The 57144-nt window shown below is 58.9% G+C and carries 52 protein-coding genes and 4 pseudogenes (2 of these 56 only partly in view); 27 read left to right on the top strand and 29 right to left on the bottom strand.

What is annotated here, in order from left to right; genetic code table 11:
* The 3 genes from ACFQEY_RS03825 to ACFQEY_RS03815 form a co-directional block, all read left to right on the top strand.
* Window positions 1-892 carry the 3' portion of a S8 family serine peptidase gene (locus ACFQEY_RS03825; RefSeq protein WP_379764940.1) on the top strand. It extends 83 nt beyond the left edge of the window, so the window shows 892 of its 975 coding nt (coding positions 84-975); the start codon falls outside the window, past its left edge; its stop codon occupies window positions 890-892.
* Between the two features lie 798 nt (window positions 893-1690).
* Window positions 1691-2590, top strand: coding sequence for an SOSS complex subunit B family protein (locus tag ACFQEY_RS03820; protein ID WP_379764938.1), 900 nt, complete (start codon window positions 1691-1693; stop codon window positions 2588-2590).
* A gap of 221 nt (window positions 2591-2811) precedes the next feature.
* Window positions 2812-3735 (top strand): transcription initiation factor IIB, encoded by a 924-nt coding sequence (locus tag ACFQEY_RS03815; protein ID WP_379764936.1) that lies wholly within the window; start codon window positions 2812-2814, stop codon window positions 3733-3735.
* 79 nt (window positions 3736-3814) lie between these two features.
* On the opposite strand, the pseudogene ACFQEY_RS03810 reads toward ACFQEY_RS03815, so the two are convergent.
* Window positions 3815-4414 (bottom strand): annotated as a pseudogene (locus ACFQEY_RS03810) (IS6 family transposase).
* A 136-nt stretch (window positions 4415-4550) separates the two neighbouring features.
* On the opposite strand from ACFQEY_RS03810, the pseudogene ACFQEY_RS03805 reads away from it, so the two are divergent.
* Together ACFQEY_RS03805 and ACFQEY_RS03800 are read left to right on the top strand one after the other, a co-directional pair.
* A pseudogene (locus tag ACFQEY_RS03805) lies at window positions 4551-5185 on the top strand (IS6 family transposase).
* 65 nt (window positions 5186-5250) lie between these two features.
* Window positions 5251-5733, top strand: coding sequence for a DUF7529 family protein (locus ACFQEY_RS03800; protein ID WP_379764934.1), 483 nt, complete (start codon window positions 5251-5253; stop codon window positions 5731-5733).
* 71 nt (window positions 5734-5804) lie between these two features.
* On the opposite strand, the gene ACFQEY_RS03795 is transcribed toward ACFQEY_RS03800, so the two are convergent.
* The 7 genes from ACFQEY_RS03795 to ACFQEY_RS03765 form a co-directional block, all read right to left on the bottom strand.
* Window positions 5805-7052, bottom strand: a complete 1248-nt coding sequence (locus ACFQEY_RS03795) for an ABC transporter ATP-binding protein (RefSeq protein WP_379764932.1) — start codon at window positions 7050-7052, stop codon at window positions 5805-5807.
* Window positions 7045-8214, bottom strand: coding sequence for an ABC transporter ATP-binding protein (locus tag ACFQEY_RS03790; RefSeq protein ID WP_379764930.1), 1170 nt, complete (start codon window positions 8212-8214; stop codon window positions 7045-7047). Before ACFQEY_RS03790 ends, ACFQEY_RS03795 begins: the two co-directional genes overlap by 8 nt.
* Complete coding sequence (locus tag ACFQEY_RS03785) at window positions 8214-9233, bottom strand: ABC transporter permease (protein ID WP_379764928.1); 1020 nt, start codon at window positions 9231-9233, stop codon at window positions 8214-8216. Before ACFQEY_RS03785 ends, ACFQEY_RS03790 begins: the two co-directional genes overlap by 1 nt.
* 30 nt (window positions 9234-9263) lie before the next feature.
* Complete coding sequence (locus ACFQEY_RS03780) at window positions 9264-10253, bottom strand: ABC transporter permease (RefSeq protein WP_379764926.1); 990 nt, start codon at window positions 10251-10253, stop codon at window positions 9264-9266.
* A gap of 197 nt (window positions 10254-10450) precedes the next feature.
* Complete coding sequence (locus ACFQEY_RS03775; RefSeq protein ID WP_379764924.1) at window positions 10451-12031, bottom strand: ABC transporter substrate-binding protein; 1581 nt, start codon at window positions 12029-12031, stop codon at window positions 10451-10453.
* A gap of 602 nt (window positions 12032-12633) precedes the next feature.
* On the bottom strand, window positions 12634-14115 hold the full coding sequence (locus ACFQEY_RS03770) for an amidohydrolase family protein (RefSeq protein WP_379764922.1): 1482 nt from the start codon (window positions 14113-14115) through the stop codon (window positions 12634-12636).
* Window positions 14116-14255: 140 nt separating this feature from the next.
* Window positions 14256-15095, bottom strand: a complete 840-nt coding sequence (locus tag ACFQEY_RS03765) for an IclR family transcriptional regulator (RefSeq protein WP_379764920.1) — start codon at window positions 15093-15095, stop codon at window positions 14256-14258.
* Window positions 15096-15211: 116 nt separating this feature from the next.
* Between ACFQEY_RS03765 and ACFQEY_RS03760 the strand changes: the two genes are divergently transcribed.
* The 4 genes and pseudogenes from ACFQEY_RS03760 to ACFQEY_RS03745 all read left to right on the top strand — a co-directional run bounded on the left by ACFQEY_RS03760 (window position 15212) and on the right by ACFQEY_RS03745 (window position 20371).
* Window positions 15212-16588 carry a dihydroorotase gene (locus tag ACFQEY_RS03760; protein ID WP_379764918.1) on the top strand — a complete coding sequence of 459 codons (1377 nt, stop codon included), beginning with the start codon at window positions 15212-15214 and terminating at the stop codon, window positions 16586-16588.
* A 2350-nt stretch (window positions 16589-18938) separates the two neighbouring features.
* Window positions 18939-19459: pseudogene (locus tag ACFQEY_RS03755) on the top strand (IS6 family transposase); the annotation flags it as partial.
* 294 nt (window positions 19460-19753) lie between these two features.
* A pseudogene (locus ACFQEY_RS03750) lies at window positions 19754-20050 on the top strand (toxin-antitoxin system TumE family protein); the annotation flags it as partial.
* An 81-nt stretch (window positions 20051-20131) separates the two neighbouring features.
* Window positions 20132-20371 (top strand): DUF7568 family protein, encoded by a 240-nt coding sequence (locus ACFQEY_RS03745; RefSeq protein ID WP_379764916.1) that lies wholly within the window; start codon window positions 20132-20134, stop codon window positions 20369-20371.
* Window positions 20372-20631: 260 nt separating this feature from the next.
* Here ACFQEY_RS03745 and ACFQEY_RS03740 read toward each other — a convergent pair whose 3' ends face one another.
* From ACFQEY_RS03740 to ACFQEY_RS03730, 3 genes are all read right to left on the bottom strand, one after another.
* Entirely contained in the window at window positions 20632-21330 is a 699-nt protein-coding gene (locus ACFQEY_RS03740) for a class I SAM-dependent methyltransferase (RefSeq protein WP_379764915.1), read from the bottom strand.
* A 64-nt stretch (window positions 21331-21394) separates the two neighbouring features.
* A complete protein-coding gene (glmS, locus tag ACFQEY_RS03735) occupies window positions 21395-23320 on the bottom strand; it encodes a glutamine--fructose-6-phosphate transaminase (isomerizing) (RefSeq protein ID WP_379764913.1) in 1926 nt (641 codons plus the stop codon).
* Window positions 23321-23322: 2 nt separating this feature from the next.
* Window positions 23323-24498 carry a sugar phosphate nucleotidyltransferase gene (locus ACFQEY_RS03730; protein WP_379764911.1) on the bottom strand — a complete coding sequence of 392 codons (1176 nt, stop codon included), beginning with the start codon at window positions 24496-24498 and terminating at the stop codon, window positions 23323-23325.
* A 130-nt stretch (window positions 24499-24628) separates the two neighbouring features.
* Between ACFQEY_RS03730 and ACFQEY_RS03725 the strand changes: the two genes are divergently transcribed.
* Window positions 24629-24901 carry a hypothetical protein gene (locus tag ACFQEY_RS03725; RefSeq protein ID WP_379764909.1) on the top strand — a complete coding sequence of 91 codons (273 nt, stop codon included), beginning with the start codon at window positions 24629-24631 and terminating at the stop codon, window positions 24899-24901.
* Window positions 24902-25007: 106 nt separating this feature from the next.
* On the opposite strand, the gene ACFQEY_RS03720 is transcribed toward ACFQEY_RS03725, so the two are convergent.
* From ACFQEY_RS03720 to ACFQEY_RS03690, 7 genes are all read right to left on the bottom strand, one after another.
* Complete coding sequence (locus ACFQEY_RS03720) at window positions 25008-26246, bottom strand: M20/M25/M40 family metallo-hydrolase (RefSeq protein ID WP_379764907.1); 1239 nt, start codon at window positions 26244-26246, stop codon at window positions 25008-25010.
* A gap of 94 nt (window positions 26247-26340) precedes the next feature.
* A complete protein-coding gene (locus tag ACFQEY_RS03715; protein WP_379764905.1) occupies window positions 26341-27099 on the bottom strand; it encodes a creatininase family protein in 759 nt (252 codons plus the stop codon).
* On the bottom strand, window positions 27099-28154 hold the full coding sequence (locus tag ACFQEY_RS03710; protein WP_379764903.1) for an ABC transporter ATP-binding protein: 1056 nt from the start codon (window positions 28152-28154) through the stop codon (window positions 27099-27101). The genes ACFQEY_RS03715 and ACFQEY_RS03710 overlap by 1 nt, the downstream gene beginning before the upstream one ends.
* Entirely contained in the window at window positions 28147-29205 is a 1059-nt protein-coding gene (locus ACFQEY_RS03705; protein WP_379764901.1) for an ABC transporter ATP-binding protein, read from the bottom strand. The genes ACFQEY_RS03710 and ACFQEY_RS03705 overlap by 8 nt, the downstream gene beginning before the upstream one ends.
* Before the next feature lie 119 nt (window positions 29206-29324).
* Window positions 29325-30257 (bottom strand): ABC transporter permease, encoded by a 933-nt coding sequence (locus tag ACFQEY_RS03700; protein ID WP_379764899.1) that lies wholly within the window; start codon window positions 30255-30257, stop codon window positions 29325-29327.
* 23 nt (window positions 30258-30280) lie between these two features.
* Window positions 30281-31258, bottom strand: a complete 978-nt coding sequence (locus ACFQEY_RS03695) for an ABC transporter permease (RefSeq protein WP_379764897.1) — start codon at window positions 31256-31258, stop codon at window positions 30281-30283.
* Window positions 31259-31354: 96 nt separating this feature from the next.
* Window positions 31355-33040, bottom strand: a complete 1686-nt coding sequence (locus tag ACFQEY_RS03690) for an ABC transporter substrate-binding protein (RefSeq protein ID WP_379764895.1) — start codon at window positions 33038-33040, stop codon at window positions 31355-31357.
* A 268-nt stretch (window positions 33041-33308) separates the two neighbouring features.
* Between ACFQEY_RS03690 and ACFQEY_RS03685 the strand changes: the two genes are divergently transcribed.
* The 3 genes from ACFQEY_RS03685 (at window position 33309) to ACFQEY_RS03675 (ending at window position 35532) form a co-directional block, all read left to right on the top strand.
* A complete protein-coding gene (locus tag ACFQEY_RS03685; protein ID WP_379764893.1) occupies window positions 33309-33797 on the top strand; it encodes an Lrp/AsnC family transcriptional regulator in 489 nt (162 codons plus the stop codon).
* Window positions 33798-33968: 171 nt separating this feature from the next.
* Window positions 33969-34775 carry an oxygen-binding di-iron domain-containing protein gene (locus ACFQEY_RS03680; RefSeq protein ID WP_379764891.1) on the top strand — a complete coding sequence of 269 codons (807 nt, stop codon included), beginning with the start codon at window positions 33969-33971 and terminating at the stop codon, window positions 34773-34775.
* A 4-nt stretch (window positions 34776-34779) separates the two neighbouring features.
* Window positions 34780-35532: an MBL fold metallo-hydrolase gene (locus tag ACFQEY_RS03675; RefSeq protein WP_379764889.1), complete on the top strand. Its 753-nt coding sequence runs from the start codon at window positions 34780-34782 to the stop codon at window positions 35530-35532.
* A 71-nt stretch (window positions 35533-35603) separates the two neighbouring features.
* Here the strand turns inward: ACFQEY_RS03675 and glmU are convergent, their stop codons facing one another.
* The gene (gene glmU, locus ACFQEY_RS03670; RefSeq protein WP_379765115.1) at window positions 35604-36812 is read right to left on the bottom strand and encodes a bifunctional sugar-1-phosphate nucleotidylyltransferase/acetyltransferase; all 1209 of its coding nucleotides are present in this window, start codon (window positions 36810-36812) and stop codon (window positions 35604-35606) included.
* A 214-nt stretch (window positions 36813-37026) separates the two neighbouring features.
* On the opposite strand from glmU, the gene ACFQEY_RS03665 reads away from it, so the two are divergent.
* Together ACFQEY_RS03665 and ACFQEY_RS03660 are read left to right on the top strand one after the other, a co-directional pair.
* Complete coding sequence (locus ACFQEY_RS03665) at window positions 37027-37614, top strand: DUF4013 domain-containing protein (RefSeq protein WP_379764887.1); 588 nt, start codon at window positions 37027-37029, stop codon at window positions 37612-37614.
* A 72-nt stretch (window positions 37615-37686) separates the two neighbouring features.
* Window positions 37687-38238 (top strand): hypothetical protein, encoded by a 552-nt coding sequence (locus ACFQEY_RS03660; RefSeq protein ID WP_379764885.1) that lies wholly within the window; start codon window positions 37687-37689, stop codon window positions 38236-38238.
* Here the strand turns inward: ACFQEY_RS03660 and ACFQEY_RS03655 are convergent, their stop codons facing one another.
* A complete protein-coding gene (locus ACFQEY_RS03655; RefSeq protein WP_379764884.1) occupies window positions 38239-38745 on the bottom strand; it encodes a GbsR/MarR family transcriptional regulator in 507 nt (168 codons plus the stop codon).
* A 234-nt stretch (window positions 38746-38979) separates the two neighbouring features.
* Between ACFQEY_RS03655 and ACFQEY_RS03650 the strand changes: the two genes are divergently transcribed.
* The 3 genes from ACFQEY_RS03650 to ACFQEY_RS03640 all read left to right on the top strand — a co-directional run bounded on the left by ACFQEY_RS03650 (window position 38980) and on the right by ACFQEY_RS03640 (window position 40301).
* Window positions 38980-39234 (top strand): ArsR/SmtB family transcription factor, encoded by a 255-nt coding sequence (locus tag ACFQEY_RS03650; protein WP_379765113.1) that lies wholly within the window; start codon window positions 38980-38982, stop codon window positions 39232-39234.
* A 142-nt stretch (window positions 39235-39376) separates the two neighbouring features.
* Window positions 39377-39583, top strand: coding sequence for a hypothetical protein (locus tag ACFQEY_RS03645; RefSeq protein WP_379764882.1), 207 nt, complete (start codon window positions 39377-39379; stop codon window positions 39581-39583).
* Window positions 39584-40163: 580 nt separating this feature from the next.
* A complete protein-coding gene (locus ACFQEY_RS03640) occupies window positions 40164-40301 on the top strand; it encodes a hypothetical protein (protein WP_379764880.1) in 138 nt (45 codons plus the stop codon).
* 89 nt (window positions 40302-40390) lie between these two features.
* Here the strand turns inward: ACFQEY_RS03640 and ACFQEY_RS03635 are convergent, their stop codons facing one another.
* On the bottom strand, window positions 40391-41305 hold the full coding sequence (locus tag ACFQEY_RS03635; RefSeq protein WP_379764878.1) for a hypothetical protein: 915 nt from the start codon (window positions 41303-41305) through the stop codon (window positions 40391-40393).
* A 360-nt stretch (window positions 41306-41665) separates the two neighbouring features.
* Here ACFQEY_RS03635 and ACFQEY_RS03630 point away from each other — a divergent pair, with 360 nt between their 5' ends.
* From ACFQEY_RS03630 to ACFQEY_RS03620, 3 genes are all read left to right on the top strand, one after another.
* Window positions 41666-42469 (top strand): DUF7847 domain-containing protein, encoded by an 804-nt coding sequence (locus tag ACFQEY_RS03630; RefSeq protein WP_379764876.1) that lies wholly within the window; start codon window positions 41666-41668, stop codon window positions 42467-42469.
* A 96-nt stretch (window positions 42470-42565) separates the two neighbouring features.
* Entirely contained in the window at window positions 42566-43018 is a 453-nt protein-coding gene (locus tag ACFQEY_RS03625) for an ArsR/SmtB family transcription factor (RefSeq protein WP_379764874.1), read from the top strand.
* Entirely contained in the window at window positions 43015-43920 is a 906-nt protein-coding gene (locus tag ACFQEY_RS03620) for a DUF7847 domain-containing protein (RefSeq protein ID WP_465261626.1), read from the top strand. Before ACFQEY_RS03625 ends, ACFQEY_RS03620 begins: the two co-directional genes overlap by 4 nt.
* Window positions 43921-43978: 58 nt before the next feature.
* Here ACFQEY_RS03620 and ACFQEY_RS03615 read toward each other — a convergent pair whose 3' ends face one another.
* The 4 genes from ACFQEY_RS03615 to ACFQEY_RS03600 form a co-directional block, all read right to left on the bottom strand.
* Window positions 43979-44428: an LURP-one-related/scramblase family protein gene (locus tag ACFQEY_RS03615; protein ID WP_379764870.1), complete on the bottom strand. Its 450-nt coding sequence runs from the start codon at window positions 44426-44428 to the stop codon at window positions 43979-43981.
* A 698-nt stretch (window positions 44429-45126) separates the two neighbouring features.
* The gene (gene glmM / locus ACFQEY_RS03610; protein WP_379764868.1) at window positions 45127-46449 is read right to left on the bottom strand and encodes a phosphoglucosamine mutase; all 1323 of its coding nucleotides are present in this window, start codon (window positions 46447-46449) and stop codon (window positions 45127-45129) included.
* A gap of 304 nt (window positions 46450-46753) precedes the next feature.
* Complete coding sequence (locus ACFQEY_RS03605) at window positions 46754-47476, bottom strand: nucleotidyltransferase family protein (RefSeq protein ID WP_379764866.1); 723 nt, start codon at window positions 47474-47476, stop codon at window positions 46754-46756.
* Window positions 47476-48669 (bottom strand): molybdopterin molybdotransferase MoeA, encoded by a 1194-nt coding sequence (locus ACFQEY_RS03600; RefSeq protein WP_379765111.1) that lies wholly within the window; start codon window positions 48667-48669, stop codon window positions 47476-47478. The genes ACFQEY_RS03605 and ACFQEY_RS03600 overlap by 1 nt, the downstream gene beginning before the upstream one ends.
* Window positions 48670-48982: 313 nt before the next feature.
* On the opposite strand from ACFQEY_RS03600, the gene ACFQEY_RS03595 reads away from it, so the two are divergent.
* The 4 genes from ACFQEY_RS03595 (at window position 48983) to ACFQEY_RS03580 (ending at window position 51625) form a co-directional block, all read left to right on the top strand.
* The gene (locus ACFQEY_RS03595) at window positions 48983-49114 is read left to right on the top strand and encodes a hypothetical protein (RefSeq protein WP_379764864.1); all 132 of its coding nucleotides are present in this window, start codon (window positions 48983-48985) and stop codon (window positions 49112-49114) included.
* Window positions 49092-49448 carry a hypothetical protein gene (locus tag ACFQEY_RS03590; protein WP_379764862.1) on the top strand — a complete coding sequence of 119 codons (357 nt, stop codon included), beginning with the start codon at window positions 49092-49094 and terminating at the stop codon, window positions 49446-49448. Before ACFQEY_RS03595 ends, ACFQEY_RS03590 begins: the two co-directional genes overlap by 23 nt.
* A 1-nt stretch (window position 49449) precedes the next feature.
* Entirely contained in the window at window positions 49450-50625 is a 1176-nt protein-coding gene (locus ACFQEY_RS03585) for an XdhC family protein (RefSeq protein ID WP_379764860.1), read from the top strand.
* 88 nt (window positions 50626-50713) lie between these two features.
* Window positions 50714-51625 carry an NAD-dependent epimerase/dehydratase family protein gene (locus ACFQEY_RS03580; RefSeq protein WP_379764858.1) on the top strand — a complete coding sequence of 304 codons (912 nt, stop codon included), beginning with the start codon at window positions 50714-50716 and terminating at the stop codon, window positions 51623-51625.
* On the opposite strand, the gene ACFQEY_RS03575 is transcribed toward ACFQEY_RS03580, so the two are convergent.
* From ACFQEY_RS03575 to ACFQEY_RS03560, 4 genes are all read right to left on the bottom strand, one after another.
* On the bottom strand, window positions 51626-52039 hold the full coding sequence (locus tag ACFQEY_RS03575) for a type II toxin-antitoxin system VapC family toxin (RefSeq protein WP_379764856.1): 414 nt from the start codon (window positions 52037-52039) through the stop codon (window positions 51626-51628).
* Window positions 52036-52269, bottom strand: coding sequence for an antitoxin VapB family protein (locus ACFQEY_RS03570; RefSeq protein WP_379764854.1), 234 nt, complete (start codon window positions 52267-52269; stop codon window positions 52036-52038). Before ACFQEY_RS03570 ends, ACFQEY_RS03575 begins: the two co-directional genes overlap by 4 nt.
* 165 nt (window positions 52270-52434) lie before the next feature.
* A complete protein-coding gene (locus ACFQEY_RS03565) occupies window positions 52435-53640 on the bottom strand; it encodes an RNA-guided endonuclease InsQ/TnpB family protein (protein WP_379765109.1) in 1206 nt (401 codons plus the stop codon).
* Between the two features lie 123 nt (window positions 53641-53763).
* A complete protein-coding gene (locus tag ACFQEY_RS03560; RefSeq protein WP_379764852.1) occupies window positions 53764-54735 on the bottom strand; it encodes a phosphoadenosine phosphosulfate reductase family protein in 972 nt (323 codons plus the stop codon).
* A gap of 155 nt (window positions 54736-54890) precedes the next feature.
* On the opposite strand from ACFQEY_RS03560, the gene ACFQEY_RS03555 reads away from it, so the two are divergent.
* Both ACFQEY_RS03555 and ACFQEY_RS03550 read left to right on the top strand, forming a co-directional pair.
* Window positions 54891-56237, top strand: coding sequence for an alkaline phosphatase family protein (locus tag ACFQEY_RS03555; RefSeq protein ID WP_379764850.1), 1347 nt, complete (start codon window positions 54891-54893; stop codon window positions 56235-56237).
* A gap of 276 nt (window positions 56238-56513) precedes the next feature.
* Window positions 56514-57144, top strand: partial view of an RNA-guided endonuclease InsQ/TnpB family protein gene (locus ACFQEY_RS03550; RefSeq protein ID WP_379764848.1) — the beginning only. Its footprint extends 650 nt past the window's final position; 631 of the gene's 1281 nt are visible here — the first part of the coding sequence; it begins with the start codon at window positions 56514-56516; its stop codon lies beyond the right edge, outside the window.

Raw genomic sequence — 57144 nt, 5'->3', positions numbered from 1 at the left:
GGAGTCAGTAGCAGAATATAGTCGCGACTGGTACTCTGGCGCATCTCGTGATCCGCTGGGCCACGGAACAGAGGTATACGAGCTACTAGAACACTACGTTCCTGGAGCTGATTTTCATTTCTATCGAATTATTGGCGGATACAGCCGTGAAAAGCGGTTGCTCAGTAATCTTGTTGAGGCTATCGATACCGCTGCAAGCCATGGCGTCGATGTATTAACAATCTCAAGTGGTGCTGTGCTATCGTCTCGCCCACATTCTGTTAGTGCCATGGAGACCCGAGATGCGATTGATCGAGGGCTGACGATCGTATCTTCGATTGGAAATTACCTTTCAAATCGGGTTGATTCGATCACATTCCCAGCACAGGTATCACGTGTCATCGGCGTTGGCGGGTACGAACCACTGTGTACAGGAACGCTGACGGAACTCGAAGAACCGTGTGACGGATCGCGGTACGCACCGAGTCCCGTGGCGCTTGCGCCAGGACAAGCGGACAGAAAAGTATACTGTGGATATACGGAGCATACCGAAGGTGACTGCCGCACTTGTATGGCATGTACGCTCTCCGAGCAACACTGGGACGGGAACGTGTCGACAGAGGGAATGCCAAATAAACCGAATGTATACGCCCCAGTAGTGTATCCAGCTGTTGATGATGGACAATTGCGGCGTCGAATCGGTACGAGCTACGCGGCACCGATTGTAACGGCAGTCATTGTCCGGGTCTTGTCAGCCCTTCAGGACATCCGTGATCCACCAGCAAAGGAACTCGTGGAGAAGATCTCAGGAACAGGAAATTCACTCTCTGGTAGGTCGGGTGTCAAGCCCGCAGCAACGGCGTTGTTAACTGCCTTAGACCCGCGTGGGATCGATCCATTTGCCACCCATTGACATCACTCGCTATGAACGGCAAGGGTTCCAATGGTACCGCGCCGTTGCGTTGGGATGTCAAGCTGACTTCTCCGAAACCATCGAGAAAGGAGATACTTCTGGAGGAAACATCAGCCGAACAATCGCACCTTGTGGCTCATCTTCCCTGCATCCGATCCTTCCACCAGCCATACTCGCTGTCCAGTAACGGCCCGCCCCGCTCGCCGCTGCCGTCCTCCGCTTGCTCACGGCTCCCTGCGGTCGTGCGGCTCACTGCGTTCGCCGCGCGACCACTCGGTGGTCTCACGCTGTTCGACCACCCGGTCGCCGTTCGCATCGCGGCGCTTCCTGCTCGCGGGTCGCTGCTCGCGGGTCACTCCGTTCCCCGCTCGCTATCGTGGTCTCCCGTTGGTCGACCACGCAGCGGTCGCGCCGCGCTTCGCTCGCGACCGACCATTCCGGGCTGGCGCAGTCTCGTTCCGTCGTCACTCGACTGCGTTCCGGGCTAAAGTGCATGTGCCCTCGACGCCAGCGCTTCACCCGTTCGGGTCAGCGGACCGCGGCTGCGCCGCCCGCGACGGACGTGGTTGCGTCGCGGCGAACGGGGAATGCGCTGGCCGCTCGCTCCGGGCGGTCTCGCCGCGCGGGGCTGGGTGAGGTCACCGCATGCAGGCGCGCTCTCGCTCGCGCCCGGGAGGGCGCTCGCGAAGGCGCGAGCGAGAGCGCGCAGCTGGGTTTGTCGGTCGTTGTCGTCGGAAAACGGCGATGTAACAGCATCGCGGTGGCGGCGCATGAGCGCCTTCGGATCAGTGGGATCCAATGTCAAGTAACAACGCAAGCGGAACGGTCGTTACGGTCGATGAACAGGCATTCGAGCACGCGGACGAGCAGGCGGTCGATGCAGACGGCTTCGAGGTCGTCGACGAGACGCCCGAATTCGAGGCGACGGTCGAGCAGGAGACGCAGGCGAAGGTGGATGCGAACCACCCGGACGGGATCGCGGACACGAGCGACGACCGGATTCACGGTGTCACCCTCGAACAGGAAGAGCGCATTCGGGCGCGGGAATCCGAACTTGAGCGCATCAGTGCCCAGGCCGAGCTGGGAACGCAGGCGGGTCGCGAGCAGCGGACGCGGGCGACCGTAGCCAAACGGAGCCAGCAGCGGCGCGCCGAGTTTCAGAAGCGGGTGGCCAGCGTGAACCCGTGGGCGGACCCGGAGCGAGACGATCCCCGTGCCGACCTCACTCAAGCGCAGTTGGCGGCGGTGAACAAGCAGTCGAAGCGACTGACCGAGCAGCTGACTGGCTGGTCGCAGGCGGCTATCGGCCGGAAGTTGGGTGAAGCGGTGGCCGGTGGAAAAGATGTGACAAGCGCAGTCGTCGGAGTGTTCGAGGAGCTCGAGACGGCGTCTGGACAGGTGGTTCCCATCGGGAAACTCGAAGACGTCGATCGCAAAGAGGTGAGCATCGAAGGTGAGGTCGAGGTGCTCTGGGATCCTTCCCATCCAAGCATCGCGCAAGTCGGACTCATCGCCGACGACAGTGGCCAAACTCGGGTGACCATCTGGAAGGCCTCAGAGGCACCGTGGATCGCGGAAGGTGACCGCGTTCGTATTCACGGAGCAGCCCGGAACTGGTACGAGGGCCGCGTCTCCCTGGCCGTCACCGGCTGGAGCACCATTCACTTCCCCGAGCGCAACCGGTGGTGGGAGGTATAGCGAGCTAACACAGGCTTCTTTTTTTGCTGGGTGCCGGACCGACCCAAGCCCCACCACCCCACCCTCCGCTCCGTGCTCGCTCCCTGCGGTCGCTGCGCGCGCAGCCACAACCTCGGTACTTTCTCCCCCTGACTCAGTCGGACCGTCACAGCTGGCCGCCGTCGTATTGTTATCCCCCTGAAAGGGTGCGGGGTACAGAAACGTGGCCTCGCGAACGACCAATGGCAATCAGACACAACTCCGAACAGCGCTCGGGTGACGACGTATCGACCGACACCACCTGTCCTGAATGCGGTGGCGCAGTACGAACCAACGCGATCGAAACGGTCTGTGAGGACTGTGGCCTCCTCGTCGACGACCAACAGATCGATCACGGCCCAGAGTGGCGATCCTTCGACGATGACGAGACGACCCCCACTCGAACGGGAAGCCCCCTCACCGTCGCACGCCACGATCGCGGGCTCTCCACCGAGATTGGCCACAAAAAAGATGCACACGGCACTGAGCTCTCTGGCCAAAAGCGGACGCAACTTGCGCGTCTCCGTCGAGAGCAGGCGCGTGGGCGATTCCAATCGAAGGCCGAGCGGAATCTCGCGCATGGACTTACCGAAGTCCGCCGGATCGCGAGCGGACTCGGTGTCGCGGAATCGATCCGGAACCAAGCGTGTCAGCTCTTTCGAAGCGCGCAAAACGACGATCTGCTCCGTGGCAGATCACTCGAATCGATGGCAGCCGCTAGCGTCTTCGGGGCCTGTCGCTGTGCCGGTGCCTCGCGACTTCTCACCGAGGTCGTCGATCTCGCTCGTGTTGACGCCTCTCGGGTCGAAAACGCTTACGGGATACTCAACACCGAACTCAGCCTTCCAGCACCGCCAACAACACCCACGCAGTTCGTTCCCCGGATCGCCGCGGAGCTTGACTGTCCAGACCGTGTTCAACGGTGCGCTCAGACGCTCGCGAAGCAGGCCATGGAGGCCACCGTGACGGTTGGGGTCCATCCCGCGGCGTTCGCGGCCGCTTGCGTGTACCGAGCAGCGCACGAGCACGGCCACTCGATCACACAAGCGACTGTCGCAACGGCGGCGAACGTGACGCCAGCGACGATCAGAGCCCATCGGGAGACACTCAGAGAGCAGGTGGTGTAGAGACACGCCCCGCTATCGATGTGAACAATCGACCTGAGAAGCAGAGAGTAGATATGTAGGCGCTGTTGGTCGTGTTATGTTAAGTATGATTCCACCGGACGGTGTGGGCTTGTAACCTCGTTTCCACGGTTGGTAGGTCGACGTGGCTAAAACAGTTTGAGAACGAAGGTGTTCTTCGTTATACCGCTCAACGGATACGTTCAACACTGTTGTGAAAGCCATGGATCTCAAGGCGGTAGCTGAGGGTTTCTCTGCTGAATCCTCTCTTGAGACCATCGGCGTCACCAATGAGAAACACGGCGTCGGAAACGTCGTGTTTCTCAAGAAATTCGGTGAGAAATACTCGTGCTATTGGGATCGTATACGTCAGAAACAACAGAGAATAGAGGATTCTATTGGTTTGAGGATCGATTGCGGCGTACAGCCAGTACTATTCGTCATTGACCCGCATCGGCTTTTGATCGACAGGAACGCGATCTGGACTCTCGCCGCCTGCTGGCTGTTGGTCAGCCTGTTGTACCCAGTTATGGACTGCAGTTCGACTCAGTGTGACGCCCAAAGTTTCAAGTAGTGTAACTATATACGACAGTGAGAGTCCTACAAGATGGTAGCAACGACCCTTTTCAATAATCTCGCGGGGTGTCCGTTCTCGCTCCACAAACTCCAAGTCTTCCCACACAGGAGAGCCGGTGAGGAAGTCACTTTCGGAGGAGGAATTCGAAAAATCGACCGCCTCGTCCTCAACTTACCACCGCTCACTAAAGGACTGGTCAGATACGGATTGAAAGGTGACGCGGGGGTTTTCAAAGTGATCTATGCCCGAAAACCCCTCCTCAGCGACTATTTAAACGAGATAAACTTAGAGTTAGTGGAGCGAGAAACAGCATCGCAGCTGTTGATGAAGCTCACTATTCAGCTTCATTTGGCTATATTGTCTTTTTCAAATACTGTTTAATTTATTGATATTTTTGGTGTTTATCGGGTTCGATCTACCGTTTATCACTGGATTCACAAGGCCGATCTACAGCCGGAATCAGATTGGATCCCGAATCACGTTGCGGTCAATGAAACTGTGATTCAGCGTGATGATGAACACTATTGGTTGTACGCCGCCGTCGATCTCGACTCGAACGATTTACGACATACAAAGCTTGAACCAACAAGATCGAACGTGATCGCAGATCCGTTTTTCCCGGAACTCCGCGAAAAACACGCTGTGGATGACGCGGTCTTTCTCGTTGATGGCGCGGTTCCACTTCAACGAGCATGTCGTAAGCATGATCTCGATTTTAGATACGAACGACATGGAAATCGGAACAGTGTAGAACGTGTCTTTCGTAAGGTAAAACACAGAACTACCTGTTTCTCAAACTGTTTCAGCAACACACTTGCAGAAACTGCTAACGAGCGGCTGAGATTGTTCGCTTTCGCATGGAATCAGCGTATCTGAACACCGCCCACTAAACCGGGGACAGGCTTATGTATTGACTGACTAAAACCTTGCATAGGCAGTTCATGAGTCAACACGAAATCCAGTCTCAGGTCGCTGAGGCGGCGATGCAAAACTGGGACATGACCCTCGGCGATCTGAATAAAATTTCCGTGGAATACGAGAACGATGGATGGGAGACGGTTGTTCTTCACCCGGGCGAAGTACAAGTTGTTTCGAAAGATGAGGACCTGCCTGGTCTTGATGTACTTATTCCAGATGACGAGTACCGCGAACTGGAAGCCACACTTGAATCGGGAGTCTCGTTCGATAGCTACGAGGTGTACAAGGACTTGTTAGACGGTGTTGTCCATCTAATCGTTGTATTAGAGGATGCGTCTGCCAACACGGTGCTAATGTATCCTGCCTACTATGGGCCCGAGGATTCGAGGTTAATCACCAACGGGTGTAGAGAAAATGGCCTCCGAACCTATTTACGCCGACTTAACGGGGAGTTCGTGGAACTTACGCACACTGATCCCGAACTGTTTGCCCCGCCGACGAAGTGATCGCTGACCCTACATCATCCACCGGAGAGCGTGTCGTCAGCAGATTCTCTCCAGAAAATATTGATCTGGACCTAATTGTGAAGATGACACGCTACGATTTGATTCGATTCGTCCAACAGCTGTAGCTCTGGATCGTCGCGCTCACAGACGCTTGTGAATGTTTCCTCGAGTTTTGTCGCGGCGGCGTCCTCTTCCCCCGATAGATACTGTTCAAGGGCATCGTATACAATGGCCCGTGTTTCCTGCCCCGGTGGCTCCGAAAAGAATTTCTTGATCACCGCATCTACGTCAGCATCTCTGTTATTCGGATTCCTCTCCTCGAACAGTTCGCTGGCTTCCAGTTCCGAGGCTCGGATGCGGTCCCGAAGTGTCATGATTTCCCTGAAGGTTCTCTGTTGGACATCGAGATCATTAGGGGGGATAATCTCGGGACATCGCGTCCGGAAGCTACAGCCGGAGGGGGGATTTCGTGGCGATGGCACATCGCCTTTGATCGGATTCATCTGTCGATGCTGTTCCGCTGTTCGTGCTCTCGGAACGCTATCAAGCAGAGCCCGTGTATAGGGGTGTTCTGGATCGGTGAAAAGCTCTTCAGTGGGCCCTTGTTCAACGATTTGTCCGAGATACATTACGGCGACGGTGTCTGAGATGTGTTTCACAACAGAAAGGTCGTGGGCGATAAGCAGATAGGTGAGGTCAAGTTCTTCTTGTAAGTCAGCGAGGAGGTTGAGAATCTGCGCTTGGACGCTTACGTCGAGTGCCGAGACGGGTTCATCGAGGACGATAAACTTCGGCTTGAGCGAGAGCGCACGCGCGATCCCAATACGCTGGCGCTGCCCACCTGAGAACTCGTGTGGGTAGCGGTCGACGTGATCGACCGACAGCCCGACCTGTTCGAGCAACTCCTCAACGCGCTCATGGCGTTCCGTTCTGGTGCCCGTATCGTGGATAATCATCGGCTCCTGAATGATCTCACGCACGGTCATTCGCGGGTCGAGACTGGAGAATGGGTCTTGAAACACAATCCCAGTCTGTCGCCGGAAATCCGTGAGGTCTGACTGGTCGAAGATATTCTCACCCTCGAAGCGGACATGTCCCTCAGTTGCGTCTATAAGTCCGAGCAACGTTTCGCCGGTTGTCGACTTCCCGCAGCCTGATTCTCCGACGAGCCCTAACGTCTCACCCTGTCTTATCTCGAACGAAACTCCGTCGACTGCGCGTACACTTGCCGACTCACGGCGGAGAATCCAGTCTATAAGCGTATCCTCATCTGCGTAGTACTTTTTAAGTCCCTCAACCTCAACCAGTGGATCACTCATTGACATCACCACCGGAGGCCGGAACCTTCTCGTCATCGGTACTGCGCTCATTAGCTAAGTAACACTGTACCGTGTGTTCACCTTCGAGATCGTACTCTGGTGGGTGTTCGTGGCAAATATCCATTGCGGCCGGGCAGCGATCGACGAAGTAACAACGGTCTCCCATTTCCGAGTCGATCAGACTAGGGACGTTTCCCTCGATCGGTTGAAGCCGCGAGTTGATTTCGTCGAGGTTCGGCACGCTCCCGAGCAGCCCCTTCGTGTATGGATGAACCGTCTCGTCGAACACCTCCGGGAGTGTTCCTCGTTCGACGATTTCGCCAGCATACATCACGCCGAGTCGGTCACACATATGGGCGATAAGCCCGAGATTGTGAGTAATCATCATGATGCTCAAATCCGTCTCCCTCTGGAGTTCCTCTAGGAGTTCGATTATCTGTGCCTGAATAGTCACGTCAAGGGAAGTCGTCGGCTCGTCGGCAATAAGCAGGTCGGGCTCGCCCGCGAGCGCCTGAGCAATCATCGCCCTCTGGAGCATCCCACCGGAAAACTGGTGTGGGTATTCCTGTGCACGCTCAGCCGGGTCCGGGATTCCGACCTGATCGAGTAGTTCGACAGCTCGTTCCCGACTTTCCGGCTGGATGTAATCATTCCGAGGGAGGAACAGGCTCGTAAAGTAGTCCTTCATCCCGTAGCGATTAGTTTTAGATGTGGTCGTCATCGGGTTTGCCCGTGCTCGTCGCTGGGCTTCAACTCCCTCGGCGATCTGCGTCCCAACTGTAAGCGACGGGTTCATCGACGCCATTGGATCTTGGAAAATCATGCTGAACGATTTACCGCGTAGCGATTGTCTGGTTTCTGGCGACAGCGACGTGAGTTCGACAAAGTCATCGTCCACAGCGCTTGGTCGCTGCGACCGGATTGCGTCGGCGATCTCGGCATTCCGGTACCAGATTTCACCATTCGTGATTTGTCCTGGCGATCCGATGAGATCGATTATGGATAATCCTAGAACGCTTTTACCGCTCCCGGATTCGCCGACGATCCCATAGAGTTCGCCCTCCCGTATAGTGAGAGAGACATCCTCAACGGCATTTACCTGACCCTCCTGTGTAAAGAATCGCGTCGAGAGTCCGTTAACTCGGATGAGATCTCTCGTCATTAGTGACCCCCCCGGGCACCATCATTCATCTCTGGATCGAGGGCATCGCGTAACCAGTCTCCAATGAGGTTTATACTGATGACCGCAAGTACGATTGCAATCCCGGGACCCATAGCGATCCACCATGCGGTGGCCAAATATTGACGCCCTTGGGCGATGTCGAAGCCCCAAGACAATGTCGTCCCCGAGAACCCGAGGAACGACAGCGCACTCTCGAGCAGTACGACAGCGGCGACTTGAAGCGTCGCCAATACGAGTATTGGCGTTGTGCTGTTCGGGAGGATATGCTTTCGGATAATGAACAAATCCCCAGCGCCGGCCTCGCAAGAGGCTTTCACGTACTCTTGCGTCCGAATCGTGAGTGCCTCTCCCCGGGCAACTCGGGCAAACCAGACCCAGTTCACCAGTCCGGCGACGAGGATAACAGTTCCTGGTACTGTGAACGTAGCCGGCATCCCGTCGGCGAATCCGAGCACGACGAACGGGTCAGGGACGTTGATCGGTGCTGCACCCCAAATCCCAACCAACGCAATCGCAAGCACTAACGATGGGAATGCAAGCATCACGTCCGCCGAGCGCATCAGCGTATCGTCAAGCCAGTTCCGATAGTACCCAGCGATCAGGCCGACTGTCACTCCAAACAGAGCGGCAATTCCTGTTCCCATGAGGGCCACAATCATCGACGTTCGTGCACCGTAAATAGCCCGCGACAGCATATCTCGGCCGAGCGAATCAGTACCGAGCGGGTGCGCCATTGATGCGTTTACTTCTTCCATCTCGGTTTCGAGTTCTATCTCTCCATCAACCATCTCTTGTGTTGTCGTGTTATCGGTCGAACTGAACCCGACTGGTGGTAGGCTCGACTGCTGAAGGTCCTGTGTAGTCGGATCATACGGCGCCAGAAACGGCGCAAAAATCGCGGTAAATACGATTCCTAACAGGATGATTACTCCCAGTTGGGCCAGTCTATTCCGCCTGAATTCAGTTTTGAGATTGTCGAGTGTGCGTGGTGAAATCATTCTGCAGCCTCTGACAAGTTTAGTACTCCCCTATTCATTGTCTATCTCCGGGTTGAGAGACGCGTACAGTGCGTCAACAACGATGTTCACAATAACGAATCCAGCTCCGATAACAATCAAGCTCCCCTGAATCACAGGCCAGTCACGCGCGTTCACGGCATTGATAATAAGAGTCCCGAGCCCCGGCCATGAGAATACCGCCTCGGTAATGACGGCTCCACCGATAACCGTACCAAGTTGGAGGCCGAGAACGGTGATAACTGGGATGAGTGCGTTTCGCAGCGCGTGGCGGTACTGGACGAGGACTTCGGGGATACCTTTTGCACGAACGGCGTCGATATAGATTTTCCCCAACTCGTCCAGCATCTCGCTCCGTGTAAGCCGGGTAATAAGGGCTGTAAAGTATGTTCCCAAAGTGATTGCAGGTAATGTTATATGATGAACCCATTGCAGTAATGGATTCACATTCAGTTCGAAGAGAAGGCTAGCCATCGCAACATTGAGCCCCACTGGTCGACGACTCGTGGGGAAGATACTGAGTTGGACCGCGAAAATCAACACCAGCATTATCCCCAGCCAGAAGTTTGGCGTGCTGATCCCCAACAGCGAGAACAGCGTTGCACCGTGGTCGGCAGGCGTGTGTCGTCGAGTAGCGGAGAGGACACCGAGTGGGATAGAAAGGACAATCGCAACGATCGTCCCAGCGAACGCTAATTCGAGGGTAGCAGGTAACCGCGCGAAGATGCGCGTCCTCGCTTCTGTATTACTGATGTACGAGTATCCCATATCACCCTGCAGTAGGTTTACAAGATAATCGAAATACTGGATGTATAACGGCTTATGAAGCCCAAGTTCGTCGGCGAGCGCTTGCCGAATTTCGGGCGTCGCATCGATCGGTGCCACGACGCTTATTACGTCTCCCGGAGCGATGAATCGCAAGAGAAACGCAACCGTAACGACGCCCCAGACGACGAAAAGCCCATGTATCGACCGTTTAAGGAGGAAGCGTGCCAGGTTCATCCTACGTATCGTTTGTGATTGTTCCGACTCAGGGCCTTGATTCGGTCTTGGGCAGGTGGATCCGATAATTTCCGTCCAGTCGGCCGAGGTGACTGAGATACATGCGGGTGTCCACTTACCTGAGCGACTCTGTGATTGCGGTCATGTGTCATGTGCTCATTTACTGTGTCAGTGAGCGGTGTGACGTCAAGTGGGTATTATTCAACGCTGAACGTGTAAGGGTCAATGTGATCGTCACCCCGAGCTGTCCACTCAAATCGGTCGGAAGTCCCATACAGGTTCGCCTGCTGGTGGAGGAAGATCCACGGAGCGAGATCGTGAAACTCCTGATTAAGTTCTTGGAGCAGTTCTTCCCGCCTATCTATATCTGACTCCGACTGCGCTTCCTCGAATAGCGCCTGCGTCTCCTCGTCCTCCCACGAGGTACTGCTACCACCTTCTGTGAGGAGCGGCTCGATCACGTAGGCCGCGTCAGCGATCGCATTTGCGTATCCCAACATGTAGCAAGCCGGTCCCGTATCTAGATTCGGGCTCAGTTCACTAAATAACGAATTGGTATCACGCTGTTCAACACTCGCCGAAACATTCGGCAGTTCGTCGATCTGGCTCGCAACTGCTTGTGCAACCTCGACATCTCTTAGGTAGCGACCGGTCGGCGTATGTAACGTGATCTCGACGCCTGCGTAGCCACTTTCCTCGACCAACTCCTCCGCGCGATCGTAGTCCTGAGGATAGGTGTCGACATCCGGGTTGTAGCCGAATACGCCCTCTTGCGTCGGTTGATTCGACGGTGCCCCGAACCCATCGAGAACGTTTTCGATGATCGATTCGTTATCCACCGCCAAGTTCATCGCCCGACGGAATTCGACCGAGTCGAATGGTTCCCGGGTTTTGACCATGGCGAAGAACGGCATCCGAAGTGCGGCGACGGCGTCGACGCTCGTTCCTTCGTTCTCTTCGACACGGGAGACATCGTCTGGCGGGATGTTGACCGTAAGGTCGGATTCGCCGGCCAATAGTTGGTTCACACGCGTACTCGCTTCAGAGGCACCTCGGTACTCAAGCGATTCGATATCCGCGGGCCCCTCACGATACTCCTCAAACCGTTCGTAGCGGACATACTCATCCTGCTCGAACTCCACAAGTTTGAACGGCCCGGTACCATTCATTTCCATCGCAATGTCGGCTTGGTCACGCTCCTCTACCCAAGACTTCTTCATAATCTGTCCGTTGTGGCTCCCGAGCGTCTGAAATACGATTGGATTGAGACTTTCAGAAATAACGTCGATAGCGAACTCGTCGTCGATAGGTTCAGCTTCCTGAATTGGCTCAAAGTTCTGCGGGCTTACGAGATCGCCAACCTCTTCGAGCAGAATCCGATTTAAACTGAATGCTGCGTCTTCAGGAGTTAGCGTGGAACCGTCATGGAACGGAACGTCCTCACGGAGCGTCAGGCGAACACGCCCTTCCTCTATTCGTTCCCACTCCTCTACGAGTTCACCATAGAGCTGGCCGTCCTCGTCGCGGAATAGCAGGTTTTCGTAAGCGGCCAGGACGACGTTGCTGGTGTACGTCTGAGTGTGGTTTTGCGGATCCAACTGCTCAGGTGCAGGACCTTGGATGACAGTGACAGTGTCGTCTTCCGACATTCCTTCAGAATCTTCTCTATCGTCCTCGGCTTCGGTCTGGCCATCGTCACTCGTACAGCCAGCTATTGCAACGGTCGCGACCGCGCTACCAGCTGACTGTAGCGCAGTCCGTCTGCTAATCTTAGGCATGCATACTTCAGGTATATCTATTCATATATAAAATTATGCCATCACCACAACGATTGTGAGTATTCTGAGAAATATTTCAATGCAATCGATCGGTGATTCGACGATATTTACTTCAGTTCTCCTCATTCATGTTGATTGTTCTAATTTATACTACAAACAGGTCCATACTAGAAGACTCGATCAGAAACATCCAGTTCACCTACTTCACAAAGCCGGTTCGTTGGACCATCTGATTGCTCCAGGTGGTGGCAACCCAGTTAGCGACGCGTCGAGACAGGCGTCACCTCTGGTAGTGGCCCTCCAAAGAGATGGCCGAGGGTTCGGAGAGGTACATGCACAATCCTCACGGGATCATCTCAGGGGACCGGCTTCCTGACACTCAATTCCAGCGGTGACCACTCATCAGGAACGTTTCTCTGTGAGTGGGGAAGAACAGAACACACGCGAAGAGAACGCCAGCGTCGCGACAGGGATCGTCTCTGGGACCGTTGGGAACGTTTCGAGCTGAGTGGAAATCGTCAGTGAGGCAAACCACACGGGGTGACATCGATGCAAAATCGCAGCGATGCGCTGACCGCGGCCAGCGAGTTCTCCCGAGCGGTTTAGAACCGTGTTTCGTGCCAAGCGTTCGGGCTTCCATCCAACCGGTCCATCACTCCCGCCCGTTCGAACGTCTCCGACGTAACACGGTCCGCCTCCGACAAGATCGACTCAACGTCGACGCTATCGAATTTACTTTCACGCACCAGCACGTTTCCATCGACCATGACGAAATCGGTGTCAGCCCCAGACGCGTAGTGGGCGATCCGATGAGAGAGTGCGGTTCGTGGGCGGAGTTTAGCGCTCTCGAGAGAGATCCCGATAACGTCCGCCTTCTTTCCGGGTTCAAGAGAGCCGATCTCGTCGGCCATCCCGAGGGCCTTCGCGGCGTCAATCGTCATCATCTCGATAATCTTCCCGTATGGCAGCAGCGACGTGTCGTTACAGTGTGCCCGTTGGAGCTGTGCGGCGATCCGGCCCTGAGAGAGCAGATCGAATGAGCGGTCAGGCGCAGCCCCATCAGTCGATACAGCCACGTTGACTCCCGCATCTAGCGCCTCCACCAATGGGAACCGGGCCCTGGCGTACGCATGTGTTAGCGGGCCGTGAGATGCGCTGACGCCATGCTCAGCCATGAGCTCCAGTTCTTCGGAAGTCAGGGCTGAACAGTGAGCCAGCGAAAGGTCCGGGCTCAACACCTCAGGTACGGCTTCAGCAGCGGCTTTGACTTGTCCGCCGAACGCGTGGGTGTGTATCTTCGTCCCCTTCGCATCGGCGAGCTCTACCACTTGCTCCAACTGTCTGACCGACATCTCGCTTGGCTCTCCGTCACAGAACACGAACGAATCACCGACGAGCCCCGCCGGCTTTCGCTCGCCGTCCTCGACGAACTCCGGAACGAGCCCTGATGGTCCGACGTACACAGAGAGTCGACCGTTCTCCGCGCCGTCGAGTTCGTCGATTACGGTCGCTGTGGTCGCGATTGCGTCGTCGAGATCAGCGCTCTGCTCCGTCCCAGTCGCCCCGTCTGTATACGACTTTGGGTACGGTGGGTTCGGAGGACCTACGTTCACGATGTGACGAAGCCCCAGATCAGCGTAGCCAGTCGAGGCCGCGATTGAGTACTTCGGATCGTCGACCCGCGGGGAGGAACCTGGGAACGAGAGGGACGTTGTCACACCCATCTCAAGATGTTCAAGCGCTGCAAGGTAACTCTCGGCCTGCCAAAACTCCTCTGTCGAGCTGTGGAAGTAGACATCTTGGACGGCGTTCATCCATCCTCCCTCGGACCCCACGCCGAGGCCCTTCGTAAGCGCGTGGCCCGCGTGCCCGTGACTATCAATGAGCCCCGGAAGCAGGACGCTATCTGACGCGTCAATCTCGATATCGGGTTCGTATTCGGCCTCGATTCGGGCGGGCTTGTCGACCGAAACGATCCGATCCCCTTCCACGACGATTGTTCCGGGGTCAAGTATTCGACGGTCGTTGTCAACGGTTATTACTGCGCCGCCACGAATGACGACTGTGTCAGTGTTCCCTTGCATTGGTTTCCTTCATTCGTGCCTTTGCCAAGCAGTGTCAAATACTTACTGCTCCTCGAAGCGTAATCGTTGGTACCGACCCCCGTAGGCTGACTCCCCATCCAAGGTTCCGAGTCGCGTCCCTCATTCATCCGGCAGCGGCGTTAGCTCTCGTCGTTGATCCCAGTGTTGTCGTCGGGGCCTGTGTCGTTCTCTCTCTGCTCCCTCTCGTGGCGCATCGCCTCCTCAACGCGTTCGAGCGACGTCGATAGTACGCCGACAATGTCGTCGATACGTGGCTGAGTCAGCTCGAATCGGTACGCCGGTCCACCTACCGAAAATGCACCGAGTACTCCACCGTCGATTCCCACAACCGGAACACCAATAGAGCGGTATCCGCGATGAAGCTCCTCATCGTTTACGGCATATCCGCGCTCCCGAACTCGGTCGAGTTCGGCGAAGAGTTCACTTTCGTCAGTGATCGTTTTCTCGGTCATCCCGGGCAACCCGTATGTCTCGATGATGGATCGAACCTTTTCATTTGAAAACTGTGAGAGCACGGCCTTTCCCGTGGCGGAGTTGTGCGTATGATACGAGCTCCCGATCTGGATGAACTGGCTACCCGCTTCAGGATTCGAGGGATTTGCGTCCCCCATCACGTAGTTGATGGTCCACATTAATCCATTCTCCGCAACGGCGAATGTCGCCTCCTCGTTGGTCGCCTCAGCGAGCCGGTAGACCTGGATCTTCGCGGGCGTATATTCCGCTCGCCGGTTGTGAGCGTATTCGCCCAATTTGAGGAATCGGAGTCCAATCTGATACTCCTCGTTCTCCTTGGTGAGTAGTCGTTCCTCTTGAAGTGTCCGTAGATGATTGAATAACGTTGTCCGACCGTACTCGAGCGCCTCAGTAAGCTCTGCAAGCGTTGCGCCGTCGTGATCCCTCACTGCCTCGATGATCCGCACCGACGTTTGCGTCGTTTTGACCTTTCTTGCGGATGTCATTGTCTCTTCTATCGGTACTTACACGGAAATAGATTCCCTATATGTGAACTCAGGTGAGAACGGATCTATCCTTGTGGGGAGGAAAGATATTAATAAACGAGGAGAGAGAACTGAACGTGAACGTCGATAAAGTGGTTCAAGGGGGGACCCTCGTCACCCCCGAACGGACAATAGAAAGCAATATCGCGATCAAGGACAGCAGGATTGCCGCTATCGGAGAATCTCTCCCGCTCTCGGACGAGACAGAAGTTATCGACGCTTCGGGAAAACTCGTAATGCCCGGTGTCGTGGATCCGCATGTCCACATCGATGGCCAAAATTCACGCGACACCTACCTGACCGCGTCACGGGCAGCCGCCCTTGGCGGCGTAACTACGTGTATCAACTTCGCTTGGCAGGGATGGGACGAAGCGGAACGGAAGTGGGGAGACGGGACGCTCAGTGAGTCGATCGATCGACAGATTCGAAAGGGGTCGGACAGCATCATCGATTTCGGGCTACACGGCACGATCACGCGTGAGAACGATGCCGTGCTCGCCGAGATCGAGCCGCTTGTCGACCGCGGGATCACGTCTTTCAAGATGTTTACCGCGTACGAGTTCGGGCTGAGCAACGGGTTCATTAATAAGCTTCTAGGCGTAATCGCGGACACTGAGGCGGTCGCGTTGTTCCACACTGAGGAAGAGTCGGTGTGTGCCACGCTCACCGCGGAGCAAAAGGCGGCCGGAACGGGTGATCCAAGCGAGTATCCGTCGTCACGCCCGGATTATGCAGAGGCGATGGCAGCCGATAGCGCGGTTCGGATGGCGCAGGCGGCCGGCGCGAAGTACTATGGGGTACACACCTCGTGTGAGCAAGCAGCGAAGGTACTTGCCGGACATATTGAAGACGGTACCAAAGTACGGGCAGAAACGTGTACCCATTACTTGGCGCGCGACGAATCAGCATACGGAACGGATGGAACACTGCCTGTTATTGCACCACCGTTGCGGACGCCGCGCGATCAGGAGCACCTCTTCACGCAACTCGCCGAAGGGGCCCTCAGTGTCGTCTCAACGGATCACGTCGCTACGACGCGGGCGAACAAGGAGGTCGACAATTGGTGGGATACGTCGTTCGGGGCAAATAGTCTTCAATATAGCCTCCCCGTATTCCACGAAGAGGCGGTCAATAACCGCGGATTCTCATATCCGTTCCTCGTCCGGACGATGTGTTCGGCACCAGCCAACACGTTCGGAATGCAGCAAAAAGGTACGCTCGATCCCGGCACTGACGCTGACCTCATCCTGTTCGACCCTGATCAGAAGCAGACCATCGACGCTGCTGACAACGAGTCGATCGCAGATTATTCGATTTACGAGGGACGGACGGTCTCCGGTAAGGTTACGGAAACGTTCCTCCGGGGAGAGCGGATCGCGAAGAACGGCACCATTACTTCCGACCCGGGATACGGCGAGTTCCTCAAACGTGATATTCCAAACTGGAGCGTCTAGCCATCAGTCAGGCCGCTATCCACGGATCCGTCGAAGTGTGACTGATGGCGAATGGCTGTTTCTATCGGCTTTCCCATCGCGTGCTTCGATGGGATGAAAGCCCGCTAGGTCCCCCGCCTGGGTGAAGGGTACTGAGGTGGTCAAGGGCCAATGACTCAACCGCGTCTCAGAACACGTGGCTCCGATTCGCCTCCCTGTCAAGGGTGCACGCTCGTTGGCGGCGAGTCCGAATAGGCGTGGCTTCCTTCACACACTTCCCACTCCAGAGGAACCATCTCTTACTTCGGAATCGATCTTCACACCGATGACTCGCACGTCGCTGGTTTGGACGACGATGCCGCGATTGTCGACGCAGTCGCCGAAGAATAAGCTGGAGCCAAAGCGGCGCTCGAAGCAACCTGCAACTACGTGTCCTTCGCAACTCCGAGAACAGAGCGAATCCCGCCAGCGACGACGGTTATCACGACTAATTTCTCCGAGGGGCTCCTCGATCAGCGAGCGTCCTGCCCCTGCTTCGACCCGGGTGTTCGCACACTACGATCACGCTCATAGCACACGGGTGGACAGCGAATTATCCGGCTAGCACCGTCATCGGATTCAACAACCCAGTGTAGTGGAGACAACTCATTTCGATTATACCTGATTTCTTCTACTAGCGGGGGCCTCAATTGTGACTGGCGCCGTTGTTCACACTGTGTGTACCAGCCGTTCCGTGCTGTATTTTTTATAGCTATATCTATAAATCACACTACAAATTTGATTGTATAAAGTTCCCCCTCGATTCCCGATCGTTGATACTGGTCACGTAGATCGGCCAGGACGCTTTCGGCCTGTATCACCGGATTCCTCGCATGCTCGCTGGTTCTCGAAACGTGTACTTCGATAGCAAACGGGTTCTTCCAGTCGGTGAAGAGAAATTCTAGATCAGAGATCAAATATCATTATTTTTCATTCACGTTCGGAACTCCGTTGCAGGCTATTCGATCAATAATTCGGCAACTACACATTGAATAGCGATAAATACAGATAAATACATAGTTTTAGTGCTTTTTCACAACATATGATACTAAGTCTCGTCTTCATATCCGTACTATTTGATTTCTATCATCCACTACCATTACATATGTACGGGTGTAATTTCATATACTTGCGACTGATTTACACAATGTGAATTGAGGTGAAGACTGACTGCACTTTGGAGAACCATATTGGTGTATCGGCCCACAGCGGTGTCGTCTCGGCTTCCGCCTGATTCAACATTATCACGTGAGTCTGCTCCCACGTTTCGCGGTTAGTCGGTTCGCATTGATACAACGAGAGTGGAAAGAGTGATATATTTAATTTATTCACACAATGACTTGTTTTCTGTAGTTGCGGACTCCCACACGGTAGCCGAACTCCGCTTTCGAACGTGCGAAGCCGGACTCAGCGGGTCATAGAGGAGAAACACGACGGCGTTTACTCCGCGTGGCTCCAGCAGATCGGAAAATCCCCGCCCGATCGGGATCATATTCCCTTAACTGAGCCGAACGTGCAGGATTCTGTTAGTTGCAGGATCGCCGGCGACGTTCAGCTAGTTCTATTGATTGGTGACCCGGATAGATTCACGGTGTTACACTACCGATGAGACAGAGCGATCGTGTAATGCCTCTACTAGAAATCACGCACTCCATCGAAGTTCCCATGTGAATCCACTTAGAGTGTGTGGAACGAGAACAAACACACCGCGAGATCATCGAAAAGGTATTCGCTACCAACTCGTAGAATTATCATTTTTATATACAATTAGGTTATTTGAGAAATATACAGCCGTATGCAATCAGTTAGAAGTTCATACCCAGATACAGCAGGTCGATATACAACCAGTTGGCGGCGAAAGCCTAGAGTACGTTGCTGCGGGTCAAACGGCGATCAGGGTCAGCGACGAACAGTACTGACTATACTCCATAGTTGTTCCTACAACTAATAGAATCCTCCATTCACGGCTGCTTTCGACGTATGCAATTCCGAACACACAAGAATTCCTCACCGAGCCTACGGAACCCATGGTGTCGAAGACGCCATGATTCTCATCGATGACACAGATGGTTTCATCGGTAGTCTCCACAGAGAAAACCTGAGCTGCCGTGTTCAACAGCACCGATATATAAATTTATCTAGATATATTTTGTATGGTAGAACTTACAACTAGTAGGTTTACAAACTTTTTTTAACAACACCGACGAGGAACTGCTGACGAGTAGGTCACATTCCTCACTTTCCCATGGAATCAGCCCAGCTGAACACTCCAGGAAACTGGCGGTGTTCAGATAGGGATGAAGAGAGAGGTGGTGCGATGTTTGAGTACTCTATGCTCTCGTTCAACCACTTCAGCGGTGGTTGCGGTTGTATCGAATTAGCGTTTCTGGAGCGAGAGACAACACCCAAGTCAGCGATGAACTTCGGGATCCAACTCCCTTTGGCTAACATATCATATCCATATAATATTTTTGTTCTTGAAAGGTTATGTATCGATCGACATCGAACTACCCCTCCATCGGTGAATACAGAAGGCCAATCTCCAGCCGACGGACGGTGTCAGCCTGAATCACGTTACAGTCATTGAAACTGTGATTCGGCTTACTACTGAGTGAGATTGGCTGTCCGTTGCCGTCGATCCGGACACTAACTGCCTGCTCTAATCGGCGAGAAAATCACTACACCTTGATGGTTCTCTGTCAACTTTGTACAACCCATCGGGTTGACGATGCAGTGGTTTTCGTCGGCGGTGCTCCATGGTTGTAGGCGGCTTGCAATTGTCGCGGATTCCGATTCCAACATGTCATACCTGGGATGCGGAATGCCTCCAGACATGTCAATTATAGAGTAGAATAATAAACAACAAACTTTTCAAACATGTTTAAACACGTCGAGACGAGTTCTACAGAACCCGTGGAACTCGCCACCCCGGAGTGGATACTGCCAACAGCAAGGACCCCGTCCGTAGCTGACCTCACAGAGGCCAGCGCTCCGCACGAGCGTGTTAAACGAACGGACTGCCGTGAATGGGCTTGTGTCGGCTGTCGGTGGGGTGGGTTCGTCGACCCGGTACGCCCAGTGATCGCCGAGACCCACCATGCGGATGACCGTGGCAAGCGCAAGCGTCGCCACGGTGTACGAATCAGTGGGCTCGGCGACGCTGAGAGCGCTCGGCTCGATATCCAATGGAGGGAACTGGGGATGTACTCGTTCCATTACGTCGATAGCAACGATGTCAACTGGCGATTCGATCGACACCCGAATACACACTCACCCGAGATCCACTTTCATCCCCCGTCCGATGCAGCCACGACGGCAACCGAACCGTCCTGTACCGATGTGACCGAGGTGTCACTGGTGACTCGTGCAGTCCATGCGATGTGGCGAGCAGCGTACGAGAACGACGACATGGGCCAGCTGAATAGCGCATCAAACCCGCCGTAGCGGGCAGATTAGCGCATGCCGCGGTCAGCCACGTCGATCATCTGTTCGCAACGGCTTCGACAGCCGAGAGAGCGCCAACGCGTGCTTGATGAGGCGGCGGTCTTCCTAGTTCTCCTCCCAACGTCCGATGACGTCGCGGCGGTCGCGGAGCTCGGCACTTGTGAGGTCGCTGTCGGCGAGCGACTGTTCGAGGTCCTCCCACGCCCCGACGTCGTTGTCAGTGAGAAACCGGCGGAAGGTGCGAAAGTCCAGCGCTGGTTCGAGTGTCGGAACAGTGGGTGCGAAGGTTCCCCACGTATCGTCTACGGGGCCGAGCGATAGCAGGTGAGAAGCCTCATAATCGGAACCGGTTGATGACCACCCGAGTCTCACAGATTCGGTTGCAGAGTTGACTACTGGAATGGGTTCGCGGCTACCACCCGAGACCACCGCAACAAAGCCCACGACCGCGCAAAATCTCGTCTCGTTGGGCCTCGTGTGCGCCGGAAGACTCACTGCGTTCGTCTTCTGTGCTCACACTTGGAACAGTTGCGGGAACTCCATTCACGAGAACACCGCTGTGCGCCTCGTGCCAGTGGTGCTTACTCGGTGAATCCATGCCATTGACAGGTGTATTCGGCGTAGAAGTCAGTTTCGTAGGTTGCGTCGATTATCTCGAAGCCAGCCTCCGCAAGCATCTGTTCGAGCAAGAATCCATACGTACTGAATTCCTCTCGGAAATGGACATGGAGTTCCTCCTCGGTGAACGACGTAGATCGCTTATCATCAAGCCATGATTCAATCGCTGCCTGACTATCTTGTGGATCAAATGAGAAGACAAAGTCCCGTAATCGGAGCATCCCACCCTCCTCTAGCGTGGTCCCGATGGCTTTGAGCGCCTCAACCTTCCAGAAATCAGGAAGGTGATGGAGCGCGTCTTTCGAAAACGCGTACGCAGCGGCGTCGCCCTGATGGTCATAGCTCAGAAACCCGTCGTGGACTGTCTCGATGTTCTGAATGCTGGTTGCTTCGATTTTCTCGTCAACGATTTTCACCATCGATTCGGAGACATCAACCGCAACGACACGGTCACAATATTCGGCGGCAGCGAGGGGAAACACACCGGTTCCGGTTCCAAAATCGACGACCGTATCCTCTCCAGTTAGTCCAAGTTCCAGCAAGGTGTCGATTTCTGTGGATGGATCAAAGGGCGATTTTTCATCGAATCGAGCGGCTGCTTCAGCGTCCAAGTGTTCTTCTCCAGCATGTCGCCTCTCCTGTATCTTCCATCCGCGGGCCATGGTCCCTTATTCTTTTTTGCCAGTTGATAATAAATCGCCGACATCGGTCCATCGCCGATCCCGTTCACTCCACGGTAACGCTCTTCGCCAGATTCCGCGGCTTGTCTATCGGCCGCCCCTTCTCGTTGGCGACGTGGTACGCGAACAGTTGCAAGTACACGTTCGCCACCAGGGGCTCGACGATCCCCACGTCGGGCACGTCGAACGAAACGTCCAGCGTGTCGTACTCGTCACCCGTCGACACACAGCCCAACGCGGGCGCACCCCGCGTCTGTGCCTCGGTGACGTTGTTCATCGTCTCGTCGGCCCGCGCCCCCTCGGTCAACACCGCCAGCACGGGCGTCTCGGGCGTCACCAGCGCCAACGGGCCGTGTTTGAGCTCGCCCGCGGCGAAGCCCTCAGCGTGGTCGTAGGAGATCTCCTTGAGCTTCAACGCGCCCTCTAAAGCCACGGGCACTCCCAACGCCCGCCCCACGAAGAAGAACGCCTCGCTGTCCCGGTACTCGCGGGCGGCTTCTCGCACCTGCGTCTCCTCGTCGAGCACCTGCTGGACCGCACCCGGCAGGCCCCGGAGGTCCTCCAAGACGGGCCGCGCGTCGGCGGCCGCCAAGGCCCCCCGATCGCGCCCCACAGCGACCGCGAGCATCGCGAGCGTCGCGACCTGCGAGGCGAACGTCTTCGTCGCCGCCACGCCGATCTCCGGGCCGGCCCGGATGAACGCCGTCCCGTCGACCTCCCGCGTCACCGTGCTCCCCAGGGTGTTCGTCACCGCGAACGTCCGCGCGCCAGCGGCGTTCGCGCGACGCACCGCTCCGAGCGTGTCGGCCGTCTCCCCGCTCTGGGTGACCGCAACGACCAGCGTCCGGTCCGGGGTCCGCCCCGCGCCGAACTCGTACTCGCTGGCGATCTCGACGGTCGCTCGCACCCCCGCGAGCTCCTCGAACAGCTGCGCGGCGTACCGCCCCGCGTAGTAGGAGGTGCCGCAGGCGACGATCCGGATCTCCTCCAGATCCGCGAGAAAACCCGGCGGGAACGACACGTCCAGATCCACGTCCCCGGCGTCGACGTCGAGCCGCCCGGCGAGCGTCTGGCGCAGCGACGACGGCTGCTCGTGGATCTCCTTGCGCATGTAGTGCTCGTAGCCGCCCTTCTCGGCGGCGTCCGCCTCCCAGGAGACGGTCTCGACCGCGCGCTCGACCGGCTCGCCGTGGTGAAAGATCGACACGTCGCCGGCGTCGAGCGCGGCCACGTCGCCGTCCTCCAGGTACGTCACGTCGCGGGTGTGTTCGAGAAAGGCCGTCACGTCGCTGGCGACGAACGCGGCGTCCTCACCGCGGCCCAACACGAGCGGGCTCCCGCGACGCGCGACGACGATCCGGTCGTCGCCCTCGCGGACCGCGCAGATCGCGTAGCTCCCCGCCAGTCGGTCCTCGACGTTCCGCACCGCGGCCAGCAGGTCGCCCCCCTCGCCACCCTCGTCTCCTTCGCCTCCCTCGCCGTCCTCATCGCTGGCCCCCGCGAGCTCCTCCTCGATGAGGTGCGGGATGACCTCGGTGTCGGTGTCGCTCGTGAACTCGTGGTCGGACAGCTCCGCTTTGAGTTCCTCGTAGTTCTCGACGATTCCGTTGTGAACGACCGCCACGTCGCCGACGCAGTCGGTGTGCGGGTGCGCATTCGCGTCCGTGGGCGGCCCGTGCGTGCTCCAGCGCGTGTGGCCGACCCCGTGAGTCGCGTCCGGCACGTCCGGCACGGTCAGCCCGTTGACCTCGCCCGAGCGCTTCGCGACGGTGAGCCCGCTCGACGCGCCTACGAGGGCGACGCCCGCCGAGTCGTAGCCGCGATACTCCAGGTTGCGGAGCCCCTCGTGGACGATATCGCCGACGCCCCCGATCGAGCCGTCCTCGACCGCGCCGCCGTCGGTGGCGGAGTCGCCAGCCGCGCCCGAATTCGATTCGCCAATCTCGCCGACGTACCCGATGATTCCACACATGGTTACCCCCTCCGGACGACCGCGTCCGACTCGATGCGCCCGTCGATCACGACGCCCGCGTCGGCCCGGACGTCGTCGCCGACGACCGCGCCGTCGGTGAGCGTCGCGCCGCCGCCCACGGTCGCGTTGTCGCCGACCACGCCGCCGAGGTCGACGTCGTGATGGACCGCGTCGCCGACGACGACGGTCGCCGGACCGCCGGCGATCGTCGCGTTCGGCCCGATGCGCGCGTTGCCGGCGACGATCGCGTCGCGAACGACCGCCCCGGCCCCGATCACGGCGTCGGGGAAGATCACCGCGTTCTCGACGACCGCACTCGCCTCGATCGTCGCGTTGCTCCCGATCGCGGTGCTCCCGCCGATCGTGACGTTCGGGCCGACGCGGACGTTGCCCGCGAGCGCGACGTCGTCGGCGACCGTCACCGACTCGTCGTGGGCGGGGTCGGCGGGCTCCGTCCGTTCGGACTCGCCGATCAGCGCGGCGTTGACCGTCAGCAGGTCCCAGAGGTTCGACACGTCCAGCCAGCGGCCGTCGTACGTGACCGCGGTCAGGTCGCCCGCAGACGCGAGCTCGTTGAGCGTCGCCGTGATCGCCAGTTCGCCCGGCGCGTGCGTCTCGCGGATCGCGTCGAACACGGCGGGCGAGAAGGCGTACACGCCGGCGTTGATCCGGTTCGTCTCGACTGACCCCTCGGGCTTCTCGTCGATCCCGGTCACGCGGTCGCCATCGAGGCTCACCACGCCGTACTCCCGGGGGTGTTCCGCGGTCGTGACCGCCATCGCCGGGTGCTCACCGTCTCGCGCGCGATCGCGAATTCGGGAGACGAGTTCGGGGTCGACGATCCGATCGCCGTTGAGCACGACGAACGGCCCGTTGACGACCGGCTCGGCCTGTAACACGGCGTGGCCGGTCCCCAGCTGCGTCGACTGTTCGACGTACTCGATCCGCACGCCCCAGTCGTCGCCGTCGCCGAAGTGGTTCCGGATGCGCTCCTGTCGGTAGCCGACGACGAGGGTGATCCGGTCGACGCCGGCCGCGGCGACGGCCTCGACGACGTGCTCTAACAGCGGCCGGTTCGCCACGGGCACCATCGGCTTCGGCCGCCGGTTCGTCAGCGGCTCCAACCGCCGACCCTCGCCCGCGGCGAGGATCACCGCGGTCACGGAATCGTCGCTCATGTCACAGCCGTCGTCCGCCCGCGGTTTAAATCGCTCGCGCTCGCTGATCCGAGTCGAGTATCAGGGTGTGTAGTGACTGCTGGCACAATCGGTGTAAAGATTGACTGCGTTGTAAACGCAACTACATCGTATGTCGACAGCGGTGAAAATGGACGAAAAGGCGAAATCGAAACTCGAGGAGCTCCAAGCGGAGATCAAACTGAAGACCGGAAAGAAGGTCACACAACAGGAAATCCTTACGCAGCTGATCGAATCGGCCGTCGATGCCCGAACGGAATTCATCAATTCGTTTCGCGATGGGAGCACGAGCTTGAGTGAATCAGAGGTCCAACAGTTCAACGAGGGGAGGATCGCACCCGGCGTAGAGACGGACGAAGGTGATATCGACGACATTCTCTACTGACGCGATCACTGATGCTCACAGTGATCCCAGACGGAGGCCGACAGTCTCTCAAACAATTTACGAGCGACAGCAAAAAGAGATGCACTCGGATGGCCAGACAGACTGGTTAGGTGTCCGCGAAGTGCTGCAGAAACAGCGCGGTCGTCTCAATTCCGTTCCGGAAGCAGTCTTCATCAAGGTGTTCGTTCGGTGAATGGTTCCCTTGATCTGGGTTCGCGTACGGAACCACGAGCACGTCGACATCCAGTTCGGACCGGAAATGGGCCGCCGGGAGACTCCCGCCGAGAAGCGGCATTTCGACTGGTTCCGCATCCCACGCCGCTTCGAGAGCGGCGAGGAGAGGCTTAGCGGCCGGCGTGTCGATCGGCGTCTTCATGGGCGGGAACGAACTCAATTTCGTCACCTCGACACGGGGATCCACCCGCTCGACGTGCTCCGAGATTCGCGCCAAGACGCGGTCTGGATCTTGGTTCGGCACGAGTCGAGAGTCGAGTTTGGCAGTTGCCTGATGTGGGATGATCGTCTTTTTTCCCTCATCTTCGTAACCGCTTGAGAGCCCACTCACCGTTAGCGTCGGCTGTAACAGCAGCCGTTCGTAATAGGTGTCGTCGGTGGCGAACTCCTCGATCCCGAGATCGGCTTTCAAAGCCTCCTCATCAACGGGAATGTCGTCGACCAGCGCGCGATCCGCCGCGGTGATCTCGATATCCTCGTGGAACCCGTCGACGAGAATATCGTCGCCCTCGAACATCGAGTTGATGACCGCGATAAGCTCGTTCGCCGCATTCGGGGCCGGTCCACCGAAGTTCCCCGAGTGGAGATCCGAGTCCGCTGTTTCGAGGTCGAGCTGGTACGAGATGATCCCACGATTCCCGTAAATGAGCGTCGGCCGCCGCGAGGCATGCATCGGTCCGTCTGCGACGTAGACTAGGTCACTGTCGGCGATCTCGGCCGGATCGTCTCGAAGGTATTCAATGAGGCCCTCACTCCCGCTCTCTTCGCCTCCTTCAACGAGAAGCTTGATGTTCACCCCGAATTCTTCTTCGCCCCTGCTGAGCGCATCGAGCGCGAAGACGTGAGTGAGAAACTGTCCTTTGTTATCACCGGCACCCCTAGCGTAAATGGATCCGTCCCGAAGAGTCGGCTCGAATGCCGGCGTCACCCAGTCGTCGGCGGAACCCGGCGGCTGGACGTCGTAATGTCCGTAGAACGTTACCGTTGGTGCCGACTCGTCCACAACGCGTTCGGCGAACAACAGCGGATACCTGCTTGTTTCAAAGCGCTCAACGCGGTCAAACGCGGAGTTTTCGAGCATCGACTGGAGGAGGTCAGCACATGCAGCCATGCCCTCCCCAGTCGTGCTGACACTCGGCTGTGCAAGTAATTCGAAGAGCGTGGATCGGTACGCGGACAAGCGATCGTCAACGAGTGCTTCGATATCACGCATCGAGATCACCCCGCTCGTCGCGGATACGTCCGCTGAACGCCGTCACGATTCGATCGGTTACCGCTTCGCCCAATTCGAGTGTTGCTTCTGTCGGATCTCCCATGTGGCCGAGCTCCGTCACCGCGTCGAGTCCGTTCATTGTCAGCGTGGAGGTAGATACGTCGCCCGTGAATCCCGGTGTAAACTCCGCCTCGCGCACGAGATCCGGACGGAGGTGCCAGACGGACGCTGTCACCGCGGCACCACCGTGACCGCGTGCGTCAGCCGAGATCTCCATCTCGTCTAGGCTCTCCATCAGTGGGTCGATAAGCAGTCCCTTGTCAAGTAGTGTGATAAGCTGTGCGTCGACCTCAGCCGCGATCGACGGTAGGATCGCATTCATTGCCGGGAAGTTCCCGCCGTGCATCGAGAACAGGACAATGTGTTCGAACCCGTGTGAATCGAGACTGGTACAATAGTCCTCAAGGACCCGCATCAGTGTCTCGGGGCGATAGGAGATTGTCCCGCTGAATCCCATGTGGTGATCCGAACAGCCGGGTCTGATCACCGGAGCGACAAGCGCATCCCCGAGTTCCTCGGCCATCTCGACACCGATCGCCTCCGCCCACGCGGCATCCTTGAGGATACCTAAGTGCGGCCCGTGCTGTTCCACGGACCCCGCTGGGACGATCACAGTTTTCACCCCCTCGTCAATTGCCGAGTCAATTTCCGTCCAAGTCAGCTCCTCCAACAGCGTTGATCGAAGTTCCATTATTTTGTTGTCGCGTGTTCCGTCGGTCCGTCAACCCGGTGTTCGTCGTACAGTACGCAGCGTGCCGATCTATCCTCGTCAACCGCGAACATCGGCGGCTCACCGTCTTGACACCGAGGCATTGCTTCCGGGCAACGGTCGTAGAAGCGACACTGATTCATCTCCTGAGTGAGGTCGGGGACTTCACCCTGCAGCCGTACAGGCTCACGGTCGATGTCCGGATTGATGATTGGCATCGACCCAACCAACGCCTTCGTGTACGGATGTTTTGGATCGTTGATGATGCGCTTGGTCGGGCCAACTTCAACGAGTTTCCCGGCGTACATGACGCCGATCCGATCGCACATGTGCTTCAAAAGCGAGAGATCGTGACTAATGTACACGGCTGTGAGTCCAAACTCCTCTTGTAACTCCTGGAAGAGATCGAGGATGCTGGCTCGGATGCTCACGTCGAGCATACTCGCAGGCTCATCAGCAAGAAGGAACGATGGTTCCAACACGAGTGCTCTGGCGATTCCCACTCGCTGGCGCTCTCCACCGCTCAGTTCTGTTGGGTACTCTTCGGCGTATGCCTCTGCTGGCCGCAGTCCAGCCTTTTCGAGGGTTTCGTACACTCTGTTCGCTCGCTCTTCGGGGGTGCCGATGTCGTGTACATCGAGTGGTTCCCGAACCCAGCGGTACACCGTCCACTTCGGATTCAACGACTGATACGGATCCTGATGAATGACCTGTGCTTCCCTGCGGAAGTCGAACAGCTCTGAATCCGATAAATTGCTCACATCCGTGCCGTCGAAGATGATACGGCCGTCCGTCGGCTCGTGAAGACGGATCGCGGTCTTCCCGAGTGTCGTTTTCCCACATCCAGATTCGCCGGCCAATCCGAACGTCTCCCCCTCCTTCACCGATAGGCTGACACCGTCGACAGCGTGAACGTGTGACCGCTTCCCTCGGCTGAACAATTGCGAGATTAGCCCCTCGTTCATCGGGAAGTGTTTAACGAGATTTTCGACGGTGAGTTTCGCATTCTCGGGGTCAATCGATCCCGACTCACTCATCGGGACCACCGTCGGTAACAGCCTGTTCTCTTTCCTCTGCAGCCTGCTTCCACGTGTCTCGCTTGCTGGCCTCTTCACGAAGCATTTCCGCCTCGTCGGCCCGGTGGCATTCGACGACGAGCCCGTCGTCGTACTCTTCGGGCTGGGGTGTCTCCTCCCAACACCGTTCTTCAGCGAACGGACAGCGTGGCGCGAATCGGCAGCCTTCGCCAGGATCCACGAGATTGGGTGGGGTTCCCGGAATCGAGATCAGTTCCTGTGAGTCGGCGGTGATATCTGGGAATGCATTTCGGAGCCCCAGTGTGTACGGATGCCGAGGATTTTTTATAATCGTGTCAGCGTCGCCAACCTCAACGACGCGGCCGCCGTACATCACTGCGATCGTATCGCAGGTCTCCGAGACGACGGACATGTCGTGGGTAATCATAATCATCGCGGTGTCGTACTCATCTTGGAGCTCGGAGATTGACTCTAAGATCCGATCTTGAATGACGACGTCGAGTGCTGTCGTCGGCTCGTCAGCAAGGACGACTGCCGGATTTACCGCGAGCGCCAACGCAACCATTGCTCGCTGGGCCATTCCACCGGAAAACTGGTGCGGATAGTCGTCGATCCGTTCCGCATCAAGTCCCAGATCCTCAAACAGCTCCTTCGCTCTCGAACGGGCATTGGCCTTGGTCGTATCATCTTCGTGTGCACGTATCGCCTCAATGATTTGGGCTCCAACCGTATGGACAGGATCGAACCCATTCATTGCGTTCTGCGGGATCATCGAAATTTCCTTCCACCGGATTTTCCGCTGAACATCTTTCATCGACATCTCCGTGATGTCATCTCCGTTATACTTGACCGTCCCGCTGACGATATCGCCGTTGTCGGGCAGCAGCCGAATGATCGATTTGGCGACAGTCGTTTTTCCGCTCCCGCTCTCCCCAACAAGTCCCAACGTCTCGTTGGGAGACACGGAAAGTGAAACACCGTCTGCCGCGGCGACGTCTCCGGCTTCCGTCCGGTAATACGTTTTCAGATTGTCGATCTCTATTAGGTTCATTTTGTCAGTTACCTCTCGAACGGAGGTTCGATAGAGTGGGGTAGTCGGTTCGACTTCCCGCACTCGCGGTTGGTTTGCGTCCGTGGCTTCGGTTTGGTAGGTGTTGGTGTGTAGTCATATTACTGAGAGTGGCGAAGTTCAGGGTTTGTCAATTCTTCTAACGCACGCCCGATGAAGAACACAGACATAACCAACAGCATGATACAGGCCCCCGGCGGGATTACCCACCACCAAGCGATCCTGATCGCCCCCGCGCTGTAGGCGTTGAATAGTATCTGTCCCCAAGACGTCATGGTCGGGTCGCCGAATCCAAGGAACGAGATGCTTGCCTCCGCGATGACAGCCCACGCGACGGAGAACGAACCGTAGAGGAATGCAAGGGGAATCACGTTTGGGAAGATGTGATAGTACATAATCCGAGCGTCGCTTGCGCCGATGGATCTCGCCGACTCAACGTACGGACGTTCCTTGTGGCTGAGGACTTGGGACCGAATGACACGCGCTGTTGAGCGCCAGAGCAGGACACTAATCACAATAGCGATGCTCCACAGGCTCGGCCCGATGAGGAACACCAACACAAGGACGAACGGGAGGAACGGCAGTCCGTACGCGATATCGGTGAGGCGCATTAACACGTCGTCTACCCATCCACCAAAATATCCGCTTATGAGGCCGATGTTCACGCCAATGAATACGGCAATGAACGCCGCGAGGACACCGACAAGTATCGATATCCGAGCACCGATGATGACCTGAGACGCAACGTCTCGGCCGAGGTTCGTTGTTCCGAGTGGATGCGCGAGCGACGGCTCAGCCAGTCGAAGTGCAGATCCATCGCTCGCGCGATGGATCCGAGTGGGATCGTACGGTGCGAGGAAGGGACCAAATACCCCCAACAGCAGGAAGAATGTGAAGGTTCCTACCCCTACCTTTCCCAGCCGGTTTTGTCTCAATACGTCAGTGATACTAACCAATCGTTCCCGGATGCGCTCGACTGCGGAGCGTCCAGTACGTTTGTTCGTCAGGTTCGCTTGATTGCTGTCAGTTCCCATTATTCATCCTCGATGTCGTTAGTTCAATCATATTGCACCCGTGGATCGAGTATTCCATACGCGAGGTCGGCGACGAAGTTCATGATTATGACCACAGAACCCATCAGGAAGAACGTCCCCATGGCAACGGGGTAGTCGTTATAATTGATGGACTGGACCATCTCTCGCCCCATCCCCGGCCAGTTGAACACGGTCTCGATTATCAACGAACCACCGATCGCTTTGCCCGACACTAGCGCAATTACCGTGACGAGCGGAAGTACGGAGTTTCTGACCGCGTGACTAAACAGGATCTGGTGTTCGGGTAACCCTTCAGCCTTCTTGATTTCGATGAAATCAGCCTTCAGGACGTCCAACATCGTGTTTCGCATCAACAGTATTGGCGTCGCCATGTAGTAGATGGCACCGGCCATCACGGGTAAGACGAGGTGATATGCGAAGTCCCAATTCACGTACCGCGTCACGAAACCGCTGGTCTCCACGCCGATAGAGCGCATCCCCCCAGAGGGGAACACCCCAAGCCAGAAAGAGAAGACCGACAGCACGAGGATGCCGGTCCAGAACTCGGGCGAGGAGCGAGCCATCAGTGCGACGATGATCCCGCCGCGCTCAAACCTGGAACCTCGGTACCACCCTAGGAGGGCACCGAACGTAATTCCGATCAGGTAGGCAACCACGAGCGCCGTACCCATCAGGAGCACCGTGTTCCAGAATTTCACGACGAGAATGTCCCAGACAGGTTCGTTGTATCGGAACGACGTTCCGAACTCCCCAGTCAGCAACTGGCCGATATAGTCGACGTACTGCACGTGTAGCGGTTCGTCTAACCCGAGACGGCGTATCGTCTCCTGGCGCGCTTCTTGGGACATCCCCTGTGTGACGTACATCGACGTCGGATCTCCCGGTGCAGCCCGGAACAGCACAAAGAGGATGCTGACGAACACCCAGAACGTGAATACAAGCTGGATAATTCGCCGAACAACGTATTCTTGCAGCCCCATTACCGATGCTCCTCTGGTGTTGGATAGTGCTGGAACTCTCTCACAACCGTCGTGCGGTCGGTTTTCGATAGGGGAGACACTGCTGTCCGTGACATCTTACTCTTCCGGGTAGTGGAGCTGACCATCCTGGAGCGTGTACCCGGCTTCTTCGAGCGTCGCCTGTGCGCCCTGGAGATCGTCACCGAACTCCATGACGTCTGGGTTGTGCCAGAACTCGTTGACTTCTGCCATGAACGTGTGAGTCACGGTTGCCATGCCGTCCATCACGATATCCACAATGTCTCGTTTGGGGATTGCATCTGCGAGCGCGTGTCTAACGGCGACGTCATCGAACGGAGCCCGATCGAGTTGGTAGTTGATGTGATACCAGCCGTGGCTGTCGATCGAACTGATTGCAGCATGGTCGACCTGATTCCGGAGGCGGTTCACGGTGTCCGGTCCGGGGACCCAACCGATCATGTCAAGCGATTCGTCTTCGAGGAGACGAACCAGACTCTGCATGTCTGCGCCCGGGACCTTGACGAGCTCCGAGATATTCGGCGAGTTGAAGTGGTCTTCGTTGGCCTGAAGGACCATCTGTTCGTCGCGGCTCCAGCTGACAAATTCGAACGGTCCACTCCCAACAGGCTCCGGGTTCTCCCACTCGACGGGCTCGGAGATTCCGTCAAGATCCTCTGGAATGGTCTCCCAGATGTGTTGAGGAATAATGAATACTTGACCGAGTGCGGTCGAAATGAACGGAGCGAACGCCTCGGACATCGAAAATTCGACCGTTTGGTCGTCGACGATCTCAGTGGATTCGAGTGAGCCCATGAATCCGCGAAGGGTCGTCGAATGCTCTTGGAGGTAATCGAAGGAGAATTTCACGTCTTCGACCGTCAGATCCTCGCCGTCGTGCCACTGTTGGTCCGTTCGAATCGTTGCTCTGATCGTCGTGTCGTCGACCTCTTCAATGTCCTCTGCGAGCCAGTTCGTCACAGTCCCGTCGGTATCGATCCGGACGAGTTTGTCGTAGATGAGACGCATCGTCTGCGTGTCATGCGTCGCCGACCCGTCGACCGGATTGAGGTTGTTGACGTCGGATGGGTAGCCGAGACTTATCTGGTCGACCCCCTCTGCTGGAACCGATTCAACGGCCGTCCAGAACGACATGAGTCCCTCTCCCATCATGTTGACGACCTCGTCGAAGCTATCCGCGAGGTATGGCATGTTCTGGGTCTGATTAGCGATAGGCGTACGCGGCTGGTCTTCGGCGAAGATCTCCTGACACCGTAGGACAGCATCGCGCCGCTCGTCCTCGTCGTAGGTCGTCCGCTGTGCTTCCGCGTACTCGTCGTACTCGGAATTCTCGTAATTCACCATGTTGTTTCCACCCACTTCGGTCTGGGATGAGTGGTGCAGCGAATAACTAAACGGGTCGGGATCCAGACGTTCGGCGCGGCCCGCCCAGTTAAGCGTGAATGCATCGAAGTTCTGCTCATCGAACGTGCGGCTGACGATCGTATTCCATGCCAGCGGATTGACATTGACCTCGAAGCCGAGTTCTCGCCAATTTTCGGCGATGAGGTTCCCGAACTCGTAGCGTACGGGGTCGTAATCCTGCGTCGTAACGATGAGTTCAATCGGATCCACCGGATCGCCGGCACCCCCGGACTCTCCGTCAGAGCCGTCTGAGCCGTCAGATCCGCCCTGGCAACCGGCCAACGCAACGCTTACACCGGCCCCACCGACGGCAAGGGCATTTCTCAATACGTCCCTGCGACTTTTGGTATCGGGTCGCATGAATGTGACCTTTTCACATGAATACTTAAACATTGTCATAATAAGTTTGATAATCTAATGAGAAGGGGAGTTAACTCTGCTATACAGTATTATCAATTCATACAATCCATTGAATAACAGATATTGATCTGTGATTCAGTATCAGATCAGAGACTATTGTAGCGGTTGCAAAAATAACAACTACATTAATATTCAGAGTGAATGAAAAGTTCTAGAAATAGAACAAGTGCCGAAGTATATATACGTATGACTGGGTGTTCCCAGTGTAATGCCGGAACATTCATTCGATGAGATCGACGGGATAATATTGCAAGAGCTTGCGGAGAATCCGCGAGTACCGTACTCCGAACTGACCGATATTCTCGCCGAGTTGGGATACGAGATGAGCGCGGAAGGAGTCCGATACAGGGTCGACAAAATTATCGATCTGACAACGGTGTTTTTTCTGATCGATCCCCAGTCGGTCTCGTGGGAAATTCTCCGGATCGCTGTATCAGCAAAGAACACGGAAAGCGCAAAACAGGATGCCTTCGAGCTCCTGTGTGAGAGTCCATTTTGGCACGTTTCTCGGGGGATCGGTTCGTACGACATATACGCCGTCGGTAGTTTTCCCTCACTCAGGATGGTGGACGAACTCGTCACGTCAGTAGAAGAGGAAGACTGTGTGAGTGAGGTCGAATATATCGTCGTAACGGAACGGAACCAGGATATGACCCAGTACATGAACATTGAATATCTCCCGTCGATCGGTGACTAGTGAGCAATATGAAGCGCGTGGCGGTCCGTTCGGAGGGGCCACGAATTCCCCTCCTCACGATCTGGAATCGCTCAAACGTTCTCGCAGAGCAGGTTAGTCAAACTGTCTCGTCGGCCAGTTTTATCGAATATCTACGCTACTTTTTTATTCACCCCTAGTATTCCGTAGATGATGGCCAGAGAAATCGCACCGGGAATACACTGGATCTACGAGTCCGGCCCGGATCGAACCAGAAAACTGAACCTCGCTGAGCGACAGCCGGACTGGTACGAGTCCGGACAGAAAGCGTACATTCCGCAGTGCGCGTACCTCCTCGTTGGGTCCAACGAGACGCTCCTCTTCGACACGCTGTCCCCGGCGAGCACTGAACAGATTCTCTCTGCAATTGACGACATCGTCAGAGGTCGGGGGCTCGACTACCTGGTGGTCTCTCACCCCGACGTTCCGCATGCCGGAAATACGAAGGCAATTCTCGATAAACATCCGGAGACGACGCTCGTCGCCCCGTCATACGGAAATGATCACGAGCTGTACCAACTCGACGACGGGATACAGGTGGCCGAAGGCGACTCGATCGAGCTCGGGGGACGCACCGCACAGTTCCACGAAGCGACATTCCTCGACGCACCCGTGTCTGTCTGGATGACGGAGCGGGAGACAGAAACGCTCTTTCCAGTGGATTGGATGGGATTCCCTCATCTTGATGAGGAGGCAGTAAAATTTGTTGACGAGTTAGATGGGGAGTTCGACATCAGCCGACTTGTCGAATTCCACAGTCGCGTCCTGTTCTGGTACCAATACGCCGATGTCGAGAAGACGAACGCCGAGATCGATGCGCTCATTGCGAAGTTCGATCCGAAGATGATCGCCCCAGCGCATGGATTGGTCATCCGTGAATCGGCTCCGAAATACATGGCGCTAATGAAAGATGTCACCAGAATCATCGACAACGACGGTCGGATCGGAACGCTAGGATAGACCAATGACAGTTACACTGACCCAAACAGTCGAGTGCATCAGCCAATGTTACGACCACGGAGCAGAGCACGAGCACGTCTCGTTGTATCTCCTCGAAGAGGGCAATGAGACTATTCTCATAGATTCCGGATCGTTTTATCACCGGAGCGAGATCATGAGCAGCGTCGATGCCGCGACCGACGGGGACGGTCCCGATGCGATCGTCCTCTCACACTCCGATTACCCGCACTCCGCGAACGTGTCGCCGCTCGGGGGGGCGACCAACGACGTTGAGTTGGTCGCCTCTTCGGGCGCACCTGAACAACAGGGACTCCCGGATGCCCGGAAGTGTACCATCGGGGAACAACTGGAGGTACAGGGACGGACGCTAAGCTTCATCGATCCGCCGCTTGCCGATCGATCTCACACGACGTGGATTTACGACCACGGTGACGGTATCCTCTTCACTGCAGATGGTTTCGGGAACTATCACCAGCCCGGACAGTGCGGATACCGGTCGAGCGACTTCGACGACATGATCTCCACAGAGCAGATACACAAGTATCACCGCGACAACCTGGTGTGGCTTCGCTACGTCGATCCGGATAAAGTCGAGAACAGGCTAAACGATATCTTCGGCCGCTTCGACGTCACCGCCGTCGCCCCGATCCACGGAAACCCGATCACAGGCGAGGATCTGACGCTATATCGCGCCCGTCTCTACGAATCGATGAAGCGGATCGCAGATGAGTACGAGGTTACACCCCCTGGAGCGTGAGATGGTAACGGGTAGAACCGGGGATCAGTCAGTCGAGAATCTGATGACGCTGCCGTGGTGCTACTTCGACGCTACTCCGACAGCCGATCCCGAGTCAGTACCTCTCCGGGACCGGTCGTCTCGCCCGCGCCCAGTTTGACGCCGGCGTTGAGCGACGTGTTTATCCCCGTCTTCGCGTCGTCGCCGACGATCGCGCCGAGCTTCCGCCGACCGGTGTCGACGGATTCGCCTTTCACCCGCAGTCGGACGGTCGCGTCGTCGTGCCGGAGGTTCGCCACGTTCGTCCCTGCACCAAAGTTCACGCCGCGGCCGAGCACCGAGTCGCCGACGTACGAGAGGTGTCCGACGGACGCGTCCGCCATCAGCACCGAATTTTTCACCTCGACCGAGTGCCCCACGTTTGCGCCCGGCCCCACGACCGTCGAGCCGCGGACGTACGCGTTCGGCCCGATCACCGCGTCCTCGCGAATCAGCGCGGGTCCCTCGACGTAGGCACCCGACTGCAATCTTGCGCCCTCCTCGACGACGACCGGCCCGTCGAGGTGGACGCCCTCCTCGACGGTGCCCGCGTTCTCGACGCCGTCGTCGAGCCCGGCGAGCGCCAGTTCGTTCGCCGCCAGAAGCTCCCACGGACGGCCGACGTCGAGCCACGTCCCCGCGTAGGAAGCCACGTCGACCCGGCGGTCGTCGGCGAGGAGGAGTTCGATCGTCGTCGTGATCTCGTACTCGCCGCGCTCGCTCTCGGGCGTCCGGTCGATGTACTCGAAGACGTCCGGTTCGAACGCGTAACAGCCGACGTTCGCGAGGGTCGTCGGCGGGTCCGCCGGCTTTTCGACGATCGCCGCGAGCGAGCCGTCCTCGGCCGTCGAGATGACGCCGTACGCTCGGGGATCGGGGACTTCGGTGGCCGCCACGGCCGTCCCCTCGGCGTCGGCGAGCGCGCGGGGGAGCGAGGCGTCCACGACCACGTCGCCGTTGAGCACGAGGAAGTCGTCGTCGACGACGGGGGCGGCCTGCGCGACGGCGTGTGCCGTCCCACGCGCCTCCGTCTGCTCGACGTAGTGAACCGGACGGTCGCGGTACGACTCCCCTACGCCATCGCGGATCGCGTCGCCGCGGTAGCCGACCACGACGACGAACTCGTCGACGACGTCGCGGGCGGTGTCGAACACCCGTTCGAGCAGCGAGCGGTCGCCCACGGGCAACAGCGGTTTCGGCCGACGGTCCGTCAGCGGTCGCATGCGACTCCCGCGACCCGCCGCGAGCACGACTCCGTACATGCTCGGGACGACGGCGGGGCGGGATTTATCGGCTCCGGTCATCAGTCGAGTCCGGCAGTCTGGCTCGGGCGGGGTATTTGCTTCAATTCGAATTTAAGCTTCAGCGACCGTTTTCACCGCTTGTATCGATGTGTCGCGTATGAGTTCTGAACGGACCGCTATCGGTGAGACACCGGACCCATCGACTGACGGCGAAGGACTGTTACGTTTTTCCGTGCTCTATCCGAGCCGTGACGGATGGAAGACAGTACTCGTCGGTGGCGTCGTGCTCCTGTTCTTCTGGTTGATCATCCCCGTATTCATTGCAGCAGGATATTTCGTCCGACTGACTCGAGCGGCGGGTCGCGGCGGTGTCGAGCCCCCCGCGTTCGATGACTGGTGGGATCTGCTCGTCGACGGCGTGAAGCTCGTGTTCGTCATGCTGCCTGCCGCGATCGTCTTCGCACTCGCCGTGTATCTCACCGCAGAAATGTCCGAAACGCTTGCGGTCCCCGTTGCCGTCGCCGCCTTCTACGTGTACCCCAGCATGTATATGAACTATGCCGTCACCGGCGACTGGAAACCGGCCTACAGCCCGGCAACCCTTTTTGAACAGATCGCGACGACCACGTATCTCTACGGCTTTCTCCTCTACGTGTTCGTTATCAATGGGATCGGCGTACTCGTGGGAACGCTGCTGCTTGGTGTTTCCCTATTAACGATCGTTGGATGGGTCATCATTTGGCCGATGGTCTACTTCTACTGGTACGGGATCGATGCAGCGCTCTGGGGGCGCGTCTATTACCGTCTCGATACGGCCTGAAAGGGCTCCAACCTGTAGCGTACCCACTCTCACATCGAAGTTACTTTCCTAATTGAACAAAAGGTTCACACGATGGCCACGTACGAAGCGTTTGACCGAGGGGTAGAGGTGAACGGTCAGACGGTGCTAACGATCGTTGAAAAGGCGATGGGGCGCTTCTCTGAAGCGTATCAGGAACGGGCGCTACAGGCACTTGCCGCGGAAGGAATCACTGATCCGGATCCCGAGGAGTGGTACCCCCAACAAACCTGGTTGAACGCCTTCGAGACGATCGCCGAGGAGTTACAGCCGCACGTTCTCGATCGGCTCGGCGAACAACTCCCGACAGTCGCCACGTGGCCGAACGACTTCGATACCGTTGGCGAGGGGCTCCAGTCGATCGATGAAGCCTACCAACAGAACCACCGAGGAGGCGATATCGGGTACTATGAATTCGAACGGACGGCGGATCGAACCGGGGAACTCGCGTGTTACAACCCGTACCCCTGCCCCTTCGACCGAGGTCTCATCCGTGGCGTCGCTAGACAGTACGCGTCCGTCGATGCGTTCGTCTTCATCGAGGAAACCGGAGAGACGTGCCGTCGTGACGGGGACGATAGCTGTCAGTACACCGTATACTGGTGACTAGCGATCGAAGGATTCGAGGGCGGCTCGGAGTTCTGGGGCCGAGAAGTTCGACGCGAGTGTGACAATCTCCTGCAGATCTTCGTAGGTTTCCTGAAGCTCTTCGATCCGTTCAGTCTCGGCGTCGCTATCGTCGGGGAGCTGTGCTTGCGCGCGTTGAATCGTCCGTAAGGTCGTCTGTATCTCCCGTTGGATGTACTGTTGGAACACGTCCTGCAGGATGAACCAGATCTCCCGCTCTGCCGCGTAATGAACGCGTCGTCCGCCCCCCTCCGATGAGCGGCGGTGGATAAGCCCGAATCGCGTTAATGTCCGGGTGACGTTACTGATCGTCGATTTCGCGTAGCCGGTTTCATCGACCAGCTCCGGGATCGAGAGTGGGTCCTCGGAAAAGTACAACACGCCATAGATTCGACCCGCACTTCGACTGAGACCGTAGACTTCCGCCGACTGCTCCATCGACTCGATAACGCGCTCGCGCGCGACTGCACGATCGTTCTCACTCATGGATGGCTGTTGTCCACACCGCGTGATGGGCAGTCTGTTGAGTCACACGTCTGTTATTGATTTCGTAAGCATTAAATCGTTTGATTCGTTCATTCGGAGTGAACCGAACAAACTGAACAAATTGTCCCCGAGATCATCAAACCTATGGCCAGCGCCTTTCCACACCAGCCTCCAGTCACCCACGCTCCCCGTGAACAAACGAGCATCGTCGTTGACCGCGACGAGCCAACCAACGTGCTACAGGTTCTTTCCTCCGAGTCGGCACAGGCGATTTTGGGTACACTCAAATCGGAACCGAGGACGGCATCAGAGATCGCCAAGTCGGTCGACCAATCGGTACAGAACGTCTCATACCACCTCGAACGGCTTTGCGAAGCGGACCTAATCACACCGATAGAGACGTGGTACTCCGAGAAGGGTCGAGAAATGACCGTGTACGCCCTCGCCACCGAACAGCTCATCGTCCAATTCCACGACAGCACCGACTGAGTAAGCACAGAGCCCTGTAGAAGCGATTTTCGATCGGCAATCTGTCACAGCGGTCCACTTCGCTCACAAAGACCACGAAAATGACAATACTACGTTCAGATCGGTGTCAAAATACATCACCCGCAGTAGAGAAAGGGACGACATGAGCCAAGACGAGGATGGGACTCCGATCCCGGTGAATCACGCTGTTTCGATTGTTGTCCTTGCTAGTGGTATTGGCGGGGCTGTCGGGTATCTGTTTACCGTTCACCTCGTTGAGTCGTTCGCGTCTGAACTGGAAGCGGTCTGGCTGACGACCGTTGTCTTTGCGAGTGGTGGCTTGTATCTGTGGAGTGCACTTCGATCGTAACGTCGGATATGTCGACACGAGCCCGCTTACGGAAGTTCGAGGAGAAAGCCTCGCGCTGCAGCGCGGGGATGAATCCGACAAATCCCACACGAACAACGTTTGACGTTCGGACGGGTATTTTAAGTGCGTGGTTGTCGTTCTAAGAAGTAACCGAGGCGGCCTGTCCGCCCACTTAATTGGACAATATCGGGATTCCTCGATTCCACGCAGAAAGCATCCTTTCTGTGTGTGGAGTTCGGGATGCAGGCAGTACAAGTATCTCTGAATCCCATGCCGGGATAGGAGTAACGGCTGATTGGCACAGCCAGTAGCCGCCCTTCGCGGCCGCTACAAACCGTAACCATCCCAATCCAGCGGTGCGGTGCCGTGGGAATCTTCGCCCTTCAGGGCGGAGAGGATGTCAACGAAAGACGACCGTGTTTTGACGGTCCTGAACCGTCGATTGTTGGTCACATCGGGCGAATATATCTAGTCTGAGAGTGCTTTTCGGCCCGATTTCATTGTTTGGACAACGGCCTTCGGGAACAATCTGCACCGCGTCAAAACAAGGCCCAAAAGACCAATTAGGGAAGAAACGGTAATGGAAATATTGGAAGACTGGTCCCTCCAAAATTCGGTCGGCATCCTCATCGTCCTTGGCGTAACGCTTTCTGCGGCCCGAACTGTCGACGGGATCGCGCAGGTACTGATCGTGTTTGTTGGTGTTGTTGTCGCGTGACTGTGGATCCTGAAATTCGTTGTCGAAGGCTACACGGAAACGATGACAGCGGTCGATAGGCAGCAATAAGTGTTTTTCAAAGCGGATTTTTAGGGATAGACTGCTAACTCGAATTCGTACCAACTCCCGTCGTAGATCGCGTACATATTCGGAAACGTCGTATACTCCCCATAATCGCTGTGTTCTCTTATGTGATCAGTGGCGTTGAGGTGCGTGAGTACTGCGTCGAGCCCGTCCGACATCGGTGGCGACTCTTCATAGAATCCCGAAACGGGTCGTCCGTCAGTTGCCGTGTCGAGCACGTCCGTCGCCGCACTTGAGAGCGAGACCGTCGAAAAGTCGACTTCGAGAACGGTGTCGCGGACGTGTTGCTCGTAATCAGATCGGGACTCCGCGATCTGCTCGACTGTGAACGTCCGTTCGGTGACGGGGATGGTATCCTGTTCGGCTCGGGCTTCGAATAGGTGGTCGTTGTGTTGGAGATACTCGAACGGGGGCGACGGGACGAGGTCGCTGGCTTCGGAATCGAGGTGGTGGTGATACGTGACGCCGCGTGAACCGGGCTCCCGATCATCGACATCGATCGCCGGGTCTCGATCCGCCGCTGCGGCTTCCATCGCCTGCTGTAGTAGCTGCTGGTCACGGTCGGACAGTGACGTGATCGGTACCGTCACCGGATCAGTACCGTCGGACTGTTCCCCGTTCTGCAAGTCGAGGTAGAATTCCCACCAGTCCCGTTCGACAGTGCGAACCGTATCGACATGAATTCGGTAGTATCGGTCGCCGTCCGTAGCGAACTGGGGGCGTTCCCGCTGCTCAGAGCCAAATTCGTACTCATAGGCCAACTGGTAGTTCAGTACCGTAACGGAGCCACTCGCAAGCAATTCGTCGTAGACGGTACGCTTGTACTCGGCAGGATAATCGATAGCGAACTGCGCTCGGTGCCCCGTCGGATCTGTCAGTAGTAATGCCTTGAACGGTTCCTCTACGGAGTAGGCGCTCAATCGAAAGCGACTATTACCGGACGAAAGACAGCCAGCGACACTCGTGACCCCCGCCGCCCCGAGTGTCGTCAACAGCGTCCGTCGAGCATATCGAGTACTCATTTGCTACGTCTATCGATTACCGGTAGGGTTCGAAACGGCTCTTTCTCACAGAATTGTTCGAACAATATTCTACACTGACGTATTCTCACGAGTAGTTAGCTCTCGTCGGGCGGAGTCTTTCAAAACCTCGATAGCTCAAATCAGAATTGTGCTTTGCGTCGTGCTCACAAATCAGGCGGTAGAAGGCCTCAAAATAGTTAAATCTGGTTTTGATACTACGTTCGACCTAATATGTGACCGCGGCAATCCGTAGATCCGATGGTCACAGTCTCCGCATTCAAAGATGGATTTACCGCCCTCCGCGCGAATCCAATCCTGCTCGTTGCCGGCCTCCTCATCGGGGCCGGCAGCCAGCTGCAATACGTCGATCACCTGATTGAATCACCGCTCCTCTCGGCAGGCGTGTCGCTCACCTGGCTGATCGTCTTCCCGTTCGTTCTCGGCGGGTTCCTCGGAATCGCTCAGGATGCGATCGACGGAACAGACGCGTCGCTCACCCGCTTTTTCGCTGCAGCGCGGACACATTACCACCGACTTCTCCTTGCAACTGTGGTGTTCGTGCTGCTCGTGTTCGGAACCGCTATCGGACTCGGATTCATCGGGTTCATCCTCGGTGTTGGATCGATGGCCCTCGCCGCAGTTAACGAGATGGCCGCGTTCGCAGCGGGCGTCGTCTCCCTGCTTATCTGGCTGGTGTCTATCCTCGTGGTCATCATGTTTGTGCAGTTTTACGACACCGCGATCGTCATCGAAGACGAGAGCGTTGCTGACTCATTCTGGAGAAGTGTTGGACTCGTCCGCTCAAATCTCAAAAGCGTCGCCGGATTCTCGCTGGTCTGGCTCCTCCTGATGAACGCCTTCTTTCTGCCCGAGTACCTGCTCTGGGTGACGATGGCAGAGCCTGGGCCGGCTGACGTATTACCGATCGACCTTGGAATTCCGATAGCTGTCCTGCTCCCGATCGGAATCGCCATTTCCGCGGTCGGCTTCGCGTACTTCTATACGGTGTACACGGCCTACTACTTGCGACTAATCGCTGTCTCACCTGCCGTCCCGGAATAAACATAAACACCTACAACAATCACGTCCGATGGTTTCGAACAGTCACCGACCGCATCGGATTCCCGCAACCGCCTTCCACAAAAGCTACCCACACCCATGGCACGACTCCTCCCGACACAAACCGACGCCGCCGTCGAACGAAGCGATACCCCGGCCGTACTGAGCCTCGACGACGACGCGACGCGAGACGTGATCGAAGCGTTGTCGTCCGAGACCGCCTACGAGATCTTCCGGCTGCTCAACGAGACGCCGGCGACCCCGTCGCGGATCGCTGACCAACTCGACCAGAGCGTGCAGAATGTCCACTACCACTTGGAGCATCTCGAAGCGGCTGGAGTAATCGAGATCACGGACACCTGCTATTCGGAGAAAGGTCGTGAGATGAGTGTGTACGTCGTTTCGAAGGACCCGACGCTGCTCTTCCTCGGGACCGAGGACGATCGGCCGAGCCTGAAACGCGCGTTCAAATCGTTCGCCTCACTGCTCGGTCCACCATCGATTCTGCTCGCCGCTGGCGAATCCGTCTCCCGATTCGTCACTCCCGAATGAGCGACCACACCGACTCACCGATCCGCAGCACTTCCCCCGGTAACGGCACACCCGCGGATAGCGTGGCACCGACGATCAGGGCACGAGACGATGTCGATGGCTGCGGCTGTCTCGACTGCCGCGACATCGAAACGACCGCAACTCGTCGAACGGTCCTCGATGCGTTGGTTTGGTCCGTTCGTCTGTTCCGATCCTACCCGTCGATTGTCGCCTTCGCGGCGCTGATAATCCTCGCTAACCGATTGCTCGAAACGGACGCAATCAACGTGCTCCCGCTGCCCGCAATCGGTGTGTTCGACGCCCTGACAGCGTTCGCGTTCATTTTCTTGATTCGAGCCTACGTGGGAACGATCGTCGCCGGAGAGCTGACCGATGACCCCGTCACGATACGCGAAGGGCTGCATCGGAGTCTCGCTCGAACGCCCTCGCTAGTTGGCTTGATCGTTCTCATCGTGTTTTCCGTGATGACGCTTCCGTTCCTCGTCTTGCTTCCACTGCTCGTTCTGGTCGGCGCTATTCCCGGTAATCCCGTGGAGATGGTTGGCTTTCCCGTCGCGGCGGCAGTCGGTGGGATCGGCTTTGCCGTACCGTTTCTCCTCCTGTTGTTCAAGTTCTGGTTCGCACCGGAAGCTTGCGTTATCGGTCGGTACGGCCCAATCGAATCACTGCGGGTTAGCTGGCGAATCACGACGAACTTCCGAGGCAAGTTCCTGCTCGTCGCAGTGATTGCTATCGGCAGTGCACTCAGCCTTTATTTGCCGACATCTCTCCCCGAGATGGCGACGAGTTTGGCACCGTTGAATGCCGTTTTGAGCGTGATCTCATCGAGTGCCGGTGAACTACTTTCCATCGTGTGGACAAGCGCCTACGCACACATCTACGTCCAGGGGGTCGTGTCGTGATCCAGGGACCCTGTCGTGATCCAGGGTCCTGTCGTGAACCGGAGCTCTCGCCGAGAACTCAATTCCCCTGAATTGCATCGATAACGATTGCTCCGACCAGAATCGGCTCCGTGGGGATCGGACTCGTATCCGTGAGTGTGATCTCGTACTGATCAAAGTCAAACAGAGTGAACTCTCCCTCGATAGAACCGATAGAATCGCCGTCTGCGGCGGCTATCTCATACTCGTGAGCGATTCCCTGGCCGAAGGGGAGGAGTTTCCGCCCGAGGGTGATGAGCGCGCCACGTGAGTTGATCTCGGCAAGTAGCGACCGGTCGTCTATGTCGCGCAGCCGCCACGTGTCTTGAAACAGCGAGAAATCGTTATCGAAGATGACGATATCCTCGTCGGTTTGGCTGTCCGTAAGGAGATAGTCGCCGGCGATATCCCACGTGTCGATAGCTTTCACGCGACAGATCTCGGACCCGTCGGTATCGACGAAGGGGAATTCGTCTTTTTCTTCGTACATCTGGTACGTGCAACGAAAAATCGTGTCACCCGTAACGTCACTCGCTTCGTACTCGGGTCGAAAGTTCGTATCGCGTCCAGTCTGTTCGACGGTATATTGGCTTCCGGAGAGTTCGATCGCAGAGAGTTCATACTGTTGTGAATTCGTCATTGTCCGATGTGTTCAACCGTGACAAAAGTAACTACCGCCTGTGGGAGCGTTCAGATGCGCTGATTGCGGACGGCGACGCATCTGCGCCACTCGTTGTAGTTTCTGCGTGAGCGTTGCGAAAACGGCGTGAGACACTGGCGGATCTACGTATCATCTCACAAAAACGTTCGACGCCGTTTCGAGTTCCGCGTCGCTCGTGTCTGAACGTGAGGTCGTGGGTGCGACAGAAGCTCTGAAGAGGAACTGGGCCATCGACGAGAACGATCGCACCGTCTCCGTCGTGTTTGTCGCGGGGCTCCGCGACAAACGGATCTGCAAGAACGCACTTCGTGTCGATTCAAGCGTTGTGTGGGTGCGGATCGTTCGTTTCCGGATCGTTCGTTTCCGGATCGTTCGTTTCCGGATCGTTCGTTTCCGGATCGTTCGTTTCCGGATCGACGGCGCGTACGGCGATAGTGGTGATCGTCTCGCTGTTCGGCCCACTGAATGAAATCGGCGAAGACGACCATCACCGCGATGAGGACGCACGACGAAGCGAATCGTTCCGTCTAGATCGTCTGGCCGGCTCGATCGACGAGATCGCGCGCCGTCTCGAACAACGCCTCGGCGTCAGTCTCGTCGCGCGCCTCCGCGGTCAGCCGGACCAGCGGTTCGGTCCCGCTCGCGCGCACGAGGAACCAGCCCGCGGCCGTCTCCACGCGGATCCCGTCGAGCGTCGAGACGTCGTCGAACTCGGCGGTCGCGATCTTGGCGACGCGATCGACTACCGCCCGCTTGGCCTCGGTCCGCACCGAGTCCCGCCGGATCGGGTACGCGGGGAGGTCGTCGACGAGGGTCGCCAGCGACCCGCGTTCGGCGACCATCGCGGCCAGCGTGCAGGCCGCGAGGGGCCCGTCGGGACAGCGCGTCTGTTCGGGCCAGATCCACGCGCCGCTCGGCTCGCCGCCGAACGCGACGTCGGGCTCGGCGGTTGCGGCGGCGACGTACGCGTCGCCGACGGGCGTGTACGTCACCGAGGCATCGACCGCCGTGAGCGCGTCGGCGACGAGGAGGCTCGTGTCGACCGGCACGGCCACGCGGTCGCCAGCGCCGGCCTCGCGACGGGCGAACAGCGCGAGCAGCGCGTCGCCCGGGACGAACCGCCCGCGCTCGTCGATCGCCATCAGCCGGTCCGCGTCGCCGTCGTGGACGAGTCCGAGGTCGGCGTCGGTCGCCGCGACGACCGCGCACGCGGTCTCGCAGTTTTCGGCGGTCGGCTCGCTCGGTCGCCCGGGGAACCGGCCGTCCCGCTGGGCGTTGAGCGTCTCCACGTCGCAGCCGGCGGCGTGGAGCGCGTCGGCGGTCACTCGACCGACGCCGTTACCGAGATCGACGACGACCGAGAGGTCGTCAGGGATCGCGACCGAGTCCCGGAGCGCGCGCTCGTGGCGTGCCCGCGCGTCGTCGACGCGCCGAACGGTCCCGATCGTGTCGTGGGCGGCGAGCTCGAACTCGCCCTCGTCAACGAGGTGGGCGATCCGGTCGTTCCGGTCGTCGTCGAACGCCTGCCCCGACGCGCTCCAGAGTTTGATCCCGTTGTCGGGCGCGGGGTTGTGCGAGGCGGTGACGACGACGCCCGCGTCGGCGTCCTCGCGGACGACGCTCCGCGCGACGGTCGGGGTCGGCTCGACGCCGACGTCGAGCACGTCGCCGCCGCACTCCGTGACCCCGGCCGCCAGCGCGCGCGAAAGCATCCGCCCGCTGTCGCGGGCGTCTCGTCCGATCACGACCGTCGCCGCGCCGTCCGTCGCGAGCGCGCGACCCACGTCGAGCGCGAGGTTCGCCGTGACCGTCTCGCCGACCGGACCGCGCACGCCGCTAGTTCCGAACATACCTCCGTATCGTCGCCGGACGAAAAGACGGTTCTGGAATTGGAGGCCCTCGACTGGTCGACTCTCACCAGGGTTCGAGCGCCTTCGACGGGGAGACCGTCCCCGTTCGAGCGCCGAGCAACGCGCCGCCCTCGCGACAGACCGACAGGCCGACGGGAGCGATCGGCAGGGTCTCCACGGTCGCTCTTCCTCGCCGAGCCCTCTTCCTCGGCGGTCGCGCCGCGATCGCTGGTTGCGCCGCGTTCGGTCGTCGCCGCCCTCGTGCCATCGCTCCAGTGACGCCGGTCGGCCGTGCGCCGCCGATTCACCGGTCTCCGGGGAGGTCGGCCGGGCGGTCAATGTCCCGCCGAACCCCCGGATCGTCGACGGCGACGAGCGCGCTCGCGGGACTGTTCAACAGGATCGCTCTCCCGCCCACGTCGCCCTCGACGGCGGCGAGCCGGTCGAAGAATCGACGGTCGAACAGCACCGGATTCCCGCGGACTCCCTCGTGAGCCGCCGCGAGGGCGTCGCCCGCGCCGGCGACGTACGCGGCCACGAGCGTCTCGACCGTCGCGGGCGCGACGAACGGCATGTCGCCGAGCGCGACGACTGCGGCGTCGACGTCGACGTCGGCGGCGGAGAGCGCGCCGATCCCGGCGCGGACTGACGTCGACTGCCCGGCCTCGTACGCGTCGTTGAGGACGACCTCGATCGGGAGATCGGCCACCGCGTCCCGGACTCGGTCGGCTTCGTGACCGACGACAACGACGATCGGCTCCACCTCGGCCGCCACCAGCGTCCGCGCCGCGCGCCGCACGATCGGTTCGCCGTCGACGGTCGCGAGGAGCTTGTTCTCGTCACCGAAGCGGTCGCTCGTGCCGGCCGCGAGCAGCACCCCGCCAACCCGGACGGAGTCGTCGGGGTCCGCCGAGTCGGTGGAGACCGTCGGATCGTCGAGATCCGCCGAGTCGGTAGCGGCCGCCGCTTCACCGGAGACCGTCCCCTCGAACGGCGGTGTCACGGTGGGAGGGCGATCGTCGCTCATCACTCGACGACCGGATAGGGAACGACGCCGACCGCGTCGCCGGTCGACAGCGTCGACGCCGTGAGCACGAAGCCGTCGGCTCGCGTCGCCCGCGTGCTCGACGAGAGCACGCTCGGGTCGAACGTCTCCTCGTAGACGGCGAGCGGCGAGTCGACGTGACCGAGCGGCACCGCCTCGCCGTCGGTGAGCGTCACCGGCACGGCGTAGGTGAACCCCGGGGCCGCGATCCCGACGTCGCTCGCGAGCTCGGCGTCGACCGTCGACAGCGACGCGCTCCCGGTGAAAAAGGGGCGCGCGACGAGCGAGGTGACGGCGTGCGCGCCGACCGGCTTGCCCGGGACGGCGAAGACGACGGCATCGCGGTCGTCGAGCGTCGCGACCGCGATCGGCTTCCCCGGTCGGAGCGCGACGCGGTGGAACTGCACGGTCCCGAGCTCGCGGAGCGCGCGGACCACGTAGTCCTTGTCGCCGACGCTCGTGCCGCCGGTCGTCATCACGACGTCGCGGGCGTCCGCGAGCGCGGCGATCCGGTCGCGGACCCGTTCGTAGTCGTCCGGGACGGTCCCCTCGAACGTTGCCTCGTGGCCCCACGCGCGGACGAGCCCCGCGAGCATCGGCGAGTCGAGGTCGGCGTGACGACCCTCGTGGATCTCCGTCCCGGTGGCCAGGAGGCCGACCGAGAGCCGCTCGACGACCGGGACCGCGTCGACCCCGAGGTCGCCGAGCAGGAGGGCGTCCTTCGGCCCGAGCCGCTCGCCGGCCGCGAACAGCCGCTCGCCGGCCGCGACGTTGCTGCCGCGCTCGTACACGTACGTCCCCGATTCGAGAGGCGGGCCCGTGAGCGTTCCCGACTCGACGGTCGCTTCCTCCTGTTTGAGCACGGCGTCGGCACCGGACGGAAGCGGCGCACCCGTGAATATCCGGACGGCCGTCCCGGCTGACAGCGACCCCGGGTCCGACTCCGGGAACACCTCGCGGTCGACGAGCTCGTAGGGGTACCCCTCGCTCGCGTCGAACGCGTACCCGTCCATCGTGGCGTGACTCTCCGCAGGGAGATCGGTCGGCGCGTCGATCGGCTTGGCGAGCGTTCGACCCGCGATCCGGTCGAGCCCCACCGTCACGGTCTCCCATCGATCCAGCCGCTCCGCGCGCAGCGCGCGGACGCGCTCCGCGCCGGCCTCCCACGACAGCATGTCGCCGTGGGTGTGATCGCCGTTGCCGTGATCGCCGCTGCCGTGATCCCCGTCGCCGTGATCGCCGTGTGCGGGCTCGTCGGCCGTGTCGCGGTCGCGCTCACCGGCGGCCGGTCGATCCTCACGGATCATCCGGTTGAACCTCCGGACCCTCGATCGACTCGCGCTCCGGACGAGAATCCCTCATGGCCGATGACGCTTAATAGGATGTTAGTGAATATCATGGACCGAGATAATAGTTTGCTCATAGGACTGGGGTATAAAAGATGACGGTGGCCAATCGACGACCGATCGACGCGGCGGGTGGTCGCTGATGGAGTTCGACGGCGAGTTCGAACTCGGCGGCGTCATCGAGGCGGCCGGGGCGGTGGCGCGTCCGGAACCGAAAACGACACCACTGCCGACAGCGAGGGTGAGCCCGTATGACCGACCGCCACGACGCTGAGCCGGAGTGGCCGGGCCCGATCCCGCGTGCGACCCTCGACGCCCTCCGGGACGCCGACTCCCTCCGAGACTCTGATGCGCTCGCTGGCGTCCGCCTCGACCGCGTCACGGTCGGTGGATCCGCGGTGCTCGTGGAGCTCGGTACTCCCGAGGTCGCCGTCGCGGCGATAGCCGGCCCCGCCCGGGTGTGGTCGGCGGTCGCGGACGGCGGTCGGCGGTCGCGGACGGCGGTCGCGGACGGGCACTGCGGCACCGATCTCCACGGCCGCGGCGTTCGGAAGGTATACGTGGCGCGCGACGCGCCCGAAACCATGGATCTGCGGCCGAGTTCCTGACATGTCAGAAAGCAACTGGAGCGTTCCGGAGACCGAAGTGGTACAGCGCGTTCACGACCGCCTCGACGCCGACGGCACCGACGTCCTGGCGACGATCGTCGACGTCGAGGGCAACGCCTACCGCCGGCCGGGGGCGAAGATGCTCCTCGACCACGACGGCGCGGGCGTCGGCTCGATCACCGCGGGCTGTATCGAAGACGACCTGCTCGCGGCCGCCGAAACGGTCCGCGAGACGGGTCGACCGGCCCGGGTCACCTACGACCTGATGGAGGACGACACCGACGACGTCTGGGGGCTCGGCGTCGGCTGCAACGGCGTCATCGACATTCTTCTCGAACCGCTCGACGAGACGTACCGACCTGCCGTCGAGGCGTTCGCCGACGGCCGCGACATCGCCGTGCTCACCGTGGTGTCCGACGATGACGCGACCGGATGGGGCCGCCTCGGCGACCGCGCGTACTACCACCCCGGGGAAGGTCGCGTGCGGCGTCCCGACGGCTCGGCCGCGGACCGGTGGCCGGCCGAGGCGCTCGCGGGTCCGGCGGCGGACCTCGCCGAGCGAGGCTCCGCGGACGTCGTGAGTGTTGCGGGGCCGGACGGCGAGATCTCGGAGGTGTTCGTCGACGGGATCGCCGCCCCCGCCGACCTGGTCGTCTTCGGGACGGGTCACGACGTCGGGCCGGTCGTGGAGCTGGCCGAACGAAACGACTTCCGGGTCACCGTGGTCGGGTTCCGCGGCGCGGTCGACCTCGCGGAGCGGTTCCCCGAGGCCCACCGGACCGTGACGACGTCCCCGGGTGCGCTCGACGACGCGCTCGACGTCGACGAGCGAACTCACGCGGTCGTGATGACCCACAACTTCGTCGACGACCGGATCGCCGTCGAGACGCTGCTCCGGTCGCCGGCACCGTACGTCGGGCTGATGGGGCCGCGAGAGCGGTTCGAGGAGATGCGTGAGGCGTTCGACGACGAGGGGACGGCGTTCGACGAGTCGGATCTCGCGTCGCTGTACACGCCCGTGGGACTCGATCTGGGCGGTGGCTCGCCGTACCAGATCGCCCACAGTATCGTCGGCGAAGTGCTCGCCGTGAGCAACGACCGTTCCCCCCGGCACCTGCGCGAGCGCGAGGAACACATCCACGATCGCGTCGACGTGGACGGCTCGCCTTCGGCGTAGCGAGGGGACCGTAGCGGGGGGGCGTGGAGGGCGACCGACCGCTCCCGAAACCGACACGATAATCCCCCCACCGCCGCCACACTCCCCCATGCACGATCAGCGCGTCCTCGTCACGGGCGGCGCGGGCTTCATCGGATCGAACCTCGCGAACCGCCTCGCGAGCGACAACGACGTGATCGCCGTCGACGACACCTACCTCGGGACGCCCGAGAACCTCCATTCTGACGTGGAGTTCGTCGAAGCCGACGTCCTCGACGACGACTACCCCGCCGACGTCGACGTCCTGTTCCACCTCGCCGCGCTCTCCTCGCGCAACATGCACGAGAACGACCCCCAGCGCGGCTGCCGCGTCAACGTCGAGGGGTTCGTCAACGCCGCCGAGCGCGCCCGCCGCGAAGGGTGTGAGACCGTCGTCTACGCCTCTACCTCCTCCATCTACGGGAGCCGCACCGAGCCCTCGCCCGTGGACATGGACGTCGAGGCGCACACCGCCTACGAAGCCTCCAAGCTCGCTCGCGAGCGCTACGCCGAGTACTACGCCAACCACCACGACATGAACGTGGCCGGCCTCCGCTTCTTCTCCGTCTACCAGGGCTTCGGCGGCAACGAGAAACACAAGGGCGAATACGCGAACACGGTCGCGCAGTTCGCGGACGCCATCGCGAACGACGAGGCCCCAGAGCTGTTCGGCGACGGCACCCAGACGCGCGACTTCACCCACGTCCGCGACGTCGCCCGCGCCTGCGAGCTCGCCGCCGACCACGAGCTGACCGGCGTGTACAACGTCGGCACCGAGGAGGCCTATTCGTTCAACGAAATGGTCGCCATGATCAACGACGCGCTCGACACCGACATCGACCCCGTGTACATCGAATGTCCCTTCGACGGATACGTCCACGACACGATGGCCGACTACTCGACGTTCCACGACGCGACCGGCTGGGAGCCCGAAATCGACTTCGAGGAGGGCGTCACACTGGTGTGCGAGCCGTACGAGTAGTCAGAATTCGGCCCAGTCGACAACCTGCACGTTCTCGATGCGATCGAAGTGATCGACGTTTGCCGTCAGAATCGGCAGCTGCTGTGTGCGGGCGGTCGCGCCGATGTACACGTCGTGTAAGTCGTCGAGCCGCTGCCCGCCGTCTCGAAGATCCGCGATCATCTTGGCAGCCGCTGTTGCTACCGTCCGCGAGATCGGATACACCTCGAACCGTGCGAGAAGTCGATCGAGATCATCCATCGCCTGTCGATACGCGTCGGTTCCGCGGTCATACTGAAATTCGACGCCAAGTCGGAGTTCGGTTACCGTCACCATGCTGATCGCGTGGCGACCCTGCTCGTCGAGCGTTCGGACTTTCTCGTCGACGTCACCGCGGTCGATGTCGATGACGGCCGACGTGTCGAGCAGCTTCATCGATCAGCCGCGCTGTCGGTCAGTCGGTCCAGCGTGCTGTCGCTTAGTCGCTCGATCTCGGCGTCGACCTCGGCGTACGTCTCCGGGTCGAGCACCTGCTGTCCGGTCACATCCGCGAGCCGGCCCCCCTCGTCGAGCGTGTCGGCGATGAGATCACTGAAACTCCGATCGCCCTTTTCGCGTTTGAGCCGACGGTACACGTCGTCGCTGATCGAGATGTTCCTGCTCATGCTTTGCGTATGGGTACCCATACGTAAATACGCTCGCCTGGCTACGAGATCCGACCCCGTGATCGGCTTTTCGATCAGTTCTGTCTCGACGGTGAGACACGCAGTGACATCCTCCTCGCCGTAAACGGCGAGGCTTCCCGTGCCGCAGGTGGGATATTTGCTGGTCTACGACACGACCTGTTCTTGCGGTGTAAAGCATCCGCTCTCGCGGTCGAACAAGTGTGTCGATGGCTGTGCCACACAGCCGTTACTCCTATCCTCTCCGTGAGGACTCGGAGTTATCTTCTGACGCATATTCTCCGCCCCGTTACAGTCAGCGTTGGCTACCAACTCACACGACGAGCAGATGTACAAGCCACGCTCGACACGGTTCGATTTCGTGTCGTCACCACACCGTGAACACGTTTTCGAGGTGTTCCACTCGTTCTCTTTCAGCACCTCAACACCGCGCATCTCGCCTTTGTATTCGAGATACTGGTAGATGCGGTCGAACGCCCACGAGTGGAGCTTCTTGTTCCCCGTTTTACCCCAGTCTGACTCTCGCACGTCTTCAGGCCAACTCACCGCGAGCGTGCCAACACCGCGTTCGACACACTCCGTGATGATGGCGTCCGTCAGCGTGTGGTAGTAGTGTGTCTCACGATCAGAGAGTTTCCGACGCGCCCACATCGACTGCTCTGACGGGCCACTCTCTCCCTCGGTGTCGTACTCAGCACGTGTGAAGTAGTGTTTGTCTTCTTTGAGCGAGTTGCCGGGGTACAACACGTATTCGTCGGGGAACGCGACTGTGGCGATATTTGTGATTCCGAGGTCGATCCCTGCGACATCGTCGCCTGCTGTGTCGGCAGATTCGAGCTCAACTTTGCAGACGAAGTGGAGTTCCCATCGCTCACCAGTCCAGACGGCACGAACGTTCTGTACGCTGGTGACCTCTGAGAGGTCAACGTCTGGCCGGGTCTGGTACTCACAAAGCAGGAAATCTGAGAAGTGTTCTTTCAGATTCGAGCCTTTCGAGAGTCGGACGCGGTTGTTCTCAGGGTCGTGTTTGAACCCGTCTTCTTTGAACGTCACTGTAGAACGTGGACGGCTGTCGCCGTGTTTGCGGTAGCCGGGCGGGTTCGCCTCAGTGAACTTGTGTCGCAGATCGAACCATGACTGGAAAGCGTCAGAAAGTTCTTCAATGACTTTCTGACTGGATTGTGCGTTCAAGTCTTTCCAGCACGACTGGTTCTTCATGTACGATTTCAGCACACCGCCGTTCGGGATCTCGCCGGTTGCCTCCCAGATACGATCGGCTGTCCATCGTGCGACGTTCCAGATTTTCGAGGCGGAGTCTCCGAGCGAATCAAGACCATCGCAACGTTGTCGGATTCACTCCCGGCGTAAACGCCGGGATTCTCTCCTCGTGGAAAGATAGACCTCACCCAGCCGTTGCTGTCCGACCCACTATCGATGGTGATCAACAGACGGTCCGATCGACGGTTCGACCGAGCGTTACATGTAGCCGAGGTCGCGCAGGCGCTCCATCAGGTCCTCCTTGTCCTGGGCGCGGCCGGCGCGTTCGGTCGTATCTTCGAGGTCCTGGAGCCACGCGGGCTCCTCGGTCGTTTTTTCCGTACTGACCTCGCTGCCGAGCGAGCGGAACCCGGCGAAGTACTTCGGCGAAATCGGTACGTCGTCCTGGCTCACGCCCTCGGGCAGGTCGTCGTCGGACTGCGGGACGTAGCCGTCGTCGGGGAATGCCTCGACGGTGTCGGGAACGACGTAGGTCCAGAAGGCGTCCCACACGTCGACCTCGGCGAACTGGAGGATGGGCTGAATGCGGTCGTGCGGCGGGAACAGGTCGGGGTCGTGCCGCGGCGAGAAGAACGTCTCGTCGGCGCGCGCCTCCTGTTCGTCCCACCGGACGCCGGAGATGACGCCGTCGATGTCGTGCGCTTCGAGGGCGTTGTTGAGCGCGACCGTCTTCAGGAGGTGGTTCCCGACGTAGGTGTCGAGCAGGAACGGGAACGTGTCCTCTTCGTACTCGAGGATGTCGCGGACGTGGTGCTGGTTCTGCTCGTTCAGCTCCGCGACCGGAATGTCGTCGCCCGGCTCCAGCCCGTGTTCATCGACGTACGCGCCCACGTCCTCGTTGCGGGCGTAGACGAGGTCGATGTCCCACTCGTCGGCCCAGCGCTCGACGAAGTCGGTGATGTCGTCGAAGTGCTGGAAGTGGTCGATGAAGACGGCGGTCGGCTTCTCGTAGCCGTACTTCTCGGCGACCTGATTGATGAAGTACAGCGTCAGCGTGGAGTCTTTGCCGCCGGTCCACATCACCGCCGGGTTCTCGTACTCCTCTAGACCCTGCCGGGTGACCTCGATCGCTTTCTCGATTTTGTGCTGCAGCGACGGATAGTCCGCCGGATCCTCGCCCTCGCCGTCGGCGTAGTCGACGTCGACGCTCGCCGGGAAGTCGTCGGTCATACGCCGAATGTGTCTTCGCCGAGGGGAATAGGCCTTCTGAATCGGCGCGGCTTGCCAGCGCGCTGAAATCGCGGCGCGACTTGCCGGGAACCGCGTGACGCGGCGTCACTCGCCAGAACGCAAGCGATATGTCGGCTCGAAGTCACCCCACGACCATGGGACTGTTCGACCGGCTGCGCGGCGGCGACGACGAGCGCGTCGTCTTCCTCGGCATCGACGGCGTACCGTACGATCTCGTCAAAGACCACCCCGACGTCTTCGAGAACCTGACGGAGATCGCCGAGACGGGGTCCGCCGGTCGGCTAGAGAGTATCGTGCCCCCCGAGTCGAGCGCGTGCTGGCCGAGCCTCACCACCGGGAAGAACCCCGGTTCGACCGGCGTGTACGGCTTTCAGGACCGGGAGATCGACTCCTACGAGACGTACGTGCCGATGGGGAGCCACGTGAAGGCGACGCGGCTGTGGGACCGCGTCACCGACGAGGGCCGCGACGCGACCGTGCTCAACGTCCCCGTCACGTTCCCGCCGTCGACGCGGATCCAGCGGCAGGTGTCCGGATTCCTCTCGCCCGACGTCGACTCGGCGTCGAGCGACGACGCGGTCCGACGCGTCCTCGAGGACAACGACTACCGGATCGACGTGGACGCGAAGCTCGGCCACGATGACGACAAGACCGCCTTCGTCGAGAACGCCCACGAGACCCTCGACGCCCGCCACGACGTGTTCACCCACTACCTCGCGAAGGACGACTGGGACCTGTTTTTCGGCGTCTTCATGAGCACCGACCGCGTCAATCACTTCCTGTTCGGCGACTACGCGAACGACGGCGAGAACAAAGCGGCGTTCCTCGACTTCTACCGCGCGCTCGACGGCTACATCGGCGAGATACGCGACTCGCTCGACGACGACACGACCCTGATCGTCGCCTCCGACCACGGCTTCACCGAACTGGAGTGGGAGGTGAACTGCAACCGGTTCCTCGCCGACGAGGGGTGGCTCTCGTACGACGGCGACGAACACGACTCGCTTTCCGACATCGACGACGAGACGCGGGCCTACTCACTCATCCCCGGTCGGTTCTACCTCAACCTAGAGGGGCGCGAGCCAGAGGGCGTCGTGCCCGAATCCGAGTACGAGGCTGTCCGCGAGGAGCTGCGGTCCGACCTCGAATCCCTCACCGGTCCCGACGGCCGGCAGGTGTGCAAGCGGATCGTGAAGGGAGAGACCGTCTTCGACGGAGAGCACGACGAGATCGCGCCCGATCTCGTCGTCATTCCGGCGGACGGCTTCGACCTGAAGTCCGGCTTCGGCGACAAGGAGGCCGTCTTCACCGAGGGGCCGCGAAACGGGATGCACAAGTTCGAGAACTCGCTCCTGTACGCGACCGACCCCGACCTTGACGTCGACGGCGCGAACCTCTTCGACGTGGCCCCGACGATCCTCGATCTCATGGACGTCGAGAGCGACGCGACACTCGACGGCGAGAGCCTCCTGAACGCCTGATTCGGAATCGATCGCACCCCCTTCCAAATTTCGCGGTGTGACCGTGCTTCGTGATCGATCGTGCGAGGGGGTGTCGCAGACTGCCGCCGCCGACGCAGTATGTAAAAGACCGAGCGCGGCAGCGACGATTACGGAGAATCGAGGAGAAAGCCTCGCGCTTTAGCGCGGGGATGAATCCGACACTACCCTTCACAGTCCACCGTTCGATGGCACGGCAGGATATTCCACGTTCCGCCAATCCACACCTTCAAGTAAGTTTGTCTACATAGGTTACATATGGCGAAACAAGTCGTCACTCGCACCTACACTGCTTCCATACGGAACCAGTCTCGGGTGCAAGACGACCTTGATTCGCTCGGGTTCGCAGCCAGTAAACTCTGGAACGTCGGACGGTGGACGTGCAGTCGAATCTGGGATGAAATCGGTCACATCCCGAACCACAACGAACTCACCACGTACCTCAAAAACCACGAACGCTATGATGACCTGCATTCTCAGTCAAGTCAGCGAGTCCTTCAAGAACTCGCTGAGGCGTTCAACGGTTGGTACGGCAAACGACAAAACGGAGATGCGAAAGCAAACCCGCCCGGCTACCGCAAACACGGCGACGAACACCCGCGTTCCACGGTCACGTTCAAACAAAAAGGCTTCACACTCGACACGCAGTACGACCGAGTTCGACTCTCAAAAGGCTCGAACCTGAAAGAGTACTGGTCGGATTTCGTCCTGTGTGAGTATCAGACTCGCTCTGATGTTGATCTCTCTGCCGTAGAGAATGTTCAACAAGTCAAGATTGTGTGGACGGGCGACGAGTGGGAACTACACTTCCTCTGTAAGGTCGAAATCGACGTGGCTGAAGCCCCCGGTGAGAAGACTGTGGGTGTTGATCTCGGGATCAACAACTTCG

This window comes from Halorubrum trueperi (assembly GCF_042662525.1).
GTDB classification, from domain to species: Archaea; Halobacteriota; Halobacteria; order Halobacteriales; family Haloferacaceae; genus Halorubrum; species Halorubrum trueperi.
This window is presented reverse-complemented; position numbering and strand designations above follow the sequence as displayed.

Bases quoted from the DNA above. Each gene is read 5' to 3' on its own strand.
- ACFQEY_RS03820 (WP_379764938.1), top strand. From the start codon at position 1,691: ATGTCAAGTAACAACGCAAGCGGAACGGTCGTTACGGTCGATGAACAG.
- ACFQEY_RS03815 (WP_379764936.1), top strand. From the start codon at position 2,812: ATGGCAATCAGACACAACTCCGAACAGCGCTCGGGTGACGACGTATCG.
- ACFQEY_RS03800 (WP_379764934.1), top strand. From the start codon at position 5,251: ATGAGTCAACACGAAATCCAGTCTCAGGTCGCTGAGGCGGCGATGCAA.
- ACFQEY_RS03795 (WP_379764932.1), bottom strand. From the start codon at position 7,052: ATGAGTGATCCACTGGTTGAGGTTGAGGGACTTAAAAAGTACTACGCA.
- ACFQEY_RS03790 (WP_379764930.1), bottom strand. From the start codon at position 8,214: ATGACGAGAGATCTCATCCGAGTTAACGGACTCTCGACGCGATTCTTT.
- ACFQEY_RS03785 (WP_379764928.1), bottom strand. From the start codon at position 9,233: ATGATTTCACCACGCACACTCGACAATCTCAAAACTGAATTCAGGCGG.
- ACFQEY_RS03780 (WP_379764926.1), bottom strand. From the start codon at position 10,253: ATGAACCTGGCACGCTTCCTCCTTAAACGGTCGATACATGGGCTTTTC.
- ACFQEY_RS03775 (WP_379764924.1), bottom strand. From the start codon at position 12,031: ATGCCTAAGATTAGCAGACGGACTGCGCTACAGTCAGCTGGTAGCGCG.
- ACFQEY_RS03770 (WP_379764922.1), bottom strand. From the start codon at position 14,115: ATGCAAGGGAACACTGACACAGTCGTCATTCGTGGCGGCGCAGTAATA.
- ACFQEY_RS03765 (WP_379764920.1), bottom strand. From the start codon at position 15,095: ATGACATCCGCAAGAAAGGTCAAAACGACGCAAACGTCGGTGCGGATC.
- ACFQEY_RS03740 (WP_379764915.1), bottom strand. From the start codon at position 21,330: ATGGCCCGCGGATGGAAGATACAGGAGAGGCGACATGCTGGAGAAGAA.
- glmS (WP_379764913.1), bottom strand. From the start codon at position 23,320: ATGTGTGGAATCATCGGGTACGTCGGCGAGATTGGCGAATCGAATTCG.
- ACFQEY_RS03730 (WP_379764911.1), bottom strand. From the start codon at position 24,498: ATGAGCGACGATTCCGTGACCGCGGTGATCCTCGCCGCGGGCGAGGGT.
- ACFQEY_RS03725 (WP_379764909.1), top strand. From the start codon at position 24,629: ATGTCGACAGCGGTGAAAATGGACGAAAAGGCGAAATCGAAACTCGAG.
- ACFQEY_RS03720 (WP_379764907.1), bottom strand. From the start codon at position 26,246: ATGGCTGCATGTGCTGACCTCCTCCAGTCGATGCTCGAAAACTCCGCG.
- ACFQEY_RS03715 (WP_379764905.1), bottom strand. From the start codon at position 27,099: ATGGAACTTCGATCAACGCTGTTGGAGGAGCTGACTTGGACGGAAATT.
- ACFQEY_RS03710 (WP_379764903.1), bottom strand. From the start codon at position 28,154: ATGAGTGAGTCGGGATCGATTGACCCCGAGAATGCGAAACTCACCGTC.
- ACFQEY_RS03705 (WP_379764901.1), bottom strand. From the start codon at position 29,205: ATGAACCTAATAGAGATCGACAATCTGAAAACGTATTACCGGACGGAA.
- ACFQEY_RS03700 (WP_379764899.1), bottom strand. From the start codon at position 30,257: ATGGGAACTGACAGCAATCAAGCGAACCTGACGAACAAACGTACTGGA.
- ACFQEY_RS03695 (WP_379764897.1), bottom strand. From the start codon at position 31,258: ATGGGGCTGCAAGAATACGTTGTTCGGCGAATTATCCAGCTTGTATTC.
- ACFQEY_RS03690 (WP_379764895.1), bottom strand. From the start codon at position 33,040: ATGCGACCCGATACCAAAAGTCGCAGGGACGTATTGAGAAATGCCCTT.
- ACFQEY_RS03685 (WP_379764893.1), top strand. From the start codon at position 33,309: ATGCCGGAACATTCATTCGATGAGATCGACGGGATAATATTGCAAGAG.
- ACFQEY_RS03680 (WP_379764891.1), top strand. From the start codon at position 33,969: ATGGCCAGAGAAATCGCACCGGGAATACACTGGATCTACGAGTCCGGC.
- ACFQEY_RS03675 (WP_379764889.1), top strand. From the start codon at position 34,780: ATGACAGTTACACTGACCCAAACAGTCGAGTGCATCAGCCAATGTTAC.
- glmU (WP_379765115.1), bottom strand. From the start codon at position 36,812: ATGTACGGAGTCGTGCTCGCGGCGGGTCGCGGGAGTCGCATGCGACCG.
- ACFQEY_RS03660 (WP_379764885.1), top strand. From the start codon at position 37,687: ATGGCCACGTACGAAGCGTTTGACCGAGGGGTAGAGGTGAACGGTCAG.
- ACFQEY_RS03655 (WP_379764884.1), bottom strand. From the start codon at position 38,745: ATGAGTGAGAACGATCGTGCAGTCGCGCGCGAGCGCGTTATCGAGTCG.
- ACFQEY_RS03645 (WP_379764882.1), top strand. From the start codon at position 39,377: ATGAGCCAAGACGAGGATGGGACTCCGATCCCGGTGAATCACGCTGTT.
- ACFQEY_RS03640 (WP_379764880.1), top strand. From the start codon at position 40,164: ATGGAAATATTGGAAGACTGGTCCCTCCAAAATTCGGTCGGCATCCTC.
- ACFQEY_RS03630 (WP_379764876.1), top strand. From the start codon at position 41,666: ATGGTCACAGTCTCCGCATTCAAAGATGGATTTACCGCCCTCCGCGCG.
- ACFQEY_RS03625 (WP_379764874.1), top strand. From the start codon at position 42,566: ATGGCACGACTCCTCCCGACACAAACCGACGCCGCCGTCGAACGAAGC.
- ACFQEY_RS03620 (WP_465261626.1), top strand. From the start codon at position 43,015: ATGAGCGACCACACCGACTCACCGATCCGCAGCACTTCCCCCGGTAAC.
- ACFQEY_RS03615 (WP_379764870.1), bottom strand. From the start codon at position 44,428: ATGTACGAAGAAAAAGACGAATTCCCCTTCGTCGATACCGACGGGTCC.
- glmM (WP_379764868.1), bottom strand. From the start codon at position 46,449: ATGTTCGGAACTAGCGGCGTGCGCGGTCCGGTCGGCGAGACGGTCACG.
- ACFQEY_RS03605 (WP_379764866.1), bottom strand. From the start codon at position 47,476: ATGAGCGACGATCGCCCTCCCACCGTGACACCGCCGTTCGAGGGGACG.
- ACFQEY_RS03600 (WP_379765111.1), bottom strand. From the start codon at position 48,669: ATGCTGTCGTGGGAGGCCGGCGCGGAGCGCGTCCGCGCGCTGCGCGCG.
- ACFQEY_RS03595 (WP_379764864.1), top strand. From the start codon at position 48,983: ATGGAGTTCGACGGCGAGTTCGAACTCGGCGGCGTCATCGAGGCGGCC.
- ACFQEY_RS03590 (WP_379764862.1), top strand. From the start codon at position 49,092: ATGACCGACCGCCACGACGCTGAGCCGGAGTGGCCGGGCCCGATCCCG.
- ACFQEY_RS03585 (WP_379764860.1), top strand. From the start codon at position 49,450: ATGTCAGAAAGCAACTGGAGCGTTCCGGAGACCGAAGTGGTACAGCGC.
- ACFQEY_RS03580 (WP_379764858.1), top strand. From the start codon at position 50,714: ATGCACGATCAGCGCGTCCTCGTCACGGGCGGCGCGGGCTTCATCGGA.
- ACFQEY_RS03575 (WP_379764856.1), bottom strand. From the start codon at position 52,039: ATGAAGCTGCTCGACACGTCGGCCGTCATCGACATCGACCGCGGTGAC.
- ACFQEY_RS03570 (WP_379764854.1), bottom strand. From the start codon at position 52,269: ATGAGCAGGAACATCTCGATCAGCGACGACGTGTACCGTCGGCTCAAA.
- ACFQEY_RS03560 (WP_379764852.1), bottom strand. From the start codon at position 54,735: ATGACCGACGACTTCCCGGCGAGCGTCGACGTCGACTACGCCGACGGC.
- ACFQEY_RS03555 (WP_379764850.1), top strand. From the start codon at position 54,891: ATGGGACTGTTCGACCGGCTGCGCGGCGGCGACGACGAGCGCGTCGTC.